Raw genomic sequence first — 46,991 nt, forward strand, 5'->3', positions numbered from 1 at the left:
TCTATATCGTGCTGGGGATCCTCTATGAGAGCTATGTCCATCCGCTGACGATCCTCTCTACCCTGCCCTCGGCGGGTGTCGGTGCGCTGCTGGCGCTGGAGCTGTTCGATACGCCCTTCAGCCTGATTGCGCTGATCGGTATTCTGCTGCTGATCGGTATCGTGAAAAAGAACGCCATCATGATGGTCGATTTTGCGCTGGAGGCAGAGCGCAACGGCCAGCTCAGCGCGCGCGAGGCGATTTTCCAGGCGTGCCTGTTGCGCTTCCGGCCGATTATGATGACGACGCTGGCGGCGCTGTTTGGCGCGCTGCCGCTGGTGCTGACCAGCGGCGACGGCGCAGAGCTGCGTCAGCCGCTGGGGATTACCATTGCCGGCGGGCTGGTGATGAGCCAGTTGCTGACGCTCTACACCACGCCGGTGGTCTATTTAATGATGGATAAATTGCGCCGTAAAAAACGCCCGCTGGCCGCCGCGCAGCAGCCGTAACAGGTATGGCGGCGGCAGGCATCAGACGTGACGCCTTTATCGGGGGGGATCGATGAGTACGCAAAGCACTAACGTCCGCTGGCAACTGTGGATTGTTGCCATCGGCTTCTTTATGCAGACGCTGGATACCACCATCGTGAATACCGCGATCCCATCGATGGCGCACGATCTGGGTGTCAGCCCGCTGCACATGCACTCGGTCATCGTCTATTACGTGCTGACGGTAGCGGTGATGCTGCCGGTCAGCGGCTGGCTGGCCGATCGCTTTGGCGTGCGCAACATTTTCTTCTGCGCGATTGTGCTGTTCAGCCTGGGATCACTGCTGTGCGCCCTCTCCGGCACCCTCGATCAGCTGGTGCTGTCGCGGGTGGTTCAGGGGATTGGTGGGGCCATGATGGTGCCGGTGGGTCGCCTGACGGTGATGAAAATCGTGCCGCGCGAGCAGTATATGTCCGCCATGACGTTTGTCACTCTGCCCGGCCAGATTGGCCCGCTGCTGGGTCCGGCGCTGGGCGGTGTGCTGGTGGAGTACGCCAGCTGGCACTGGATCTTTCTGATCAATATCCCGGTCGGCATTGCAGGCGCTATCGCCACCCTGATGCTGATGCCCAACTACAGCATGCAGACGCGGCGCTTTGATTTCGGCGGTTTTATCCTGCTGGCCGCCGGAATGGCAACCCTGACGCTGGCGCTGGATGGTCAGCGCAGCAGTGGCGGCTCTCCGCTGCTGCTGGGTGCCATGATCCTCATTGGTATGTTCTCTCTGCTGTTCTACCTGATGCATGCGCGCAGCAATGATAATGCGCTGTTCAGCCTGAAGCTGTTTGATAATCGCATCTACTCCATTGGCCTGCTCGGCAGTTTTACCGGCCGCATCGGCAGCGGCATGCTGCCCTTTATGACGCCTATCTTTCTGCAGCTCGGCATGGGTTACAGCCCGTTTCACGCCGGTCTGATGATGATTCCGATGGTGCTGGGGAATATGGGGATGAAACGCATTGTGGTGCGCATCGTCAATCTTTATGGCTACCGCAACGTGCTGGTGATGTCGACCGTGGCGCTGGCGCTGGTGGTCCTGCTGTTCCCGCTGGTGGCAATTCTGGGCTGGGTCTGGCTGCTGCCACTGGTGCTGTTTCTGCAGGGCATGGTCAACGCCATCCGCTTCTCTTCAATGAATACCCTGACGCTGAAGGAGCTGCCTGATGAGCTGGCGTCCAGCGGCAACAGCCTGCTGTCGATGATTATGCAGCTGTCGATGAGTATTGGCGTTACCGTGGCCGGGCTGCTGCTGGGGGCATTTGCTCAGGAAAGCGCAGCGAACAGCACGGCGGAACATCAGATGTTTATTTATACCTACCTTTGCATGTCGCTGATTATCATCCTGCCCGCGCTGGTGTTCTGGCGCGTGCCGCCACAGGTGAGTACCAACGTTGATTTGCGACGCCGGAGAAAAAAATGAGAGATAACCTGCGCCTGGGCATCGGGGCCAAACTGTTTATGGCGATTTTCGCCACCTGCATGCTGGTGCTGATTACCATGCACTGGGGGGTTCGCCTCAGTTTCGAGCATGGCTTTGTCGACTACATTAAGCGCGGCAACGAGCAGCGGTTAAATCTGCTCAGTGATGCCCTGGCCGATCAGTATGAGCAGCACGGCAACTGGGATTTTTTGCGCCACAACGACCGGCTGGTGTTCACCATGCTGCGTTCGCTGGAGCAGAATCCCGACAGCAACAGTCAGCTGCCGCCGCACGGCTGGCGCACCCAGTTCTGGATCCTCGATCAGCAATATAAAGTGCTGGCCGGGCCAAAATCGCCGGTGCCACCCGAGGGCACGCGACGCAATATCACCACCAGCAATAATAAAGTGGTCGGCTGGGTCATCGGCTCGCCGCCGGAGCGGCTGACGCGCAGCACCGACATTAACTTTGATCAGCAGCAGCGGCGCACCAGCTGGATTATCGTCGGGCTGTCCACGCTGCTGGCGGCGCTGGCAACCTGGCTGATGGCGCGCGGTCTGCTGGCTCCGGTCAAACGACTGGTTGACGGCACCCATCATCTGGCGGCCGGTAATTTTGCCACCCGCGTTGAGGTCAGCAGCCGGGATGAGCTGGGCCAGCTGGCCAGGGACTTTAACCTCCTTGCCAGCTCGCTGGAGAAAAATGAGAGCATGCGCCGCGCCTTTATGGCCGATATCTCCCATGAGTTACGCACTCCACTGGCGATCCTGCGCGGTGAACTGGAAGCGATGCAGGATGGCGTGCGCAAACTGACGCCGGAAGCGATCGCCTCGCTACAGAGCGAAGTGGTGGTGCTGACCAAGCTGGTCGACGATCTGCATCAGCTGTCGCTGTCCGATGAGGGCGCCCTTGCCTACCGCAAACAGGCAACCGATCTGGTGCAGCTGCTGGAAGTGACGGCAGGCAGCTTTGCCGAACGCTATCGTGCACACGGGCTGACGCTGAAACTCAATCTGCCCGATAACGCCCCCTTCTTTGGCGATCCCGACCGCCTGATGCAGTTGTTCACTAATCTGCTGGAGAACAGCCTGCGCTACACCGACAGCGGGGGCCGGGTTGAAGTGACGCTGAACTATGAGGCACCCAACTGGCGCATCGAGTTTGATGACAGCGCACCGGGCGTGGATGGGGAACATCAGGCCCAGATTTTTGAGCGCTTCTTCCGCACCGAAGGCTCGCGCAATCGCGCCAGCGGTGGCTCGGGCCTGGGCCTGGCCATCTGTAAAAATATCGCTGACGCGCATGGCGGCGATATTCATGCGGCGCACTCTGATTTAGGTGGACTGAAAATCGCGCTACACTTGCGCTATGTTCCCCTTGTGTAGACGCTTATGAGCCTGGAAAACCACGACCCGCTGATTCTGGTGGTCGAAGATGAGCCGAAACTGGCGCAGCTGATGATCGATTATCTGCATGCCTCGAACTACCGTACCCATCACATTGCTGACGGCAACGCGGTGCTGGAGTACGTGCGCCAGACGCCACCGGACCTGATGCTGCTGGATTTGATGCTGCCAGGCACCGACGGTTTAACGCTGTGCCGTGAAATCCGTCGTCATTCCGAACTGCCGATTATTATGGTCACCGCCCGCACCGAGGAGATCGATCGGCTGCTGGGGCTGGAGCTGGGCGCGGATGACTACATCTGTAAACCCTTCAGCCCGCGTGAAGTAGTGGCGCGAGTTAAAACGATTCTGCGCCGGGTAAAACGGTCGGCAGAAGAGCCGCAAAGCGCCTCGTTACTTCGCGTCGATGAGAGCCGCTTCTTCGCCAGCTGGCGCGACAAGCCGCTGGATCTCACGCCGGCGGAGTTCCGTCTGCTGAAAACGCTGTCGCTGGAGCCGGGCAAGGTCTTTTCACGCGAACAGCTGCTCAACCATCTCTATGATGACTACCGCGTGGTCACGGACCGCACCATCGACAGCCATATCAAGAACCTGCGGCGCAAGCTGGAGACTCTCGACAGCGAGCAACCTTTTATCCGCGCCGTCTACGGCATGGGCTATCGCTGGGAAGCCGATGCCTGTCATTTGATCTAGTTTGATCCCGATCAATTTACTTCCCTTTTCTCACTGCCTACAATTCCGCACCTTTTGCAGGGCTTCACTGCCCTGCACCTGCCGCCTGAGGCGACATGCTGACCTGACATCAGTGAGAAAATCATGAAACCCGAACTGCTTTCCCCCGCTGGCACCCTGAAGAACATGCGTTACGCGTTTGCTTATGGTGCCGATGCCGTTTATGCCGGCCAGCCGCGCTACAGCCTGCGGGTACGCAACAACGAATTCACCCACGAAAACCTCGCACTGGGCATCAGTGAAGCGCACGCGCTGGGTAAAAAATTCTACGTGGTGGTGAACATTGCGCCGCACAACGCCAAGCTGAAAACCTTTATTCGTGACTTAGCGCCGGTAGTGGCGATGCAGCCCGACGCGCTGATCATGTCCGATCCCGGCCTGATCATGCTGGTGCGCGACGCTTTCCCGACGATGCCGGTTCATCTGTCGGTGCAGGCCAATGCGGTTAACTGGGCCACGGTAAAATTCTGGCAGCAGATGGGGCTGAGCCGGGTGATTCTGTCACGCGAGCTGTCGCTGGAGGAGATCGCTGAGATCCGCCAGCAGGTCCCGGAGATGGAGCTGGAAGTCTTTGTCCATGGCGCACTCTGCATGGCCTACTCCGGTCGCTGCCTGCTCTCCGGCTATATGAACAAACGCGACCCGAATCAGGGAACCTGCACCAACGCCTGCCGCTGGGAGTATAAAGTGGCGGAGGGTCAGCAGGATGAGGTGGGGAATATCGTTGGTATACACACGCCTGTCGCCGTACAGGATGTGACGCCAACGCTGGGCGTTGGTCAGCCCACCGACAAGGTGTTTCTGCTGGAAGAGAAGATGAAGCCCGGCGAGGTGATGAGCGCATTCGAAGATGAGCACGGCACCTACATCATGAACTCGCGGGATCTGCGCGCGGTTGCGCACGTGGAGCGGCTCAGCGAGATGGGCGTTCATTCGCTGAAGATTGAGGGACGCACCAAGTCCTACTACTACTGCGCCCGCACCGCTCAGGTTTATCGCCGGGCGATTGATGATGCCGCTGCCGGTAAGCCGTTTGATCCCTCACTGCTGTTAACCCTGGAAGGCCTGGCACATCGTGGCTATACCGAAGGCTTCCTGCGTCGCCACACTCACGACAGCTACCAGAATTATCAGCAGGGCTTTTCGGTGTCTGACCGCCAGCAGTTTGTCGGCGAATTCACCGGCGAACGCCGGGGCGAATGGGCTGAAGTGGCGGTGAAGAATAAGTTTATGCTGCACGACAGTGTGGAGATCATGACGCCTCAGGGGAACCTGAATTGTCAGCTGGACGCGCTGCAGAATGCGCGCGGCGAACCCACTGAAGTTGCCCCGGGCGATGGCCATCGCGTCTGGCTGCGGGTGCCAGAGGAGGTAGATCTGCGTTTTGCTCTGCTGCTGCGCAACTTCGATCACGGAGAAGATACCCGGGACCCTCATAATCGTTTACCAACGGAAACATTTTGAGGAAATCAGAACAGGATCACAGACCCCTGCGCGGCGCTGCTTTATAGTCCCGCCTGCTGCTAACGAGTAACAACAAACGGCAGATTTACCAGGAACCACCTCATTTACCCGCCCGGCTCCCCCGTGCGGGTTTTCTTTTTTCTCTCTTTCGCCAATAATTTACTGCTGGCAGCTGTGTTATAAATCCCTTCTTACTCTGTAGATCTTCAAGGAACGCAAAATGGATAATAAACCGCTTACGCTGCTCATCCTGAATGGGAAAGGCGCGGGTAATGATGATCTGCGCGAAGCTATTACGACCCTGCGTGAAGAAGGCTTCGACATTGCGGTGCGTGTCACGTTTGAAAAAGGTGACGGCGATCGGTACGTCAAAGAGGCCATTGCGCTGCAGGTCGCGACCGTGGTGGCCGGTGGCGGCGATGGCACCATCAATGAAATTGCGACTGCGCTGGCTTCTTCTGAAGCGGATCATCGCCCGGTGCTGGGCATCCTGCCGCTGGGTACCGCCAACGATTTTGCCACCAGCGTCGGCATCCCGGAAGAGATGGAACCGGCACTGCGACTGGCGATTCAGGGCAAAGCCAGTGCCATCGATCTGGCCAGGGTAAACCAGAGCCACTACTTCATCAATATGGCGACCGGCGGGTTTGGCACCCGTATCACGACTGAAACCCCGGAAAAGCTGAAGTCGGCGCTGGGTGGCGTCTCCTACTTTATTCACGGCCTGATGCGCATGGATACGCTGAAACCGGATACCTGCGAGATCAGCGGCCCCGATTTCGCCTGGCAGGGTGATGCGCTGGTGATCGGTATTGGTAATGGTCGTCAGGCGGGCGGCGGTCAGCGGTTATGCCCTTCTGCCCTGATCAACGATGGCCGACTTGACGTCAGTGTTGTCACCGCGCAGGAGTTGCTGCCTACCCTGCTGCACTCGCTGACCGGCGACGATGACAATCCCGGCATCGTCACCACGCAACTGGAGTCACTGACGATCCGTTCGCCGCATGAGATGACCTTTAACCTCGATGGCGAGCCGCTTTCCGGGCGCGAATTCGTGATTGAGGTGATGGCGGGCGCGCTGAGCTGCCGCCTGCCGCCGCAGTGCGCGCTGCTTGCCTGAACCGACATCAGGGGCGAAAGCCCCTTTTTTATTGCTGCCAATAGCGCCCATTTTCTCCGTAACATCCCTCCTGCTGCCTCGCTTTATCACGCCTTAACGGGCGTTTTCAGGCAATGTAAACACTCTGTGATTCCGTTCACAACTCTGCCACCCTAACTTGTATGGTAGTATTAAAGAGCGTACTTTTTCATCATTGAACGCTGACTTAAGGCAACCAGGATGAAAATTGTTAAGGCAGAAGTATTTGTAACCTGCGCAGGCAGAAACTTTGTCACCGTAAAGATCACCACCGATCAGGGTCTGACCGGCATTGGCGACGCAACGCTGAATGGCCGTGAATTACCGGTCGCCTCCTACCTGAAAGATCACGTCTGCCCGCAGCTGATTGGCCGCGATGCGCATCAGATCGAAGACATCTGGCAATATTTCTACAAGGGCGCTTACTGGCGTCGTGGCCCGGTCACCATGTCCGCTATCTCGGCCGTCGATATGGCACTGTGGGATATCAAAGGCAAAGCCGCCAATATGCCGGTTTATCAGCTGCTGGGTGGCGCATCACGCACCGGCGTGATGGTCTATTGCCACACCACCGGCCACTCCATTGATGAAGTGATGGATGACTACGCGAAGCACAAAGAGCTGGGCTTCAAAGCGATTCGCGCGCAGTGCGGTGTTCCGGGCATGAAAACCACCTACGGCATGGCGAAAGGCAAAGGTCTGGCCTATGAGCCTGCAACCAAAGGTAACTGGCCGGAAGAGCAGCTCTGGTCAACCGAGAAATACCTCGATTTTACCCCGAAACTGTTCGCGGCCATCCGTGACAAGTTTGGTTTCGATGAGCACTTGCTGCATGACATGCATCATCGCCTGACGCCAATTGAAGCGGCGCGTTTTGGCAAGAGCGTGGAAGATTATCGCCTGTTCTGGATGGAAGATCCGACGCCTGCTGAGAATCAGGAGTGCTTCCGCCTGATCCGCCAGCATACCGTTACGCCGATTGCCGTGGGTGAAGTGTTCAACAGCATCTGGGATTGTAAGCAGCTGATTGAAGAACAGCTGATCGACTACATCCGCACCACCATTACGCATGCGGGCGGCATTACCGGTATGCGGCGTATCGCTGATTTTGCCTCGCTCTATCAGGTGCGCACCGGCTCGCACGGTCCTTCTGATCTCTCCCCTGTCTGCATGGCGGCTGCACTGCACTTTGACCTCTGGGTGCCGAACTTCGGTGTGCAGGAGTACATGGGCTTCTCTGAACAGATGATGGAGCTGTTTGATGCAAACTGGACCTTTGACCAGGGCTATATGCATCCAGGCGACAAACCAGGTCTCGGCATTGAATTCAACGAGAAACTGGCGTCGAAATATCCCTATGAACCTGCCTATCTCCCGGTCGCCCGTCTTGAAGACGGCACCCTGTGGAACTGGTAAGGAGAAGCTGATGAAAAGCGTTGTTATTGAACAGCCGGGTGAACTGGTAGTGGCTGAACGTCCGCTGCCACAACCTGCGGCGAGCGAAGTCCGGGTCAAAGTGGCTTATGCCAGTATCTGCGGCTCTGATGTGCATATCTGGCACGGGCATAACCCGTTCGCGAAATATCCACGGGTAATTGGTCACGAATTTTTCGGCGTCATTGACGCGGTGGGTGACGGTGTTGATCCGGCCCGGCTGGGCGACCGCGTGGCGGTGGATCCGGTGGTGAGCTGCGGCAGCTGCTATCCCTGCTCGGTAGGCCGTCCCAATGTCTGCACCACACTGCAGGTGATTGGCGTGCACCGTGATGGCGGCTTCAGCGAGTTTGCGCTGGCTCCGGCAAAAAATGCCTTTTCCCTGCCGGACAGCATCCCCGATCGGCTCGCCAGTCTGGTTGAGCCTTTCACTATCGCCGCCAATATCACCGCGTTTCTCAAGCCGCAGCCAGACGATGTGGCGCTGATTTACGGTGCCGGTCCGATGGGGCTCACTGCGATTCAGGTGCTGAAGGGCGTCTATAAGGTTAAAAAGGTGATGGTGGTGGATCGCCTGCCGGAAAGGCTGGCACTTGCAGAGCAGAGCGGTGCCGATCAACTGTTTGATAACAGTGAAATCCCGCTGGCGGCACAACTTGAGGGCGTGCAGCCTACGCTAATTATCGACGCGGCCTGCCATCCCACCATTCTGGCTGAAGCGGCTGCCCTCGCCTCACCGGCCGCGCGCATTGGCCTGCTGGGTTTCTCCGGCGAGCCGTGCAGCATTACTCAGCAGAGCCTGACCAGCAAGGAGCTGTCGCTGTTTACCTCACGTCTTAACAGCAATCGTTTCCCACAGGTGATCGAATGGATGGAAGAAGGGTTAATCCAGCCAGAGAAACTGGTCACGCACTACTTCCCGCTGCAGGAGATTGAGCGTGCGATGACCCTGTTTGAAAAAGATCCGCGCACCTGCTGCAAAGTCATACTTCAGATGGGTTAATTATCCGCTGAACACCAGGTCTCCTCAGCCGGTGCGTACCCGCCGGCATGACTATAAAGATAAAACAGATCACGGAGTTTGTATGTTCAAGAATCTGCGCTGGACCCTCGTTTTGCTGCTGTTCCTGGTTTACATGATTAACTACCTCGATCGTGTCGCCCTGTCGCTGACGGTGCCGCTGGTGGAAAAAGATCTGGCGATCAATGCTGAGCAGTTTGGCATGATCTTCGGCAGCTTTTTCTTTGGCTATGCCCTGTTTAACTTTCTTGGCGGCCTTGCCACTGACCGCTATGGCCCTAAAATCGTGCTGGCTGTGGCGGTAGGTGCCTGGTCCATTTTCTGCGGCATGACCGCACTGGCCACCGGCTTCTGGTCGCTGCTGATCCTGCGTGTGCTGTTTGGCATGGCTGAAGGCCCGATCTGCTCCTCGGCCAACAAAGCGATTAACGGCTGGTTCCCGAAAAAACAGGCCGCGACGGCCATGGGCTTACTGAGTGCCGGATCACCTTTAGGTGGTGCGGTCGCTGGCCCGATCATTGGTTATCTGGCGCTCGCCTATGGCTGGCGTCCGGCGTTCGTGATTGTCTGCTGCATCGGTCTGGTGTGGATGGCGTTCTGGCTCTTCTTCGCCGCTGACAATCCGGCGAAGAGCAAGCGTGTCAGCGAAGAGGAACGTCTGCTGATTGATCGCCTGAAAGCAACGAACCCGAATGATGAAGTTGATCTGTCGGAAACGTCACATCCGTTTGGCTACTACCTGCGCCAGCCGATTATCCTGGTCACCGCTTTTGCCTTCTTCTGCTACAACTACATTCTGTTCTTCTTCCTGAGCTGGTTCCCGGCCTACCTGGTGCAGGCGCACGGCCTGGATATCAAATCGATGAGCATCACCACCATGATCCCGTGGATCGTCGGTTTCGTTGGCCTGGCGCTGGGTGGCTGGATCTCCGATAAGATCTTTAACATCACCGGCAAGCTGTTGTTGTCCCGCAAAATTGTGCTGGTGGTCTCACTGCTGGCCGCCGCAATTTGTGTGGCGCTGGCGGGTACGATAAAAGATGTGGTGCCTGCGGTAATTATGATGTCGGTGTCGATTTTCTTTCTCTATATCACCGGCGCAATCTACTGGGCGATTATTCAGGATGTGGTGCACAAGAGCCGTATCGGCAGCATCAGCGGCTTTATCCATCTGGTGGGTAGCCTCTCCGGCATCATCGGGCCTATTGTCACCGGGTTTATTGTTCATCACACCGGTAAATTCGATAGCGCCTTTATCCTTGCAGGCTGTGTCGCCGCGCTGGGTGCCTTCCTGGTGTTATTTGTGATTCGCAGTCCGAAAACCCAGGATAAACCGGTTTCGGTCTGAGTGTTGTTTCGCTAACAGATGTATGATTTCGGGGCGCTTTGCGCCCCGTTTGCCATAAGGATGGACTATGTTACAGATTGATCGCCTGCCCGCTGAGGTCAAGCGCCCCGCTTACGACCGCAGCCAGTTAAAAAACCGTATGGTACATATCGGTTTTGGTGCATTTCACCGTGCCCATCAGGCGCTCTGCAGCGATAAGCTGGCTGAACAGGGCAGCGACTGGGGTTATTGTGAAGTGAACCTCAACAGCGGCGCGTTGATTGAAGCCCTGCGAGAGCAGCAGCTGCTTTATACCCTCACCGAGATGGCCGATGATTCATTGCATACCCGGGTGATTGGCGTCATTACTCAGGCACTGCACGGCAAAAGTGACGGTATTGAGGCGGTGATCAATGCCATGAGCCAGCCTGAGGTGGCGATTATCTCCATGACCGTCACCGAGAAAGGCTATTGCCACCAGCCTGCCAGTGGCAATTTAAATCCCGATCACCCTGACATCGTGCATGACCTGCAGAATCCGCATTCGCCGCGTTCGCTGCCCGGTCTGATTCTGGCCGCGATTCGCCGCCGACGGGATCAGGGCTTACCCGCCTTTAGCGTGATGTCCTGTGACAACATGCCGGAAAATGGTCACGTGACCCGCAACGTTGTTGTGCAACTGGCACAGCATCAGGATCCGGCCCTGGCAGACTATATTCAGCAACACATTACCTTCCCCTCCACCATGGTGGATCGTATCGTTCCGGCCATGACCGATGCGGCGTTTGCGGCACTAGGCGCGCGTCTGGGTTCCGATGACCCGGTTGCGGTTGAAGCGGAGCCCTTCTTTCAGTGGGTGATTGAAGATAACTTCGTCAATGGCCGTCCGGCGTGGGAAAAAGCGGGCGCAGAACTGGTCAGTGACGTTCTGCCCTATGAAGAGATGAAACTGCGCATGCTGAATGGCAGCCACTCTTTTCTGGCCTATCTCGGCTTCCTGGCCGGTTATGAATACATCAGCGACTGCGTGGCCGATGCCCATTTCCGCGCCGCCGCCCGTGCACTGATGATCGATGAGCAGGCGCCGACGCTGCGTACCCAGGGCGTGGATCTCAACGCCTATGCCGATTCGCTGATCGCCCGTTACGAAAACCGTGCCATTAAACATCGCACATATCAAATCGCCACTGACGGATCGCAAAAATTGCCACAACGCATGCTCGACAGTCTGCGCTGGCACCTGCAGCGCGGCAGCCGCTGCGACCTGCTGCTGCTGGGCGTGGCGGGCTGGATGCGCTATGTCGGCGGCGTCGATGAACAGGGTCAGCCGATTGAGATCCGCGATCCGCTGAAAGCCACGCTGGCAGAGACGGTTGCCGGTAGCGAAGAAGGCGAAGCGCGTGTCCGTGCGCTATTGGGTCTGCGCGACATCTTTGGCGACGATCTGGCGCAGAACGCCGATCTGGTGGCCCGACTGACGACGTATTACCAGCAACTGACGACTCAGGGCGCGCGGGCGACGGTGCAGCAGTGTATGAGCCAGGCATAACAGCATGGTGACAAAGCGCTGGCGCAGATGCAGCGCGCTGATTAGACTGACACTTTCCCATCGCGCTGGCCCCTGCCAGCCGTAATATGGATATTGCTGCATGTCGATCGCCTATACCATTACTACCAGCGAACCGGTAAATCAGCAGATTTACCGGTATCTGCGCAAAGATATCGTCACCTGCGCAATTCAGCCGGGCTCGCTGCTCTCGGAAAAAGAGGTATCCGCGCGCTTCAACGTCTCACGCCAGCCGGTGCGCGAAGCGTTCATCAAGCTGGCCGAAGCCGGACTGGTACAGGTATTGCCGCAGCGTGGCACTTTCGTGCGCAAAATCTCCGCTAAGCGGGTGGCGGATGGCCGCTTTATCCGGGAGGCCGTTGAGGTGTCGGTGGTTCGCCGTGCGGCACTGGAGATTGATGATCCGGCTCTGATGGCGCTGGAGCATAACCTGCAGCTGCAGCGCATGGCCGCTGAGCGGCATGACAGCCAGGCTTTTCTCACTCTGGACGATGAGTTTCATCGCCTGATTGCTGAAAGCATTGACTGTAAGCTGGCCTGGGAAACGGTGGAGAACATCAAAGCGGCCATGGACCGGGTGCGGTTTCTGACGCTGAGTGAAGTCTCTCCACCGGACAAGCTGATTGAGCAGCATGAAGAGATTTTTGCGGCGCTGAAGCGTCATGACGCCGATGCAGCCGAAGCGGCAATGCGTCGTCATCTGCAGGAGATGATCTTCTCTATCACCCCGATTGCCGAGCGTAACAGCGCCTGGTTTGAAGCACCCTGAACCTGGAACCGCCCGCACCACCTGATTACCAGGTCGATGCGGGCCTTCGTCGTTACCACCATTGATGAAAATGGTGAACCGGCCCGATACCCTTCCCGACCTCCAGCGAATCTGCCTGCAGCAGCGCCTGCTGTAACCAGTTTTTGGCTTCCCCAATCGTCTCTGCCCAGTCAGCATGACGTGGTCGCAACGCGGCTAAGGCTGCCGACAGCGTACAGCCGGTGCCGTGCGTATGACGGGTATTCACGCGCGGCGTACTGAATCGCTGCTCTGCTGAGTGCGTGATCAGCCAGTCCGGGCTCTCTGCCGCCGCAAGGTGACCGCCCTTCATCAGCACGGCCTGACAGCCCAGTGCCAGCAATGCCCGTCCCTGCTCGCGCATTTCCTTTTCATCTGCCGCAATGGCGCAGTCCAGCAACGCCGCCGCTTCCGGCAGATTAGGCGTGATCAGCGAGACCTGCGGCAATAACAGCTCCCGAACACTGGCTACGGCGTCTGGCGAGAGCAGCGCATCACCACTTTTCGCAACCATGACCGTGTCCAGCACGATAAACGGGATTGCCGCATTGCTCAGCCGGGCCGCAACCTGCTCCACGATAGCTGTTTCTGACAGCATGCCAATTTTTGCGCTGTCGATGCGCACATCACTGAGCACCGAATCGAGCTGGGCGGCCACAAAGTCAGGCGTAATGCGGTAAACCGACTGCACGCCGCAGGTGTTCTGTGCCACCAGCGCGGTGATGACGCTGGTGCCATAGGCTCCCAGAGCGGAGAAGGTCTTGAGATCGGCCTGAATCCCTGCGCCGCCGCTGGGATCGGTACCCGCAATCGTCAGAGCGTTAATACGCTTCATGATTACCCTCCAGCGTCCAGAGTGCATCTATAAACGCTGTGGCAAAGCTGCCGGGTCCGGCAGCCTGCGCCGCCGCCTTTTCACCCGCCAGCGCCATCACCTGACAGGCGGCCGCGACATTCATGAGCCGATCGCCTGGCAAAGAGCTGAACCCCGCCACCACTGCCGAGAGGGCGCAGCCGGTCCCGACTACCCGTGTCATTAAGGTGTTTCCACCTTGTATAGCAAGGAGTCGCTGACCATCGGTGGCGTAGTCCACTTCACCGGTGACGATCACCAGCGTGCTCCAGGTTTTCGCGAGCTGCCGGGCCGCATCGAGTGCTGCATCCGCCTGATGCAGCGTATCGACACCGCGCCCGCCGCTGGCCTGTTGTGCCAGTGCCAGAATCTCTGACGCATTACCCCGAATTACAGCCGGTTGCTGGCTTAACAATTGCTGGCAGAAGTCACTGCGCAGCGTCAGTGCGCCGACGGCAACCGGATCGAGTGTCCAGGGCGTGCCCGCCTGATTAGCCGCGGTGACGGCAGCCTGCATCGCCTGCTGGCGCTCGCGGGTTAAGGTGCCCACGTTAATCAACAGTGCATCGGCCATGCTACTGAACTGGGCGGCCTCAGCGGCATCGATCACCATCGCCGGTGAGGCATGGAGTGCCAGCAACACGTTGGCGGTGAAGTTCTGGACCACGTCATTGGTCATACAGTGCACCAGCGGTGACTGGCGGCGGAAAGCGTGAAGAATGGGCGCGAAGTGCGCGGCAGAAAGGTGTTGAGATTGATGTGTCATCGTAGCTCCCAACCGGCGAACAAGAAGGCGAATGCGGTCAGGCATCAGACTTCCCTACGCTGGCATTATCCAGTTCAGGTCAGCGGGTTTTTCTCAGCCCTTTCCGTGTGGAAAGCGGCACCCCGAGTCGTATTACGGCTTGCAGCATAGGCAAGCCGCGCAGCGAAAGCAAGCGACTCCCGCCTGGGAAATAATCAGAGCTGAAACAATTCACATGATCCCGATCAACGCCTGAGGGTGTAAAAAAAGGCTTAATGCTGCGGGTTAACGAGATACCTCTTTATAGGTAGCCCCGCTTATTACCCGGATGGGTAATATTTCCCGCAGTGACTCTGGTTACCCCATAATAATTAACCTGCTCGCAGCATCATCGTAAAAAACACTTTATTTCATGGAGTCAGAAAACTCCTGAAGCGGAACTTCATACTATTCAGGATGTATGATGCGATTTTTAGCGCTTATTCCACACCGCCATCGATGGCAGGATATTAATATTGAACGCAAGGGTGCCGTGGCACCCAATGGCAGACAGTACCTCTCCACCTATATCTCCGCCCGTTGCACAGGCTGTGGCGAAATTATTCACCGGGTCTATTATCGCGACATCAGCGAGCACCAGGCGCGCCGCTGGTTAGGTTAGCGTCCCGGCAACGGTCATTCCGGACACACTTAAAGTTAACAGTTAGTTAGCAATTTGTTAGTCTGGTAACTAATCATCGTCTGACCAGACTCTCTCTATGCCACTGCTGTTTGAAAGCTTAAGCCATCAAATTTACCTGTCAGCCCCGCTGTTTATCCTGATCCTGCTGGGGTACTGCCTGACGCGCCTCGGGAAATGGCCCGCCAGCATCAGCGAAGGGATGAACCGCTTTGTGTTTAACGTTGCCCTGCCCTGCATGCTGTTTCGGGTGATGAGCACCTTCTCGCAAAGTCCGCCGGTGGATGCGCGCCTGTTGCTGGCCTTTTTCGGCAGTTGCCTGCTGGTGTTTATCGTGGGACGACTGCTGGCAACAAGGCTGTTTAATCTGGATGGCGTAGCGGCGTCGGTTTTTGCGCTGGGCGGCATCTTTTCCAATAACGTCATGCTGGGGATCCCGGTGGCCACGGTGCTGCTGGGGCCAGAAGCCCTGCCCCCGGTGGCGCTGGTGCTGGTGTTTAACAGCTTGATCCTCTGGACCTTACTGACCGTTTCGGTCGAGTGGGCAAAACAGGGCAGCTTCTCGCTGGAAGGACTCTGGCGCACCCTGCTCGGCGTGCTGAAGAATCCGCTGATCATCGGTATTCTCAGCGGTACAGCCTGGAGCTTTCTGCAACGTCCCTTGCCGCTGCTGGCCGCTGAACCGCTAAAGATGCTGGCCTCACTGGCCGCACCCTTGTCGCTGGTGACGCTGGGCATGAGCCTGGCGCACTATCGGGTGCGGGATGGCTTAAAAGAGAGCTATACCATCTGCCTGCTGAAGCTGGTGCTGCAACCGATGACGGTATGGGCTATCGCGTGGCTGACCGATCTGCCGCCGCTGGAGAGTAAAGTGGTGGTGCTGCTGGGATCGATGGCAGTCGGGGTTAACGTCTATCTGATGTCGCAGAAGTTTAATGTCATTACCGGCCCGGCGGCGGCGAGCATGCTCTTTTCTACCGTGTTTGCGGCGGTGACAACGCCAATCTGGATGATGCTTATGACGCTGGCGGGCTATTAACAGGCTAAAAAAAAAGCCCCTCAGCACGCGTGCTGAGGGGCTATTGTCTGGCTAACTAAAAGTTACTCAGCCGATTTGGTACGAATCAGATAGTCAAAAGCGCTCAGTGAGGCTTTAGCACCTTCGCCGCTGGCGATGATGATCTGCTTGTACGGTACGGTGGTGCAGTCGCCCGCGGCGAACACGCCTTTCAGGCTAGTTTCGCATTTACCATCGATGATGATCTCACCCATTTTGTTGCGCTCAACCGCACCTTCCAGCCATGGGGTATTCGGCAGCAGACCGATCTGAACGAAGATACCGGAGAGCGGCAGCTCATGAGTGGTCTGCGTCGTACGGTCGATATAGTGCAGGCCGGTAACTTTGGTGCCGTCGCCTTTCACTTCGGTGGTTTGCGCGTTCAGGATCACATCCACGTTCTTCAGGCTGCGCAGCTTATCCTGCAGCACCTGATCGGCGCGCATCTCACCGGCAAACTCCAGCAGCGTAACGTGTTCGACGATACCGGCCAGATCGATGGCCGCTTCCACGCCGGAGTTACCGCCGCCGATCACCGCCGTGCGTTTGCCTTTAAACAGCGGGCCATCGCAGTGTGGGCAGTAGGTCACGCCTTTGGTGCGATACTCTTCTTCACCCGGTACACCCATGTTACGCCAGCGTGCGCCGGTCGCCAGGATGATGCTGCGTGATTTCAATACTGCGCCAGAGGCGGTTTCGATGGCGTGCATTCCGCCCTCCTTCGCTGCCGGGATCAGTTTGATCGCGCTCTGGCTTTCAATAACGTCCACGTTGTAATCATCCACATGTGCGCGCAGTGAACCGGCCAGTTTTGCTCCTTCGGTTTTCGGTACGGAGATATAGTTTTCGATATCGACCGTGTCCAGCACCTGGCCGCCAAAACGCTCACCCAGCAGGCCGGTACGGATGCCTTTACGTGCTGAGTAGATGGCTGCCGCTGCGCCCGCCGGGCCGCTGCCGATAATCAGGACTTCATAGGCGTCACGCTTGTTCAGCTCTTCCGCCGCACGTTTGTCGGCATTGGTATCCACTTTGCTGACGATTTCCGCCAGGCTCATGCGCCCCTGACCAAACTCTTTACCATTGAGGTAAACCGCTGGCACGCCCATCACGTTACGTTCCTGAATCTCGTTCTGGAACAGGCCACCGTCGATAGCGGTGTGGCTGATGCGCGGGTTAATCACCGCCATCAGGTTCAGCGCCTGTACGACGTCAGGGCAGTTATGGCATGAGAGTGAATAGTAGGTTTCGAAATGGAAGTCGCTGTCCAGCGCGGCAATCTGATCCAGCAGGTTTTGTGCTTCTTTCGACGGATGCCCACCGGTCTGTAACAGTGCCAGCACCAGTGAGGTAAATTCGTGACCCAGAGGTGAACCGGCAAAACGCGGGCCGCTGTTCGAACCTGGGTTGGTGATCAGAAATGAGGGCTTACGCACCTGACGATCGTTCTCTTCGCGGAAGCTGACTTTGTCAGACAAACCGGCGATATCAACCAACAGTTCACGGATCTCGGTTGATTTTGCACCTTCGTCCAGCGTGGCAATCAACTCAACAGGTTTGGTTAATTTCTCAAGGTAAGCCTTGAGCTGGGTTTTCAGATTTGTGTCGAGCATAGTGATATCCTGGTCAAAAAATCGGGTGCCGCAGCACCCGATTGGAGAATGGTCGAAAGGCCGAAGCGGAATTAGATTTTGCCAACCAGGTCCAGAGACGGAGCCAGTGTTGCATCACCTTCTTTCCATTTAGCCGGGCACACTTCACCTGGGTGAGAAGCCACGTACTGAGCCGCTTTCACTTTGCGCAGCAGGTCAGAGGCGTCACGGCCAATGCCTTCAGCAGTGATTTCGATTGCCTGGATAACGCCTTCCGGGTCAACGATAAAGGTACCACGGTCAGCCAGACCTTCGTCTTCACGCATGATTTCGAAGTTACGGGTCAGCGCGCCAGTCGGGTCACCGATCATCGTGTACTGGATTTTCGCGATGGTGTCAGAAGAACCGTGCCAGGCTTTGTGGGTAAAGTGGGTATCGGTAGAAACGGAGTAGATATCTACACCCAGTTTCTGGAACTCTTCGTAGTGATCAGCCACGTCGCCCAGCTCGGTCGGGCAGACGAAGGTGAAGTCAGCTGGATAGAAGAAGAACACACTCCATTTACCTTCAACGTCTTTCTCGGTTACGTCGATGAATTCGCCGTTTTTGAATGCTGCGTTTTTGAACGGCTTGATTTTGGTATTGATAATAGACATCTGGTGGCCTCCGTTAAAATATGTGATGCAGGTTACATAATTTCCGGGCCAACATCTAATATGCAGTCGTTATCAATTTGATTAACGAAAGCTATCAAACGCTAAGAGCCTGATGCTCTCTGGCCCGGCAGGCAGTGTACAGCGATTTACGTGACATTTAACCCGCTTTATCTTTTCCGCCCCTCTCCGCAAATCGCTGCTAGTTTTGTTAGACCGGATTAAAAGGGAGCTGACTTGTGGAGATTCGTCCGTTTACTGAAGCCGATCGTCCTTTTCTGCGTACGCTGTTTCTGGCGGCGCGTCGGCATAACTGGCGCTGGCTGGACGGCAGCGAGTGGCAGCTGGAAGATTTTGATGGGGTAATCCTGGGTGAAACCGTGCTGGTCGCGGAAGCTGATGGACAGCGGGTCGGATTTGCCGGCCTGCTGGAGAACGATAACTTCCTGCACAGCCTCTATGTCGATCCTGACTGGCAGGGGCGCGGCGTGGGCAGCGCTTTGCTTAAGGCGGCAGAGGCGCGCTTTACCTCAACCGGTGCGCTGAAGTGCCTGCAGAAGAATAAAGCGGCGCAGGCCTTTTACCTGAAACATGGCTGGAAGATGATTTCACAAGGCGAAGGCGAACATGGCGGCTACGTGTTAATGCACTACCCGCTGGCCTCGCAATATGCCAGCGGGTCGGGTCGTGCTTAGAGCGCGCGGAAGGCGATGTCGCCGGGGATGACTTCGCCCTGCCAGTAAAGCTGGGCAGCAACGCGTCCGGCCAGCTGGCGATAAAGCGCGGTAAACTCGCTATCGGGCCGGCGAATCACCGTCGGCTGTCCTTCATCGAGATCTTCGCGCAGGTCAATGTGCAGCGGCAGCTGAGCCAGCAGCTGCGTCTGGTAATCCTCTACCAGTTTCTGTGCGCCGCCGGTGCCGAAAATCGGCTCATGGAAGCCACACTGACTGCAGATATGCAGGCTCATGTTTTCCACCACGCCAAGTACCGGCACATTAACCTTTTCAAACATCACCAGCCCTTTGCGGGCATCAATCAGGGCGATATCCTGCGGCGTAGTCACCACCAGCGCGCCGGTGACCGGTACGTTCTGCGCCAGCGTCAGCTGAATATCGCCGGTACCGGGTGGCATATCCAGCACCAGATAATCCAGCTCAGGCCACAGCGTCTCGTTCAGCAGCTGCATCAGCGCTTTGCTGGCCATCGGCCCGCGCCACACCATGGCATTGTCGTCCGTGACCAGATAACCAATAGAGTTGGTTGCCAGCCCGTGCGCCATGATCGGTGCCATGTGGGTGCCATCCGGCGAGGTAGGCCGCTGATCCTGGGTGCCAAGCATGTTCGGCACTGACGGGCCATAAATGTCGGCGTCAAGAATGCCGACCCGCGCCCCCTCTGCTGCCAGCGCCAGCGCCATGTTCACGGCGGTGCTGGATTTACCCACGCCGCCTTTGCCAGAGCTGACCGCAATAATATTTTTCACGCCGTTAACGCCCGGCTGGTTTTTCACCCGTTTCAGGGTGGCAATGTCATGGCTGAGTCGCCAGTCGATGGCACCCGCGCCGGTCTGACGCAGCAGTTCGGCGCTGACCTGCTCTTTCAGGACGTCGAACCCGCTGGCCCAGGCAAACGGCATCAGCAGCTCCACATGCAGCGTACCGTCAAGCTGCGCCACGTGATGTAACGCCTTAAGGGCGGTGAGATTCTGCTTAAGGGTCGGATGCTCAAAGCTTCTCAATACGCCAGCCACGATGGCGCGCAGGCCTTCTGGCGTCTGCGGTTCCCGGGATTGTGCTGTCATCCCCTACTCCTTATTTCTGCTGTGCTTACGCTGTGTTTCAGCGATGTATTGTCAATGATATCAGATGCCCGTGGATCTGCGGTGACCGCAGGGGGTGAATCCCTTGTGTTTACGCAGGAGAAGCCTTCAGTTACCATCTAAGCCCGTTTTTTCAATCAACAGAAAGCTACGCAAACTATGACTCAAGTCGCTAAAAAAATTCTGGTAACGTGCGCACTGCCTTACGCGAACGGATCAATCCATCTCGGCCACATGCTCGAGCATATCCAGGCCGACATTTGGGTGCGTTATCAGCGAATGCGTGGCAATCAGGTTTATTTCATCTGCGCCGATGATGCGCACGGTACGCCTATCATGCTGAAAGCTCAGCAGTTAGGGATTGCACCGGAGCAGATGATTGCAGAAATGAAAAGCGAGCATGAAGCCGACTTTGCCGGTTTCAACGTCAGCTATGACAACTATCACTCGACCCACGGCGACGAAAACCGTGAGCTTTCTGCGCTGATTTATGGCCGTCTGAAAGAGAACGGTTTTATTAAAAACCGCACCATCTCCCAGCTTTACGATCCGGAAAAAGGGATGTTCCTGCCGGACCGTTTTGTGAAAGGCACCTGCCCGAAATGTAAATCTGCCGATCAGTATGGCGATAACTGCGAAGTGTGTGGCGCGACCTACAGCCCGACCGAGCTGATCGAGCCAAAATCGGTGGTCTCTGGCGCGACACCGGTTCTGCGCGACTCTGAACACTTCTTCTTTGATCTGCCCTCGTTCAGCGCCATGCTGCAGGCCTGGACCCGCTCGGGTGCGCTGCAGGATCAGGTGGCGAACAAAATGCAGGAGTGGTTCGAATCGGGCCTGCAGCAGTGGGATATCTCCCGCGACGCGCCCTACTTCGGCTTTGAAATTCCGGACGCGCCAGGCAAATATTTTTATGTCTGGCTGGATGCGCCTATCGGCTACATGGGCTCGTTCAAGAACCTGTGCGACAAGCGCGGCGACATCGACTTCGATGAATTCTGGCGTAAAGACTCCACTACCGAGCTCTATCACTTCATCGGTAAAGATATCGTCTACTTCCACAGCCTGTTCTGGCCAGCGATGCTGGAAGGCAGCAACTTCCGCAAGCCGAACAATCTGTTTGTGCACGGCTATGTCACCGTCAACGGTGCCAAGATGTCGAAGTCGCGCGGCACCTTTATTAAAGCCAGCACCTGGCTGCAGCATCTGGATGCGGACAGCCTGCGTTACTACTACGCGGCGAAACTCTCTTCACGTATCGACGATATCGATCTGAATCTGGAAGATTTCGTCCAGCGCGTAAACGCCGACATCGTCAACAAAGTGGTTAACCTGGCGTCACGTAACGCGGGCTTTATCACCAAACGCTTTGACGGCAAACTGGCGGCTGAGCTGGCCGATCCGGCGCTCTATCAGACCTTTGTGGACGCGTCAGAGAAGATTGGTGAAGCCTGGGCCGGTCGTGAATACAGCCGGGCTATTCGTGAGATCATGGCGCTGGCCGACCTGGCGAACCGCTATGTCGATGAGCAGGCTCCGTGGGTGGTGGCGAAGCAGGAAGGCCGTGATGCGGATCTGCAGGCGATCTGCTCAATGGGCATTAACCTGTTCCGCATTCTGATGACCTGGCTGAAGCCGGTGCTGCCGTCACTGAGCGCCCGCGCAGAAGGCTTCCTGAACTGCGAACTGAGCTGGGATGCTATCGCGCAACCGCTGCTGGACCACCAGGTTGCGCCATTCAAAGCGCTCTACAGCCGCATTGAGATGGCAAAGGTTGAAGGACTGATTGAGGCCTCGAAAGAGGATGCCGCTGCCGCCAGTGCACCGGCCGCAAGCGGCCCGCTGGCAGATTCGCCGGTAGGTGACACCATCACCATCGACGATTTCGCCAAAGTTGATATGCGCGTGGCGCTGATTGAGCAGGCGGAACTGGTTGAGGGTTCGGACAAGCTGCTGCGCCTGCAGCTCGACCTGGGCGGTGAAAAGCGTCAGATCTTCTCGGGTATCCGCGCCGCCTATCCCGATCCCTCTGTGCTGGTCGGTAAAATGACCATTATCGTGGCCAACCTCGCGCCGCGTAAAATGCGCTTTGGTATTTCTGAAGGCATGGTGCTGTCAGCGGGTCCTGGCGGCAAAGATTTGTTTGTGCTGTCCGTCGACAGCGGTGCTGTGCCGGGAATGCCCGTTAAGTAACACTCTGCATTCTGCGGCTTTAACCGCTTAGCGCAGTGCCGTTCTCAAACCCTTCGTGCCTCATCACGGGCGCGAAGGGCTATCACTCCTCGCTCTGAATGTGCACCGCTTCCATTCCACTCCCGCCCCTGAAAATCTGTATCTGCTACGGCCACACCGCTGCATAAATGTGATCGCTAGCACGCTAAGCGGTTAATGCGTATGATGAAGCTCAGTGAAAACAGGAGCCTGCCATGCTCACCGTGCTGTCTGTCTGCGGGCGCTATCTTCGCGCCTTTATCATCATTTATCTCTGCTTATACGCCGGAATCGGCATCGCCTCGCTGCTGCCCATCAAACTGCCTGGCAGCATCCTTGGGATGTTAATTCTGTTTGCCCTGCTCGCCTCGCAGATCCTGCCTGTCAGTTGGGTTAAACCGGGCTGCCATCTGCTGATTCGCTATATGGCGCTGCTGTTTGTGCCGATCAGCGTCGGGGTAATGAGCTACACCGATATTCTGACCGCGCAGTTTGGCCCTATCGTGATCTCCTGCGTCGTCAGCACCTTCCTGGTTCTCTCTATTGTCGGCGTAAGCGCCCACCAGCTTCATAGTCGCCGTCCGGCCGGGGAGTCAGGCGATGAGTGAAATATGGTGGTCACTGCCACTGACGCTGGCGGCATTTTTTCTGGCGCGCAAACTGGCGATACGGCTGAAAATCTCGCTGCTTAATCCGCTGCTGGTGGCGATGGCGATTATTATCCCGATTCTGCTGTTGTTGCAGCTGCCCTATTCGCGCTATTTCGCGGGCAGTCAGATTCTTAATCAGCTGCTGCAACCGGCTGTTGTCGCGCTGGCACTGCCGCTGTATGAGCAGATGCATCAGATCCGTGCCCGCTGGAAATCGATTATTGGCGTCTGCTTTATCGGCAGTGTGACCGCCATGACCTCTGGCACCGCTATTGCTCTGTGGATGGGTGCCACGCCTGAAATCGCCGCTACCATCATTCCTAAATCCGTTACCACGCCCATTGCGATGGCCGTCTCCGGTTCACTGCACGGCATTCCCGCCATCAGCGCCATCTGCGTGCTGATTGCCGGGGTACTGGGTGCGGTGTTCGGACATACCGTGCTGAATCTGCTTGGCGTGAAATCTAAAGCAGCGCGCGGACTGGCGATAGGTAACGCGTCGCACGCCCTCGGCACAGCACGCGCCGCTGAACTCGACTATCAGGAAGGGGCATTCAGTTCACTGGCGTTGGTGATCTGCGGCATCATCACCTCACTGCTGGCGCCGTTTATTTTTCCGCTGCTGCTGCACTGGTTTGGCTGAAAGTTTGCGAGAGATCTCGCAAAGTTGAAACATGCAACACAGGTTACATTGTCAGAGCGATGTGGATCACATATAAACCGGTGACTGGCACATCGCCCTGCTGAATCTAATGAGGCTCACATGCAATCCCGTTTCCTCTCTGCCTTTGAGGCATTGCCGTCAACGCTGCAAACCGCACTCGCTCCGCTGCTGGACGATCCTGGCTTTCAGGCGGTGCTGAGCGCCGACCAGGTCGCCTCACTGCAGCAACAGACACAGATGGATGCCGATGCTCTGGCGCTGGCGCTGCTGCCCCTGGCGGCGGCCTGTGCCGTTGCTACCGTGTCGCATTTTAACGTCGGGGCTATCGCCCGTGGCGTCAGCGGCAACTGGTACTTCGGGGCCAACATGGAATTTATCGGTACGCCGTTGCAGCAGACGGTTCACGCCGAGCAGAGCGCCATTACTCATGCGTGGCTGCGTGGCGAAAGTCAGCTTGAGACGATCACCGTTAACTACACGCCGTGCGGTCACTGCCGTCAGTTTATGAACGAGCTGAACAGCGGCACGAACATTCGCATCAGCCTGCCACAACGCGCGATCAGCACCCTGGCCGATTATCTGCCGGATGCCTTTGGACCGCGCGATCTGGACATCACGACCTTCCTGATGGACCGCGTGGATCACGGCTATGTAGCCGAAGGCGATGAACTGGTGCAGGCCGCGGTTGCCGCTGCCAATGCCAGCCATGCGCCTTACAGCCAGTCACACGCCGGTGTTGCGCTGCTGACCGCAAACGGCACGATTGTCACCGGGCGCTATGCGGAAAATGCCGCCTTTAACCCGAGTTTCCCGCCCCTTCAGGCGGCGCTGGTCCTGCTCAACATGCAGGGTGGCGATGTTCGTCAGATAAAAAAAGCGGTATTAGCCGAAGTGGAAAATGCCACGCTAAGCCAGTTCGCCGCCACACAGGCGACGCTTGAGACATTTGGTTGCGGTGAGCTGCTGCAGGTGACGCTGTACAAAGCATAACCCGCTGTCAGAGAGGCCACAGTTTTGTGAGCTTTTATGAACAAACGCTGTACTTCTGCGGGAAATTTCATAGGATCTGGCGCCAGAATTCACGTCATTACAAATTACTCTGAATAATTCAGGTTGCAGGATGGCAGCACGGTCGTGAATGTTTCTGCAGCGGTTACCCTGCCGCTGCCAGGCCTGCAGTCTGAGCTATAACGGGTAAGAAAACTGGCGCTACCTTTCCGGCGTGACGCCAGACAACACTGCAACCGGAGCATTACCGCATGGAACTCGACTACGAAAGTAAACGCCCGCTGTATATCCCTTATGCTGGCCCGATTTTGCTGGAATTTCCCCTGCTGAACAAAGGCAGCGCCTTTAGTATCGAAGAACGTAACGAATTCAACCTCAACGGTCTGCTGCCAGAAGCAGTGGAATCGATTGAAGAGCAGGCGCAGCGAGCCTGGCGTCAGTTCCAGGACTTCAAAAACAATAACGATAAGCATGTCTACCTGCGTAACATCCAGGACACCAACGAAACGCTGTTCTACCGCCTGCTGGATAACCATCTCGAAGAGATGATGCCCATCATCTACACCCCGACCGTCGGCGCAGCCTGTGAACACTTCTCTGAAATCTACCGTCGTGCGCGTGGCGTGTTCATCTCCTACCCTAACCGCGACCATATCGAAGATATGCTGCAAAACGCCACCAAACAGAATGTGAAGGTGATCGTGGTGACTGATGGCGAGCGTATTCTGGGCCTCGGCGATCAGGGCATCGGTGGTATGGGTATCCCGATTGGTAAGCTTTCACTCTATACCGCCTGTGGCGGCATCAGTCCGGCTTACACCCTGCCGGTGGTGCTGGATGTGGGTACCAACAACCAGCAGTTGCTGAACGATCCGCTCTATATGGGCTGGCGTCATCCGCGCATCACTGGCGAAGAGTATGATGCGTTCGTGAACGATTTTATTCAGGCCGTTAAACGCCGCTGGCCGAAAGTGCTGTTGCAGTTTGAAGATTTCGCCCAGAAGAATGCCATGCCACTGCTGAACCGCTATCGCGATGAAGTCTGCTGCTTTAATGATGATATTCAGGGCACTGCCGCCGTGACCGTGGGCACCCTGATTGCCGCCAGCCGCGCCGCCGGCAGCCGCCTGTGCGAGCAGAAAGTGGTGTTCCTGGGCGCCGGTTCCGCAGGTTGTGGTATCGCTGAACAGATCATCGCACAGATGAAATCCGAAGGTCTGAGTGACGAGGAAGCGCGTGGCCGCGTAATGATGGTGGATCGCTTTGGTCTGCTCACTGACAAGCTGCCTAACCTGCTCGATTTCCAGAGCAAGCTGGTGCAGAAGAGCGAAAACCTGCAGCAGTGGGATGTCACCAATGATTCCATCTCGCTGCTGGACGTGGTGCGCAATGCGCAGCCCGATATTCTGATTGGTGTCTCTGGCCAGCCGGGCCTGTTCACCGAAGAGATCATCCGCGAGATGCACAAGCACTGTAAGCGCCCTATCGTGATGCCACTGTCGAACCCGACATCACGCGTGGAAGCGACGCCAGCCGATATCATCGCCTGGACTGACGGTGCCGCACTGGTCGCAACCGGCAGTCCGTTCTCGCCGGTGAGCTGGAACGGTAAAACCTATCCGATTGCGCAGTGTAACAACTCCTACATCTTCCCGGGCATTGGTCTGGGTGTGATTGCTTCGGGTGCCAGCCGCGTTACCGATACCATGCTGATGACCGCCAGCCGCGCGCTCGCTGACTGCTCTCCGCTGGTGAATGAAGGTGAAGGCCCGGTGCTGCCAGAGATTAAAGATATCCAGGGTGTATCGAAAATTATTGCGATGGAAGTGGGTAAAGCTGCTCAGCTGGCGGGTGTCGCCGTGGTGACCTCTGAAGATGTGTTGTCACAGGCTATCGCCAACAACTTCTGGCTGCCGCAGTACCGTCATTATCGTCGTACCTCGATTTAATCTTCAGACTGCCGGATTGCATCCGATCCGGCAGTGTTCAAAAAGAGCACAGCCAGCCGGCAGTAACTTGCTTCACAGTGACAGCTCAAGTAGCCTTGTCCCATCTCACTATTCTGACATCGAGTCTCCAGGCGCATGCTGAAACGCGTTTTCATTGGTCTGCTTTTCATCATCTTACTGATGATGGCAACGGCGCTCGGCCTTGATCGCTGGATCAGCTGGAAAACTGCGCCCTTTATCTACGAAAATGTCGCCTCTTTGCCACATCGTCAGGTCGGTGTGGTACTGGGTACGGCGAAATATTATCGCACCGGCGTCATCAATCAGTATTACCTCTATCGTATGCAGGGCGCGCTGAATGCCTACAACAGCGGCAAGGTCAATTATCTGCTGTTAAGCGGTGATAACGCGCTGCAAAGCTATAACGAGCCGATGACGATGCGCCGCGATCTCATCAAAGCCGGTGTCGATCCGGCTGATATCGTGCTGGACTATGCCGGTTTCCGCACACTGGATTCGATTGTGCGCACTCGCAAAGTGTTTGATACCAACGACTTCATTATTATCACGCAGCGTTTCCATTGCGAGCGTGCGCTGTTTATCGCCTTACAGCTGGGTATTCAGGCGCAGTGTTATGCGGTGCCCTCACCGAAGAACATGCTTAGCGTGCGCTTCCGTGAGGTAGGTGCCCGGCTGGGCGCGCTGGTGGATCTCTTCCTGCTAAAGCGCGAACCCCGCTTCCTGGGCCCACTGGTGCCGATCCCCGCCGTACGCGATGTCCCTGAAGATGCGCAGAGCTACCCGGCAGTGACGCCGGAGCAGCTGCTTGAGCTGGAACAGAAGCTGCGGAAATAGCTCACGCGCTGCGGCTTATTTATGCTGGTTACTGCTGTGCCGAAGTCTGGCAGTAACGTGCAGGGTTCAGGGAGCTGACGGTAATATGCTGGCTCAGGGAGCATACGTTTAGTCGCCGTCTGTTACTATGCAGCGATCATTAAGCTGATTAATTACATGACTACGGTAGATAATTCAGTGCTACTTCCCCTCTGAAAGCCGACTTAGACTGCTGAGAAATCTGAAGAGGGTGAATCTTATAACAATGAATAAGCTCAACGCGCAGGGAACACGGTCAGAAGAGGAAAGCGTCCCACGCCAGGGACAAAAACGCCGGGAGCGTTTTTGAACAACGCAAAGCGTTGGCCCGGAAACGGGCGCACCTCAGGGATGAGGTGCGTAATCGCGCGGGCCGAGCGTGTCATGGATGACGGCTTTTGCGACTTTCCGATCTGACCGTGTTCCCTACGCATACTCGATCTCACAGCAACGACCCCAGCACTCTCCGCTATAAAAAGCGTTCTGCGGAGGAATGACACGGGCAGATCATTTACTGGCCTTAGCGACTTTCCGATCTGACCGTGTTCCCTTCGCATACTCGATCTCACAGCAACGACCCCAGCACTCTCCGCTATAAAAAGCGTTCTGCGGGGGGAATGACACGGGCAGATCATTTACTGGCCTTAGCGTCTTTCCGATCTGACCGTGTTCCCTTCGCAGCCTCGACCTCATAGCAGCTCCCCCTTGACTCCCCATAAAAAAAGCGACCCGAAGGTCGCTTCTTTAGCGTGGAGTTAGACTTACTTCTTACGTGAATATTTCAGGGAATCCAGCGCCACGGCGAAGATGATGATGCCGCCTTTAATAATGTACTGCCAGTAAGGGTTAACGCCGATATAGGTCAGACCATAGTTGATGACGGTGAAGATCAACACACCGGTCACTACGCCCGCCACGCTACCCACACCACCGGCGAAGGAGACACCGCCGACCACACAGGCCGCAATCGCATCCAGCTCATACATAAAGCCAAGGTTGTTGGTGGCCGAACCGATACGACCCGCTTCCAGCATCCCGCCGAAGGCGTAGAACACACCTGACAGGGCATAAATCATGATCAGGTTCAGGTTGACGTTAACGCCTGAGACTTTCGCCGCTTCCGGGTTACCGCCGATAGCAAAAATGTTCTTGCCGAAACGGGTTTTATTCCACAGCACCCAGACGAAAATAATGGCAATCACGGCGTAGAAGGTGATGAACGAGAGCTTGAAATCACCAAAGCGTAAGAAGCCCTGGGTAAATTTCGAGAACCCTGTATCAAAACCGGCAATCGGTGATGCGCCAACAAAGTCGTAATAGAGTGAGTTGATACCGTAAACGATGATCATGGTGCCCAGCGTGGTGATAAATGGCGTTACCTTGAGGTAAGCAATAATCACACCGTTGACCAGACCAATCACGCCGCCGATGATGCACACGGTCAGAATAACCAGTGGAATCGGCACCGTATCCAGCGTCGGGAAGACCTTGTTCGCGTTATCCATCGCCTGCAGCAGCGTCGCGGCAACCACCGCCGCCAGACCGACCTGACGTCCGGCTGACAGGTCAGTACCCTGGGTCACAATCAGACCCGCCACACCCAGTGCAATAATAATGCGCACCGAAGATTGGGTAAGAATATTACTCAGGTTCATTAAACTTAAAAATGAGGGGTCCTGGAAAATAATAATAGCCAGCAATACCAGCAGCACGACATAAATGCCGCCCTCTTTTAACCAGGTTAGCGCATTCTTTTTTGTAGTCGCTTTCATGTTAACAGCCCTTGCTTCATTAAAGGTGTAATGACGCTAAACGCAATATTTCGTTCTGCGTGGTCGTTTTGGTATCAACTATGCCTGCTACCAGACCATTACTCATTACCAGAATTCGATCGGTAATGCCTAACAGCTCCGGCATTTCGGATGAGATAATAATGATGCCCTTTTCTCTTTTCGCCAGCTCAGCAATTAACTGGTAAATTTCGAATTTTGCACCAACATCAATACCGCGAGTGGGTTCATCAAGCATCAGGATTTCAGGCTGGGTCAATAACCAGCGGCCAATAATCACTTTTTGCTGGTTACCGCCCGAAAGCGAACCAATCTGAGTATGGTGGCCTGGCGTTTTTACACGCATAGAATCGATCACCCATTGGGTATCACTCTTCATGCGTTTATTATCCAGCAGTCCCATACTGTTTTTATATTTTTTGATATTGGAAATAAGCGAGTTAAAACCAATGTCGAGGAAAGCATAAATACCGGTTGAGCGACGCTCTTCAGTCACCAGCGCAAAACCGTGGTTAATGGCTTCATTGGCGCTGTGATTATTAATCGGTTTGCCATGCAGTTTAATGGTGCCGCCCGATTTTTCGCGAATGCCAAACAGCGTTTCGACGATATCGGTACGTTTGGCGCCCACCAGCCCGGCAATGCCGAGTATCTCCCCTTTACGCAAATCAAATGAGATGTCGCGAATCGATGGCTGACGCAGTGACGTCAGATGACGCACCTCAAGAATCGTCTCGCCTGGCACGTTGGTACGGTCAGGGAAACGCTGGTTCAGTGAACGGCCAACCATCATGGAGATGATCTTATCCATATCCAGCCCTTCCAGCGGCTGAGAAGTGATCCACTGACCATCACGCAGGATAGTGATCTCATCACACAGCTGGAAAATCTCTTCCATTTTATGCGAAATATAAACAATGCCACAGCCGCGATCTTTCAGCTTACGAATAATCGTGAACAGGTGATTAACCTCTTTCTCGGTTAACGAGGAGGTCGGCTCATCCATAATCACAATTTTCGCGTCGTAGGAAAACGCTTTGGCAATTTCAATCATCTGCATCTGCGATACAGAAAGATTGGCAACTTTGTCTCGCGGATCGATATCAATATCCAGCTCGTCAAAAATCGCTTTAGTATCCCGGTACATTTTATCCTGATCGACAAAGAAGCCTTTGCGCGGATAACGCCCAAGCCACATATTGTCCATCACGGTACGCTGCAGGACCAGGTTTAATTCCTGATGCACCATCGACACGCCATTTTCCAGCGCCTCTTTGGAACTTTTATAGTCGATCTCTTTACCCTGAAACAGGATACTGCCGGTATCTTTTTTATAAATACCAAACAGGCATTTTAATAAGGTGGATTTCCCGGCACCGTTCTCGCCCATTAATGCATGAACAGAGTGAGGCCGCACTTTTAAATTCACATTATCTAACGCTTTAACGCCGGGAAATGATTTTGAGACATCCGTCATTTCCAGCAGATATTCTCGCTGCGCGGTCGTATTATCACTGGCCATATTTTACCTGGCTAAAAAACGGTGGTGACATAAAAAAGGCGCGACAGCGGTCGCGCCCGTAATCGATCTTATTTCACGAACTGAGACAGATTTTCTTTATCAACCGGCACGTAAGGAACGCGGACGATCTTATCAACCATCTTGAAGTTTGTTCCGTCGGTGGCGGCTTTGCCGTTAGCCAGATTGTTGGCAATATCCAGCGTTGCTTTCGCCTGGTTTTCCGCATCGTTCAGCACGGTACCGGCCAGCGCACCGGATTTCACCAGCGCCAGCGCTTCTGGCAGTGCATCGACGCCGAAGACCGGAATTGAGGTCATGTTGTGCGCTTTCAGCGCTTCAACCGCACCCATCGCCATCGCATCGTTGTTGGCAATCACGACTTCGATTTTTTTGGCATTCGGGCCTGACAGCCACGCATCCATCTTATCTTTGGCCTGAGCGGTATCCCACATTGCAGTATCCATCGCTAACTGCTGGGTTTTCAGACCATCTTTGTTCAGGGTATCGATCACATATTTGGTACGGGCTTCTGCATCAGGATGGCCCGGCTCGCCTTTCAGCAGCACGAACTGAATCTGACCATCTTTGTTCAGATCCCACGCGGGTGTGGCTTTCCAGTGTTTCTCAATCAGCTGACCCTGAATGATGCCTGACTCTTTAGAGTCGGTACCGACATAGTAAGCTTTGTCATAACCGGCCAGCACTTTGGCGTTAGGTTCTTTGTTGAAGAAGACCACCGGCACGTCGTTGGCACGCGCTTTGTCTACTACCACCGCAGCCGCAGCCGGGTCAACCAGGTTAATCGCCAGCGCTTTCACGCCTTTTGCCATCAGCACGTCAATCTGATCGTTCTGTTTGGACTGGTCATTCTGTGAATCATTCATCAGCAACTGCACGCCACCGATCGCTTTCGCTTCTTTCTCGATGTCTTTGCGCACCATTGACATGAAGTTGTCATCATATTTGTAAATGGTCACGCCGATACGGGTGTCAGCTGCGTGAGCGGTTGCACCAAACATCATGCTGGCAACCAGTGCTGTAAGCGTGAAAACCTTCTTATTCATGGTATCTCCGGTTTTATTATGCAGGGTCTTTTTAGCGCTACCGCGCCATACAGGCGGGAGAGCAATCGGTAAAACAGATCGGCGCGTCGGTTAACGTAATGAGAATGTTAAGCCATTGAACACCGTCTAAAACCTGACTTCCCTGTGCCAGAATGCTTCCATGAAGAGGGTATAAACCCTTTAACCGGCTACTGAGACCACAACTGATGCCGTTACACTGGCGTTACATAATGTTTCAGTCCGGTAAGACGCTGCCATCATAGTGAGAGCAATGTTAATTAACTGTGAATGTAATCACAGATTGAAAACGGTTACATGGCTGAATCGCCTGAATTAGTGACGGACTCCACATTTTGCCGCTGCGCCACCGAATGACGCCGCACCAGCGTTGGCATAAAGATGTGCGTTGCCGTGTCATCCAGCAGTCCGGCTGCGCCCTGTAGCGCCAGTTCAGTGGCGATTTTTGCCATAGATACAATGGGATAGCGCACAGTGGTTAACTGCGGATCGGTATAACGTGAAATGGGGATGTCATCAAAGCCAATGACAGAAAAATGCTGTGGCACCTGGATGCCGTTGTCTTTCAGCGCAGTGAGTGCGCCAGCCGCCATGCCGTCGTTATAGGCAAACACCGCACTGAGGTTGAGATTGCGTCCCAGCAGCTCCACCATCGCCGCTTCGCCGCCCTGCATATCGGGCTCTGCGCTGGCTATCCAGCTCTCCTGCGGCCGGATGCCCTGCTCTGCCATCGCCTGAATCCATCCTTCACGGCGCTGCGCCACATCTTCGATGGGATGGCTGGAACAAAGGTAGCCAATGCGGCTATGCCCCTGCTGTAGCAGGGTTCGTGAGGCCATCAACGCACCCGTGACGTTATCCAGACTGACACTGCGGTGTTCAAATCCGGGCACGATGCGGTTAATCACCACCATGCCCGGAACGTGGCGCATAAAATCCGCCAGTTCAGCGTCAGGCAGCGTTTTCGCGTGTACCACCAGGGCGCTGCAACGCTGACGAATCAGCACTTCAATGGCATGACGCTCTTTCTCTTCCTGATGCCAGGAGTTGCTGATTAACACATGTTTGTGCACGCGCTGCGCCACGGTATCCACCGCTTTAACCAGTGCACCGAAGAAGGGATCCGAAACATCCATCACCACCACACCAATGGTGTCACTGACCTGCGTCGCCAGCGCCTGCGCATTGGCGTTGGGGCGATAGCCCAGCGCTTCCACCGCCTGTAACACGGCGTCGCGGGTGTCAGAGGTGACGGCGCTGCTCTGATTGAGGACGCGCGACACGGTCGCTACCGACACGCCAGCCTGACGGGCAACATCACGAATTGTTATCATGCAGCAGTTCCACAAAGGAAAAATAAGGCATCACGCCGGGTTGAACACCGGCGCTATTTTGTCAGGGGCAGGAGGCGTACAGCGTGAATTGCGTCACATCAATGAAAACGGTTACATACAATTCTGTAACCTTTGTGATGGCGGTCATTATCTGGCGTTGTCAGTGATGCGCGATTTACCGGCTGAGATCAGCGTGAGCCGCCGCCACAGCCACTCCAGCGGACCCTGTGCGAAGAAATGTAACCAGATGAGTGAAAACAGGATATTGATAAGCCAGACCGCAGGCACCATCAGCACCAGCTCCAGCCGGGTAAAGTGCATATAGAAGCCGAAGCGATAGAATAGCGTGGTGCAGATCAGCGACTGCAGCAGATAGTTGGTCAGCGCCATGCGGCCCACGCACTGAATGGCATAGCTGATGCGCCAGCGCGCTATCTGCGGCCAGTAAGCCAGACAGAGCGCGGCATAGCCCAGGCTAATCAGCGGGCTGGCGAGATCGCGCGGGGTTTGCAGATAAAAAGCGGTCCAGCGGAATTCCCAATGTAACAGCCATTGCGCTGCCACACCGGCCACCGCAATCAACAACCCCATCGTCAGCAGCAGCGCCGCCGCCTGACGGTAATGTTGCGCTGAAAACTCGCCAATCAGCCAGCCACTGCGCAGCAGTGCGCCACCGATCATCATCAGGCCCGCCAGCTGCCAGCCATACTGCGCCGCCAGCGCCATCAGTCCTGACGAGAGATGATCCAGCCGGTTCTGCATCGCTTCCCAGCCGCCGGTCAGTTTCCAGTACTGTTCATATTGCAGATCGGCAGCACCTGGCAGCCAGGATCGGGTCGGTTCAGGATCGGAGATTGACCCAAACACCAGCAGAACGCCACAGCCCACCAGATAGAGCAGAATGCCGGTATTCATCAGGCTGCGGGTGGAAGGGACATCGCGCACTACCCGCCAGACCACCAGTCCGATAATGCCGTAGTCCAGCAGGATATCGCCCTCCCAGAGAAAGACGCCGTGCAGAAAACCGATCAGCACCAGCAGTGAGAGCCGGGCAGTCAACCAGCGACTGCCGCGTGGCAGCTGCATTTGCAGACCTGCGCCAAACAGCAGCGCAAACAGGGTGAGGAATTTGAGCTGGGCAAAGGCGTCAGAGATCGCCCATGTCCAGACATCGGACAGGCTGACGCTGCCCTGCCAGGCCGGATTAAGGTAGGCGGCAGAAGGCAGGCCAAAGCCGACAATATTGAGCAGCAGAATGCCGAGAATGGCACATCCACGAATGAAATCCAGCGCGTGATAGCGTTGCATGCGGCACCTGCACCATTGAGGCGGGCAACGTTATGCGCCCGCCGTAGACTCAACTATGGCGCACCGCGCGCAAAAATTCCTGGCGGGTATTCTGGCTGGACTTGAACAGGCCGCCCAGAGAGGTCGTCGTGGTGGCACTGGTGGCATCTTTTACGCCACGCGCTTTCACGCAGTAATGCACCGCATCAATAGAAACAGCCACATTGTTGGTGCCCAGCAGCGTCTGCAATGCGACCAGAACCTGCTGCGTCAGACGCTCCTGCACCTGCGGGCGCTGGGCGAAGAACTGCACGATACGGTTGATTTTCGACAGGCCAATCACCTTTTCTTTGGGAATGTAGGCGACGGTCGCTTTGCCATCGATGATCACAAAGTGGTGTTCACAGGTGCTGGTCAGCGTGATATCACGCACGGTCACCATCTCATCAACCTTCATTTTATTCTCAATGACGGTGATTTTCGGGAAGTTGGCGTAGTCGAGACCGGAAAAGACTTCATCCACATACATTTTGGCGATGCGATGCGGCGTTTCCATCAGGCTGTCATCTTCAAGATCCAGATTCAGCAGCTGCATAATCTCGGTCATGTGCCCGGCAATCAGACTTTTACGTGTGTTGTCATCTATATCGCGCGTCGGTGCACGTAACGGCGTTTCCAGTCCACGCGCCAGCAGCGCTTCGTGAACCAGGGCAGCTTCCTGACTTAGGGTGCTCATCTTACTCTTCTCCGGCTGGTGTTGCGCCCGCCAGCTTTTGCCAGCGGGCCCTGTAATCAGGCGCGTATTGTGAAACTTTCTTTGCGGGGAATCCAGCAATCAATCAGATTGGTGATGAAAGCTTTTCACCCGGTTCGCCGCCACACCAGCAGGCCGGCCCAGACCAGGCTAACCCCGGCAACCCACAGGGCAGGCTCCAGCCGATGTAACAGGGCTGTGGAGAGAAAAGAGAGCAGCGGGCCGACCAGCTGCCCGATAGCATAGCCGGTGGTCAGCAGGCCAGCCATGTAGCGCAGATGATTAGGTGCCAGCTCACGGGCGCAGAGCAGCGACAGCTGCACCACGCTGAGGAAACCGCCCCCCACCAGCAGCGCACCGGCCAGCAGGCCGCTAAAGCCTGGCAGCAGCGCCGCGGCAAATACGCCCAGCGCCTGCGCCCACAGCACCAGTGCCAGGCGGACGTGGCTGTGCCCCCAGCGTCGCGTCAGGATCCCCAGCAGGATGCCGATCATCGCCGCGCCGCCAAAAATCGGCCAGACAAACTGCGCGAAGATGCCGTCAGGAAACCGCGTGGCGGCCATCTGCGACAAAAAGGTGGCGGGCAGAATGTAGCCAAAGCCCGCCAGACTGTAACTCAGTACCAGCCGTTTAAGGTTGCGATCCAGCACCAGCGGCTCGGGTGCCTGATCCGGGCGATGCAGTTCGCCCCGACGCGGCAGATTACGGGTAATCAGCGCAATCAGCAGCAGCGCCAGCGCACCATAAGCGGCCCAGGCCAGACCGGCAGAAACCTGCAATGTGTGCAGCGCTACCCCCAGCAGACCGCTGACAAAAATGCCGCAGCCTGGCCCGGCAAAAACAGCCGCCGACAGCCCTGCCCGGCCATGGCGATGCAGCTGTTCATTGCTCCAGGCCGCCACCAGCACCATCGCCCAGCCGCTGGACCAGCCAATCAGAAAGCGGATTGCGCCGTGCAGCCACGGTCCGCTGGCGAATGCTGAGAGCAGGGTCAGGATCACCGCGCCCCATACGCCCGCCTGCAATCGCAGCTCAACCCGCCGGTGTGCGCGCATGGCATCAAATGAGCCACACAGATAGCCAAGATAGTTAAGTGCCGCGACCAGGCTGGCACTGGTGAGTGTCAGCTGGTGTGCCTGAATCATCAGCGGCACCTGGGGCGTGAAAGCAAACCGGCCAATGCCCATCGCGACAAATAAGGTTAAAAACGCGCTGAGCGCGACGCGTAACGCCATTGCTGAACTCCTGTTGTTCTGCCCTGAGATCTCTTCTGACTTGCTAACAGCATGCAGGATGATTAAACTCACGGAAAGTGAATAATTTTAACCAACTTGCTTACAGGAAGAGAAGATATGGATTTAGTTCAGCTGCGTATGTTCTGTTCCGTCGCCGAAACGGGTTCACTGGCGCGCGCAGCAGAACAGCTGCATCGCGTCCCCTCTAATCTCACCACGCGGCTGCGCCAGCTGGAAGAAGAATTAGGTGTGGATCTCTTTATTCGTGAGAAACAGCGCATTCGCCTGTCACCAATGGGCCATAATTTTCTGAATTATGCGCAGCGTATCCTGGCATTAAGTGAAGAAGCGATGAGCATGACCCGCACCGGTGAACCGGCGGGCAACTTTGCGCTGGGCTCAATGGAGAGCACCGCGGCGACGCGTCTGCCCGGCCTGCTCGCCGCCTATCACCAGCGCTTCCCCAAAGTGGCGCTGTCGCTGATTACCGGCACCTCGGGCGAAATCATCGATCGGGTGCGTGAAGGCACCCTGGCGGCCGCGCTGGTGGATGGCCCGGTCTCCCATGACGATCTCAATGGCTGCATCGCCTTTCGCGAAGAGATGATACTGATCACCGGCCTCGATCATGCGCCAATCGCCACCGCGCGCGACGTGCAGGACGATACCCTGTTTGCCTTTCGCAACAGCTGCTCTTACCGGGTGAAGCTGGAGAGCTGGTATCGGGACAGCCAGACCGCACCCAACAGTGTGATGGAGATTCAGTCCTATCACGCCATGCTGGCCTGCGTGGCAGGCGGTGCGGGCGTAGCGATGATCCCGGCCTCGGTGCTGAAGCAGATGGCGGATCGGTCACGGGTGCAGGCGCATACGTTACCTCCCGCTTATCGCGACACCGCCACCTGGCTGATGTGGCGACGCGACGCCTTTACGCCGAATGTAGAAGCACTGAAGTACCTGATTATTGAACAATTTGACGATCGTCCGCTCAACGATGAGCTGATTTACCCATTACAGGCGGCGGAATAAGCGTTCCACGCTATGTTTAAGAGCCTGACCCACCAGGCTTTGAATCATCACGACCACCCGGCGCCACTGCGCGTCACAATCTGACTGGAAGAGGGATTGCATGAATATGATCAAAACCCGTGCCGCTGTTGCCTGGGCTGCTGGCGAACCGCTGAAAATCGAAGAAGTTGATTTAATGCCACCACAGAAAGGTGAAGTGCTGGTGCGTATCGTCGCGACCGGCGTCTGTCATACCGACGCCTACACCCTGTCCGGCACCGACCCGGAAGGCGTTTTCCCGGCGATTCTTGGCCATGAAGGCGGCGGCATCGTCGAAGCCGTGGGCGAAGGCGTGACCAGCGTTGAAGTGGGTGACCACGTCATTCCGCTCTACACGCCGGAGTGTGGCAAATGTAAATATTGTCTTTCAGGCAAAACTAACCTCTGCCAGGCGATCCGTACCACTCAGGGTAAAGGCCTGATGCCGGATGGCACCACCCGTTTCTTTAAAGATGGCAAACCCATTTTCCACTATATGGGCACCTCAACCTTCTCTGAGTACACGGTAATCCCGGAGATCTCGCTGGCGAAAATCAGTAAAGAAGCGCCGCTGGAAGAGGTTTGTCTGCTGGGCTGTGGCGTGACCACTGGCATGGGCGCGGTGATGAACACCGCCAAAGTGAAAGAAGGCGACACCGTGGCGATTTTCGGTCTCGGCGGCATTGGCCTCTCTGCGGTCATCGGCGCGAAGATGGCGAAAGCAGGCCGCATCATTGCCATCGACCTTAACACCAGCAAATTCGATCTGGCACGCAAACTGGGTGCCACCGATCTGATCAACCCGAAAGATTACGACAAGCCGATTCAGGATGTGATTGTCGAGCTGACCGACGGCGGCGTGGATTTCTCGTTTGAATGTATTGGTAACGTCAACGTGATGCGTTCCGCGCTGGAGTGCTGCCACAAAGGCTGGGGCGAGTCCGTGATTATCGGCGTCGCCGGTGCCGGTGAAGAGATCTCCACCCGTCCCTTCCAGCTGGTGACCGGTCGCGTCTGGCGCGGTTCCGCGTTTGGCGGCGTAAAAGGCCGCTCGCAGTTGCCTGGCATTGTGCAGGATTACCTCGACGGTAAATTTGCGCTGAACGACTTCATCACTCACACCATGCCGCTGGAAGAGATCAACGACGCCTTTGATTTGATGCACGAAGGAAAATCGATTCGCTCGGTCGTGCATTTTAACAAGTAATCAGGAGGCGTTATGGCATCCACTCTGGAGCTACTGGAAGAACACCGTATTTTTGGCGGCTGGCAGCAGCGCTGGCGTCATCAGTCTTTGCTGCTGAACTGCCCGATGACCTTCAGCATCTATCTGCCTGGCCCGCACGGTGATGCGCCGCCGCCGGTGGTCTGGTTTCTGGCCGGGCTGACCTGCAACGATGAGAACTTCACCAGCAAAGCCGGCGCACAGCGGGTTGCAGCGGAACTGGGTCTGGTGCTGATTATGCCGGACACCAGCCCGCGCGGCGAAGGGGTTGCGAATGATGAAGGATACGATCTGGGTCAGGGCGCGGGATTTTATCTCAATGCCACCCAACAGCCCTGGGCCAGCCATTTCCGCATGTTCGATTATCTGAGCAGCGAGTTACCCGCCCTGATTGCGGATAACTTCAAGGTCAGTGAACGTCAGTCGATTATGGGTCACTCCATGGGCGGACACGGCGCGCTGATGCTGGCGCTGCGTCTGGGTAACCGCTTTGCCTCGGCTTCCGCTTTTGCTCCGATTGTGAATCCGATGCAGGTACCCTGGGGCCAGAAAGCGTTTCAGGCCTATCTGGGCGACGATCGTGCAACGTGGCGGGAATATGACAGCTGCCAGCTGATGGCAGAGGTGTCGCATCGGCTGCCGATGCTGATCGATCAGGGCGACAGCGATCAGTTCCTGGCCGATCAGCTGCAACCGGAGCGGTTAGAAGACGTCGCGAATGAGGTGGGTTTCCCGCTGACGCTGCGCATTCAGCCGGGTTATGACCATAGCTACTTCTTTATAGCCAGCTTTGTGGAAGATCATCTGCGCTTCCATGCGCAGCATCTGCTGGCGTAAACAATCAGGGCCGCATTCGCGGCCCTGAACTTTTATGCCTGCTCTGCTGGCTAACGCTCTGTCACAGAGCCAGCGTCCTGCCAGCCTGCCCTGTAAAATTCCTTTCTCAGAACAGTGATGCTCAGCGCCCTACCGGACGCCTGCTCAATATCAGACCAGTGCCGGGCCTGTCAGCCCGTCGATCATCACCTGCGGAATACCACGCGAGCAGTGTTCGATACGACCATCGACGCCATACACTTTTGCCAGAGTGGCAGGCGTGATCACCTTATCCGGCTGCCCTTCCGCCGCCAGCGCGCCCTGCTTCAGCATCAGCGCATGTTGCGCATGACGCAGTGCAATATTGATGTCATGCACCACTACCACCGTCACGATGTTACGCTGAGCGGTTTCGCGCCGCACCAGATCCATCACGTGAAACTGGTAGTTGAGATCCAGCGCGCTCAGCGGTTCATCCAGCAGCAGCAGCTTAGGGCGACGGATCAGTGACTGCGCCAGCCCGACCAGCTGTTTCTGTCCGCCGGAGAGCTGATCGAGATATCGCATCGCCAGATGGGCAATGCCCAGTTGTTCCAGCAGATGCATGATTTCCGCTTCGCTGCTGGCGCTGTGCAGACCACCGGAGGCACGCTGCGCCACGATGATCGACTCCAGCACATGCAGATGCACGCCCGCAGGCAGCGACTGCGGCAGATAGACCACGTTCTTCGCACGCCGGGCAAACGGCTGGGTCATGAGATCCTCACCGTTGAGCCACATCTCGCCCTGGCCTTTATTCAGACCGGCCAGTGCACGCAGCAGCGTCGATTTACCACAGCCATTCGGCCCCAACAGCACGGTGATCTCGCCGCGCGGCAGCGGCGCGATATTAAGATTATCAATGACTTTATTTTTTGGGTACCCGGCACTGAAGCCGCGTAACGTCAGACCCTGTTCCATCATACCGTCCCCCGATGACGCAGAATAATACTCAGGAAGAACGGCACGCCAATCAGTGAGGTGACAATGCCAACCGGGATGATTACACCGGGGAGCAGGTTTTTCGAGGCGACCGACGCCAGCGACAGCACCAGCGCACCGACCAGCGCACTGGCGGGCAGATAGAAACGGTGATCTTCACCAAACATCATGCGGGCGATATGGGGAGCGACCAGCCCAATGAAACCGATCGGGCCGACAAACGCGACCGCCAGGGCAGAGAGGATACTGATGCGCAGTAACGTAGTCAGGCGCAGACGACGCACATCAATGCCAAAGCTTACCGCGCGGTCTTCGCCCAGACGCAGCGCCGTCAGCTTCCAGCTGCTCATCATTGAAAACGGTACCAGAATGGCCAGCGCCACGCTCAGCACGCCCAGCTTTTCCCAGGAGGCGCGCGCCAGGCTGCCCATGGTCCAGAACACCAGGCCCTGCAGGGTATCTTCGCTGGCGATGAACTGCATCATGGATACCAGAGCGTTAAAGGTGAAGACCAGCGCGATACCGAACAGCACCACGCCCGCCGAAGAGACCTGAGTCCAGCGGGTTACGGCATCCAGCATCAGCGCGGCAAACAGAGCAAAGACAAAGGCGTTGGCAGAAATTAACCACTGATCGGGAATGCCGGGAATACCCACGCCGAGGATGATGGCCAGCGCGGCGCCAAACGCCGCCGCCGATGAGACACCGAGGGTAAACGGACTGGCCAGCGGGTTATTAAGGATGGTCTGCATTTCTGCGCCCGCCAGACCCAGCGACAGGCCCACTACCAGCGCCATCAGCGCATAGGGCAGACGAATGTCCCAGACAATGACGCGCGTGCCGGCATCCACGCTCTCGGGGCTGAGCAGCGTATTCCACAGCGTTTCAAGTGAGAGTCCCGCCGGACCCAGCGTGAAGTCGAGGATCAGCGAGGCGAGTATCGCCAGCAACAGCACGCCAATCCAGATTAAGCGGCGGCGCAGCACCTGATGATAGTTTTGCATGGTGTGGTGAAGCGTCTCTTCCCCCGCCAGCAGCGAAGTTTCGGTAGTCATGTTTGAACCCTGTGTGGCTATCACGTCAGAAAACGCAGCCACAATAGTGCAGGTGATAATAATTATCAATTCGAGAACATAAGCGAGACGTGAAAAAACAGTAAAAAACGGTGTTGCAGGCAGGAGAATGGCTCAGGGAGCCTGCGCCTTTCGCAAAGACGCAGAACCCGCCATCCCTGGCGGGTTTTGTGCGGGCGATGACGCAGAGTTAATCTTTGTGAACCGGGAACTCCATTTCGCTGTACTTCACGAAACGGCTGCCGCGCGTCAGCTTGTAGCCGAACCAGATAATCAGGAACAGCGGAATGCCGATATAGGTTGCCGCCACGCCATACCAGTCGATGCTGTCGTTAAGGAATGCCTGGTAGTTCTGACCCAGCGTGATGATCAGGCAGAGCACAAAGGCGAAAATCGGACCCAGCGGGAAGAAGCCGGAACGGTAAGGCAGATCGTTCAGGTCACGTCCCTGGGCCACATAGCCCCGACGGAAGCGATAGTGACTGATGGCAATACCCAGCCAGGCAATAAACCCGGTCATGCCTGAGGTATTCAGCAGCCACAGATAGACTTCCTGATTACCAAATTTTGAGGTCAGGAAGCACAGTCCGGCCACCACGGTGGTGGCCCACAGGGCATTACGCGGCACGCCGCCCTTTGAGAGCTTCGCGAAAATCCGTGGCGCTTTACCTTCGCTGGCAAGGTTGTAAAGCATACGCGTTGACGCATACATCCCGGAGTTACCCGCTGACAGCACAGCCGTCAGGATCACCGCATTCATGACGGCGGCGGCAGAGAGCAGACCGGCGTTCTGGAACACCAGGGTGAACGGGCTGACGCTGATATCGTCGATATCATTGTGCAGCAACTGCGGATCGGTGTATGGCAGGATCAGGCTGATAATCAGGATAGCGAACACATAGAACAGCAGGATACGCCAGAAAATCTGCCGCACAGCGCGCGGAATATTTTTCGCCGGATCTTCAGATTCGCCCGCCGCGATACCGATCAGTTCGGTGCCCTGGAAGGAGAATCCCACAATCATCGCCACCCCGATCATGGCCGCAAAGCCGCCCGCAAACGGCGCGTCGCCCACCTGCCAGTTTTGCCAGCCCGCATGTTCAGCACCGCGCATAATGCCGGTGATCATCAGCACGCCAACGATGATAAAGATAATCACGGTGGCCACTTTAATCAGCGAGAACCAGTATTCCGCCTCGCCAAAGCCTTTGACCGAAATGTAGTTGAGCAGGAACATCAGCCCCAGGAACAGCGCGCTCCAGATCCAGCCAGGCGTGTCGGGGAACCAGTAGTTCATCACCAGCTGGGACGCTACCAGGTCAACCGCGATGGTCACCGCCCAGTTGTACCAGTAGTTCCAGCCGAGTGCGAAACCAAAGCCCTCTTCGACATATTTCGCGCCGTAGGTGGCGAAGGAACCCGATACCGGCATGAACGCAGCCAGTTCGCCGAGGCTGGTCATCAGGAAGTAGACCATCAGGCCGATGAGGATATAGGAGAGCAGTGCTCCACCGGGGCCAGCCTGAGCGATGGTGGCACCGGAGGCGACAAACAGGCCGGTACCAATGGAGCCGCCGATGGCGATCATCGTCAGGTGACGGGCTTTTAACGCACGTCGTAATGCAGGTTGTTGTGTTGTATTTGAGTCATTATGCATGTGTTAACGCTACGCTGGGTAAAAATGAGGCGCGATTGTAGCAGCCAGATCGCCTCTGTATAGCGAATGCCAACCTGTTATTAGTTAACTTCATGATCGCGCCGGAATTATTAGTAATTACTCGCGACAATAGGAAAAAAAGCGCGTCAGTGCTTTGGAAATATGCTTCTGCCGGTGATGGATGCGATAGAGCGTGCGGATGAGACGCGGCAGCGGAATCGTCAGTTCAACCAGCGTGCCCGCCTCCAGCAAATCGGCAATCACCCGGCGCGAAAGACAGCTGATGCCCATGCCGTGCCGCACCGCATGTTTAATCGCCTCTGAATTGCCCAGTTCCATGCCCAGCTGAAAACTCGGCAGATGCGACAGCAGCAGATAATCGACAATTTCACGGGTGCCGGAGCCGCGTTCGCGCAGGATCCACGGGGCGTCAGCCAGGGTTTGCAGCGTCACCGGCTGTTGCAGAATCGCCGCATCTGGCGCGGCAAACACCACCAGTTCATCTTCGAGCCAGGGCTCGCTGACCAGCTCGGTCATATGGCACGGCCCTTCAATTAATCCGACATCGACGCGGAAATCGGAAACCGCCTGAATCACATCCTGACTGTTGCCGACACTCAGCTCCAGCGGCAGGCGGGGAAAATCGCGACGATAAGCGGCCATCATGCCTGGCAGCAGATAGTTGCCGATGGTGCTGCTGGCAAAGATGCGGATCGCGCCGTTATCCTCTTTAAACAGCTGCTCGATTTCGCCCGCCTGCTCCAGCAGCCCTACTGCACGGGGATAGAGCAGCCGTCCATGCTCATTGAGCACCAGCCGTTTGCCGACGCGGTCAAACAGTTGCACGCCGAGCTGACTCTCCAGATCGGCCAGCGCTGCACTCACTGCGGACTGCGACAGCGCCAGCAGTTGCGAAGCCTGAGTGGTGGAACCGCTCTTAAGCACTTCGGTGAAAACTTCAATTTGCCGCAGCGTAATGTGCATCGTTGCCTCTTAACTCAGTGACTGCCTGACCAGGTAAATGATTAATGCCAGCCAGATCAGCCCTATCGCCACCAGCCAGCCTGCAATCTTTTTGCCACGCGAACGTTGAGACTGTGCCCGCTCGCTGCTGCTGATGCGCACCTCTCGCGGCAGTAAACGCAGCAGCACCATGACGCCCGTCGGGATAATCACCGCGTCATCCAGCAGACCGACAAAGGGGATCACATCAGGAATAATATCAATCGGGCTGATGCCATAGGCGACCAGCCCCAGCATCCCCAGCTTGTTCCACCAGGGTGTGCGGGGATCGAGGAAGGCAAACCCCAGCACAAACACATCTCTTTTGATCAGCGTCGCCCAGCGGCGCAGACGCGAAACTATCATGATTGCTGCCTTATCGTTTATTCTGGTTAATTATAAATATATTATCAATTTCACTTTTAAGCCAGTTGCCATCATGATCGGGTCTCAACCAGGAGGAGTGACCACCATGACTGAACTGAGCATCGCTAAACCGCATCATCCCGTTCCGCTCTGGATCCCGGGTCTGCTGCTGACCGCCGTGATTGCCGGGGCAGCCAGCTGGCTGGCGCAGCAACCGATGATTGCTGCCCTGGGGCTGGGTTCACTGACTCTGGCGATTATGCTGGGCATCCTGGTCGGTAACAGCATCTATTCGCCGCTGGCGTCACGCTGCGACAACGGCGTGCTGCTGGCTAAGCAGAAACTGCTGCGGCTGGGGATCATCCTGTTTGGCTTTCGCATCACTTTACAACAAATCGCTGACGTCGGTTTCAGCGGCATCCTGATTGATGCGCTGACCCTGACCAGTACCTTCCTGATAACCTGCCTGCTGGGCATGCGGCTGCTGAAGCTGGATCGCGATACCGTCTGGCTGATTGGTGCGGGCAGCAGTATCTGCGGTGCTGCGGCTGTACTGGCGACCGAGCCGGTAGTGAAAGCCGCGCCGTCGAAAGTTGCGGTGGCTATCGCGACCGTGGTGCTGTTCGGCACGCTGGCGATCTTTATCTATCCGCTGCTGTGGCCGCTGGCGCATGAGCTGTTCCCGGGACTGAGTGCGGCGCAGTTCGGGGTTTTTACCGGCTCAACCATCCATGAAGTGGCGCAGGTGGTGGCCGCCGGACACAGCATCAGCCCGGAAGCCGAGAACAGCGCGGTCATTGCCAAAATGCTGCGGGTAATGATGCTGGCTCCCTTTTTGCTCTGCCTGAGCGCCGTGATACGCGGCAAACGTCAAGGAAGCAACGCGCGTCAGGCTGTGACATTTCCCTGGTTCGCCCTGCTGTTTATCGGTGTTGCACTGTTTAACTCGCTGCAGCTGCTGCCTGCCATGGTGGTGGCGACGCTGAATCAGCTGGCGGGTCTGCTGCTGGCGATGGCGATGGCGGCGCTGGGATTGACCACCCGTTTCGGGGCATTGCGTGAGGCAGGCGTTAAACCGCTGCTGCTGGGTGCGCTGGTGTTTGTCTGGTTAATCGCGGGCGGCGGTGCAATCAATCTGCTGGTGCAACATTTCATGGGCTAGCGGCATCGGGTATCATGCCGTCTCATCCGTGCACAGCCCCAGGAGAAAGGCATGAAATATATTGGCGCACACGTGAGTGCGGCAGGTGGCGTGGATCAGGCAGTGATCCGCGCCCATGAAATAGAAGCCACCGCCTTCGCGCTCTTTACTAAAAATCAACGTCAGTGGAAGGCCGCCCCGCTCTCGACTGAGGTGATTGATGCTTTTCGCGCCGCCTGCGAGACGTACAAATTCGGTCCGCAGCAAATCCTGCCGCACGACAGTTTCCTGATAAACCTGGGTCATCCGGTTGAAGAGGCGCTGGAGAAATCCCGCGCGGCTTTTATTGATGAACTGCGACGTGCCGACCAGCTCGGCCTGACTTTGCTGAACTTCCATCCTGGCAGCCATCTGCATCAGATTGATGAGGAGGCCTGTCTGAAGCGGATTGCGGAGTCGATCAACATCGCTCTCGACCAGAGCCAGAATGTCACCGCCGTCATTGAGAATACCGCCGGTCAGGGCAGTAATCTGGGTTTCCGCTTCGAGCATCTCGCCACCATTATTGAGCATGTTGAAGATAAATCGCGTGTCGGCGTCTGTATTGATACCTGCCATGCGTTTGCCGGTGGTTATGATCTGCGTACCGAAGCGGATTGCGAAGCGACCTTCGCCGAATTTGAGCGCATTGTCGGCTTTAACTATCTGCGCGGCATGCACCTTAACGATGCCAAAAGCGCCTTCGACAGTCGCGTTGACCGCCATCACAGCCTGGGTGAAGGCAATATCGGCAAAACAGCGTTTAGCTGGCTGATGAAAGATCCGCGGTTTGATGGCATCCCGTTGATTCTGGAAACCATTAATCCCGATATCTGGAAAGATGAGATTGCCTGGCTGAAAGCCGAACAGCAGGGATAGAAAAGGGAGCCAGCTGGCTTAATGCTGGTCAGTTAAGATTAGATTTGTAAAGGCTGTCACGGTCAAACGTGGCCGCTTTTTTGTCAGTGCGAGCGAGCCGCAGTGCGGGCCTGAGCACCTCTGCTGCTGCCGGGCCGTCCTCGCGCCGCTCACGCGGTACCTTCGGCTTTGACGTCGTGCCG

Annotated in this window: 42 protein-coding genes and 1 riboswitch (1 of these 43 cut by a window edge); of the genes, 25 read left to right on the forward strand and 17 right to left on the reverse strand. The window is 56.4% G+C overall.

The window, feature by feature from the left end; all coding sequences use genetic code 11:
- From mdtC to NR195_RS07720, 11 genes are all read left to right on the forward strand, one after another.
- Positions 1-488, forward strand: the final stretch of a protein-coding gene (gene mdtC / locus NR195_RS07670; protein WP_256844375.1) for a multidrug efflux RND transporter permease subunit MdtC. Its footprint begins 2,587 nt before the window's first position; 488 of the gene's 3,075 nt are visible here — the last part of the coding sequence; its start codon lies beyond the left edge, outside the window; its stop codon occupies positions 486-488.
- A gap of 52 nt (positions 489-540) precedes the next feature.
- Positions 541-1,947 carry an MFS transporter gene (locus tag NR195_RS07675; RefSeq protein WP_010248184.1) on the forward strand — a complete coding sequence of 469 codons (1,407 nt, stop codon included), beginning with the start codon at positions 541-543 and terminating at the stop codon, positions 1,945-1,947.
- Positions 1,944-3,332, forward strand: a complete 1,389-nt coding sequence (gene baeS, locus NR195_RS07680) for a two-component system sensor histidine kinase BaeS (protein ID WP_010670989.1) — start codon at positions 1,944-1,946, stop codon at positions 3,330-3,332. The genes NR195_RS07675 and baeS overlap by 4 nt, the downstream gene beginning before the upstream one ends.
- Positions 3,333-3,338: 6 nt before the next feature.
- Positions 3,339-4,046, forward strand: a complete 708-nt coding sequence (gene baeR / locus NR195_RS07685) for a two-component system response regulator BaeR (protein ID WP_010248188.1) — start codon at positions 3,339-3,341, stop codon at positions 4,044-4,046.
- Positions 4,047-4,166: 120 nt separating this feature from the next.
- Complete coding sequence (gene yegQ / locus NR195_RS07690) at positions 4,167-5,549, forward strand: tRNA 5-hydroxyuridine modification protein YegQ (RefSeq protein WP_033743970.1); 1,383 nt, start codon at positions 4,167-4,169, stop codon at positions 5,547-5,549.
- A 220-nt stretch (positions 5,550-5,769) separates the two neighbouring features.
- Entirely contained in the window at positions 5,770-6,669 is a 900-nt protein-coding gene (gene yegS, locus NR195_RS07695; protein ID WP_187492117.1) for a lipid kinase YegS, read from the forward strand.
- 219 nt (positions 6,670-6,888) lie between these two features.
- Positions 6,889-8,103 carry a D-mannonate dehydratase ManD gene (gene manD / locus NR195_RS07700; protein WP_010670990.1) on the forward strand — a complete coding sequence of 405 codons (1,215 nt, stop codon included), beginning with the start codon at positions 6,889-6,891 and terminating at the stop codon, positions 8,101-8,103.
- 10 nt (positions 8,104-8,113) lie between these two features.
- Positions 8,114-9,124, forward strand: coding sequence for a Zn-dependent oxidoreductase (locus NR195_RS07705; RefSeq protein ID WP_256844376.1), 1,011 nt, complete (start codon positions 8,114-8,116; stop codon positions 9,122-9,124).
- An 82-nt stretch (positions 9,125-9,206) separates the two neighbouring features.
- Positions 9,207-10,490 carry an MFS transporter gene (locus NR195_RS07710; protein ID WP_010248200.1) on the forward strand — a complete coding sequence of 428 codons (1,284 nt, stop codon included), beginning with the start codon at positions 9,207-9,209 and terminating at the stop codon, positions 10,488-10,490.
- A gap of 67 nt (positions 10,491-10,557) precedes the next feature.
- Positions 10,558-12,018: a mannitol dehydrogenase family protein gene (locus NR195_RS07715; protein ID WP_256844377.1), complete on the forward strand. Its 1,461-nt coding sequence runs from the start codon at positions 10,558-10,560 to the stop codon at positions 12,016-12,018.
- A gap of 100 nt (positions 12,019-12,118) precedes the next feature.
- Entirely contained in the window at positions 12,119-12,805 is a 687-nt protein-coding gene (locus NR195_RS07720) for a GntR family transcriptional regulator (protein ID WP_010248206.1), read from the forward strand.
- 52 nt (positions 12,806-12,857) lie between these two features.
- Here NR195_RS07720 and thiD read toward each other — a convergent pair whose 3' ends face one another.
- Both thiD and thiM read right to left on the reverse strand, forming a co-directional pair.
- Positions 12,858-13,658, reverse strand: coding sequence for a bifunctional hydroxymethylpyrimidine kinase/phosphomethylpyrimidine kinase (thiD, locus tag NR195_RS07725; protein WP_010670993.1), 801 nt, complete (start codon positions 13,656-13,658; stop codon positions 12,858-12,860).
- Positions 13,645-14,442 (reverse strand): hydroxyethylthiazole kinase, encoded by a 798-nt coding sequence (gene thiM / locus NR195_RS07730; protein ID WP_256844378.1) that lies wholly within the window; start codon positions 14,440-14,442, stop codon positions 13,645-13,647. Before thiM ends, thiD begins: the two co-directional genes overlap by 14 nt.
- A gap of 34 nt (positions 14,443-14,476) precedes the next feature.
- Positions 14,477-14,577: riboswitch (TPP riboswitch) on the reverse strand.
- A 307-nt stretch (positions 14,578-14,884) separates the two neighbouring features.
- Here thiM and NR195_RS07735 point away from each other — a divergent pair.
- Both NR195_RS07735 and NR195_RS07740 read left to right on the forward strand, forming a co-directional pair.
- Positions 14,885-15,082, forward strand: coding sequence for a hypothetical protein (locus NR195_RS07735; protein WP_069025193.1), 198 nt, complete (start codon positions 14,885-14,887; stop codon positions 15,080-15,082).
- 97 nt (positions 15,083-15,179) lie between these two features.
- The gene (locus tag NR195_RS07740) at positions 15,180-16,139 is read left to right on the forward strand and encodes an AEC family transporter (protein WP_022625034.1); all 960 of its coding nucleotides are present in this window, start codon (positions 15,180-15,182) and stop codon (positions 16,137-16,139) included.
- Positions 16,140-16,201: 62 nt separating this feature from the next.
- Here NR195_RS07740 and ahpF read toward each other — a convergent pair whose 3' ends face one another.
- Together ahpF and ahpC are read right to left on the reverse strand one after the other, a co-directional pair.
- Positions 16,202-17,770: an alkyl hydroperoxide reductase subunit F gene (gene ahpF, locus NR195_RS07745; RefSeq protein WP_256844379.1), complete on the reverse strand. Its 1,569-nt coding sequence runs from the start codon at positions 17,768-17,770 to the stop codon at positions 16,202-16,204.
- Positions 17,771-17,841: 71 nt separating this feature from the next.
- The gene (gene ahpC, locus NR195_RS07750) at positions 17,842-18,405 is read right to left on the reverse strand and encodes an alkyl hydroperoxide reductase subunit C (protein ID WP_010248225.1); all 564 of its coding nucleotides are present in this window, start codon (positions 18,403-18,405) and stop codon (positions 17,842-17,844) included.
- Positions 18,406-18,641: 236 nt separating this feature from the next.
- Between ahpC and NR195_RS07755 the strand changes: the two genes are divergently transcribed.
- The gene (locus NR195_RS07755; protein ID WP_010670997.1) at positions 18,642-19,097 is read left to right on the forward strand and encodes a GNAT family N-acetyltransferase; all 456 of its coding nucleotides are present in this window, start codon (positions 18,642-18,644) and stop codon (positions 19,095-19,097) included.
- On the opposite strand, the gene apbC is transcribed toward NR195_RS07755, so the two are convergent.
- Positions 19,094-20,206: an iron-sulfur cluster carrier protein ApbC gene (gene apbC, locus NR195_RS07760; RefSeq protein ID WP_033772237.1), complete on the reverse strand. Its 1,113-nt coding sequence runs from the start codon at positions 20,204-20,206 to the stop codon at positions 19,094-19,096. The genes NR195_RS07755 and apbC overlap by 4 nt on opposite strands.
- A gap of 177 nt (positions 20,207-20,383) precedes the next feature.
- Here apbC and metG point away from each other — a divergent pair, with 177 nt between their 5' ends.
- The 6 genes from metG (at position 20,384) to sanA (ending at position 27,561) form a co-directional block, all read left to right on the forward strand.
- Positions 20,384-22,417: a methionine--tRNA ligase gene (gene metG / locus NR195_RS07765; RefSeq protein ID WP_033767846.1), complete on the forward strand. Its 2,034-nt coding sequence runs from the start codon at positions 20,384-20,386 to the stop codon at positions 22,415-22,417.
- A 233-nt stretch (positions 22,418-22,650) separates the two neighbouring features.
- The gene (locus NR195_RS07770; protein WP_010248237.1) at positions 22,651-23,043 is read left to right on the forward strand and encodes a CidA/LrgA family protein; all 393 of its coding nucleotides are present in this window, start codon (positions 22,651-22,653) and stop codon (positions 23,041-23,043) included.
- On the forward strand, positions 23,036-23,728 hold the full coding sequence (locus NR195_RS07775) for a CidB/LrgB family autolysis modulator (RefSeq protein WP_022625036.1): 693 nt from the start codon (positions 23,036-23,038) through the stop codon (positions 23,726-23,728). The genes NR195_RS07770 and NR195_RS07775 overlap by 8 nt, the downstream gene beginning before the upstream one ends.
- Positions 23,729-23,848: 120 nt before the next feature.
- On the forward strand, positions 23,849-24,739 hold the full coding sequence (gene cdd, locus NR195_RS07780; RefSeq protein ID WP_256844380.1) for a cytidine deaminase: 891 nt from the start codon (positions 23,849-23,851) through the stop codon (positions 24,737-24,739).
- Between the two features lie 269 nt (positions 24,740-25,008).
- On the forward strand, positions 25,009-26,706 hold the full coding sequence (locus NR195_RS07785) for an NAD-dependent malic enzyme (protein WP_010248245.1): 1,698 nt from the start codon (positions 25,009-25,011) through the stop codon (positions 26,704-26,706).
- 135 nt (positions 26,707-26,841) lie between these two features.
- The gene (gene sanA, locus NR195_RS07790; protein ID WP_010248246.1) at positions 26,842-27,561 is read left to right on the forward strand and encodes an outer membrane permeability protein SanA; all 720 of its coding nucleotides are present in this window, start codon (positions 26,842-26,844) and stop codon (positions 27,559-27,561) included.
- Positions 27,562-28,340: 779 nt separating this feature from the next.
- Here the strand turns inward: sanA and mglC are convergent.
- From mglC to NR195_RS07825, 7 genes are all read right to left on the reverse strand, one after another.
- Positions 28,341-29,351 carry a galactose/methyl galactoside ABC transporter permease MglC gene (gene mglC / locus NR195_RS07795; RefSeq protein ID WP_010248248.1) on the reverse strand — a complete coding sequence of 337 codons (1,011 nt, stop codon included), beginning with the start codon at positions 29,349-29,351 and terminating at the stop codon, positions 28,341-28,343.
- Positions 29,352-29,370: 19 nt separating this feature from the next.
- Positions 29,371-30,891 (reverse strand): galactose/methyl galactoside ABC transporter ATP-binding protein MglA, encoded by a 1,521-nt coding sequence (mglA, locus tag NR195_RS07800; RefSeq protein WP_010248250.1) that lies wholly within the window; start codon positions 30,889-30,891, stop codon positions 29,371-29,373.
- Positions 30,892-30,959: 68 nt separating this feature from the next.
- Positions 30,960-31,955, reverse strand: a complete 996-nt coding sequence (gene mglB / locus NR195_RS07805; protein ID WP_010248252.1) for a galactose/glucose ABC transporter substrate-binding protein MglB — start codon at positions 31,953-31,955, stop codon at positions 30,960-30,962.
- Between the two features lie 311 nt (positions 31,956-32,266).
- Positions 32,267-33,307: an HTH-type transcriptional regulator GalS gene (gene galS, locus NR195_RS07810; protein WP_022625039.1), complete on the reverse strand. Its 1,041-nt coding sequence runs from the start codon at positions 33,305-33,307 to the stop codon at positions 32,267-32,269.
- A 147-nt stretch (positions 33,308-33,454) separates the two neighbouring features.
- The gene (yeiB, locus tag NR195_RS07815; protein ID WP_256844381.1) at positions 33,455-34,615 is read right to left on the reverse strand and encodes a DUF418 domain-containing protein YeiB; all 1,161 of its coding nucleotides are present in this window, start codon (positions 34,613-34,615) and stop codon (positions 33,455-33,457) included.
- Positions 34,616-34,664: 49 nt separating this feature from the next.
- Positions 34,665-35,330 carry a GTP cyclohydrolase I FolE gene (folE, locus tag NR195_RS07820; protein ID WP_010248259.1) on the reverse strand — a complete coding sequence of 222 codons (666 nt, stop codon included), beginning with the start codon at positions 35,328-35,330 and terminating at the stop codon, positions 34,665-34,667.
- A 125-nt stretch (positions 35,331-35,455) separates the two neighbouring features.
- Positions 35,456-36,583: a YbfB/YjiJ family MFS transporter gene (locus NR195_RS07825; protein ID WP_061703764.1), complete on the reverse strand. Its 1,128-nt coding sequence runs from the start codon at positions 36,581-36,583 to the stop codon at positions 35,456-35,458.
- Between the two features lie 117 nt (positions 36,584-36,700).
- Between NR195_RS07825 and NR195_RS07830 the strand changes: the two genes are divergently transcribed.
- The 3 genes from NR195_RS07830 (at position 36,701) to fghA (ending at position 39,692) form a co-directional block, all read left to right on the forward strand.
- Positions 36,701-37,612 carry a LysR family transcriptional regulator gene (locus NR195_RS07830; RefSeq protein ID WP_010248266.1) on the forward strand — a complete coding sequence of 304 codons (912 nt, stop codon included), beginning with the start codon at positions 36,701-36,703 and terminating at the stop codon, positions 37,610-37,612.
- Between the two features lie 100 nt (positions 37,613-37,712).
- Entirely contained in the window at positions 37,713-38,837 is a 1,125-nt protein-coding gene (locus tag NR195_RS07835; protein WP_010248270.1) for an S-(hydroxymethyl)glutathione dehydrogenase/class III alcohol dehydrogenase, read from the forward strand.
- A 12-nt stretch (positions 38,838-38,849) separates the two neighbouring features.
- Positions 38,850-39,692, forward strand: coding sequence for an S-formylglutathione hydrolase (gene fghA, locus NR195_RS07840; protein ID WP_033758435.1), 843 nt, complete (start codon positions 38,850-38,852; stop codon positions 39,690-39,692).
- A 150-nt stretch (positions 39,693-39,842) separates the two neighbouring features.
- Here fghA and NR195_RS07845 read toward each other — a convergent pair whose 3' ends face one another.
- The 5 genes from NR195_RS07845 to NR195_RS07865 all read right to left on the reverse strand — a co-directional run bounded on the left by NR195_RS07845 (position 39,843) and on the right by NR195_RS07865 (position 44,750).
- Positions 39,843-40,631: an ABC transporter ATP-binding protein gene (locus tag NR195_RS07845; RefSeq protein WP_050680545.1), complete on the reverse strand. Its 789-nt coding sequence runs from the start codon at positions 40,629-40,631 to the stop codon at positions 39,843-39,845.
- A complete protein-coding gene (locus NR195_RS07850; protein WP_010248280.1) occupies positions 40,631-41,707 on the reverse strand; it encodes an iron ABC transporter permease in 1,077 nt (358 codons plus the stop codon). The genes NR195_RS07845 and NR195_RS07850 overlap by 1 nt, the downstream gene beginning before the upstream one ends.
- Positions 41,708-41,915: 208 nt before the next feature.
- Complete coding sequence (locus NR195_RS07855) at positions 41,916-43,382, reverse strand: amino acid permease (protein WP_022625044.1); 1,467 nt, start codon at positions 43,380-43,382, stop codon at positions 41,916-41,918.
- A gap of 117 nt (positions 43,383-43,499) precedes the next feature.
- On the reverse strand, positions 43,500-44,366 hold the full coding sequence (gene yieE, locus NR195_RS07860) for a DNA-binding transcriptional regulator YeiE (RefSeq protein ID WP_010248285.1): 867 nt from the start codon (positions 44,364-44,366) through the stop codon (positions 43,500-43,502).
- Positions 44,367-44,375: 9 nt separating this feature from the next.
- Positions 44,376-44,750 carry a YkvA family protein gene (locus NR195_RS07865; RefSeq protein WP_256844382.1) on the reverse strand — a complete coding sequence of 125 codons (375 nt, stop codon included), beginning with the start codon at positions 44,748-44,750 and terminating at the stop codon, positions 44,376-44,378.
- Positions 44,751-44,856: 106 nt separating this feature from the next.
- Between NR195_RS07865 and NR195_RS07870 the strand changes: the two genes are divergently transcribed.
- Both NR195_RS07870 and nfo read left to right on the forward strand, forming a co-directional pair.
- The gene (locus NR195_RS07870; RefSeq protein ID WP_256844383.1) at positions 44,857-45,912 is read left to right on the forward strand and encodes a YeiH family protein; all 1,056 of its coding nucleotides are present in this window, start codon (positions 44,857-44,859) and stop codon (positions 45,910-45,912) included.
- A 51-nt stretch (positions 45,913-45,963) separates the two neighbouring features.
- Complete coding sequence (gene nfo / locus NR195_RS07875) at positions 45,964-46,809, forward strand: deoxyribonuclease IV (protein ID WP_010671008.1); 846 nt, start codon at positions 45,964-45,966, stop codon at positions 46,807-46,809.
- The last annotated feature ends 182 nt before the right edge of the window (positions 46,810-46,991 follow it).

Origin of the sequence: Pantoea sp. Ft-CA_14, from assembly GCF_024520875.1 — a bacterium.
Taxonomy (GTDB): Bacteria; Pseudomonadota; Gammaproteobacteria; order Enterobacterales; family Enterobacteriaceae; genus Pantoea; species Pantoea agglomerans.

Bases quoted from the DNA above. Each gene is read 5' to 3' on its own strand.
- NR195_RS07675 (WP_010248184.1), top strand. From the start codon at position 541: ATGAGTACGCAAAGCACTAACGTCCGCTGGCAACTGTGGATTGTTGCC.
- baeS (WP_010670989.1), top strand. From the start codon at position 1,944: ATGAGAGATAACCTGCGCCTGGGCATCGGGGCCAAACTGTTTATGGCG.
- baeR (WP_010248188.1), top strand. From the start codon at position 3,339: ATGAGCCTGGAAAACCACGACCCGCTGATTCTGGTGGTCGAAGATGAG.
- yegS (WP_187492117.1), top strand. From the start codon at position 5,770: ATGGATAATAAACCGCTTACGCTGCTCATCCTGAATGGGAAAGGCGCG.
- manD (WP_010670990.1), top strand. From the start codon at position 6,889: ATGAAAATTGTTAAGGCAGAAGTATTTGTAACCTGCGCAGGCAGAAAC.
- NR195_RS07705 (WP_256844376.1), top strand. From the start codon at position 8,114: ATGAAAAGCGTTGTTATTGAACAGCCGGGTGAACTGGTAGTGGCTGAA.
- NR195_RS07710 (WP_010248200.1), top strand. From the start codon at position 9,207: ATGTTCAAGAATCTGCGCTGGACCCTCGTTTTGCTGCTGTTCCTGGTT.
- NR195_RS07715 (WP_256844377.1), top strand. From the start codon at position 10,558: ATGTTACAGATTGATCGCCTGCCCGCTGAGGTCAAGCGCCCCGCTTAC.
- NR195_RS07720 (WP_010248206.1), top strand. From the start codon at position 12,119: ATGTCGATCGCCTATACCATTACTACCAGCGAACCGGTAAATCAGCAG.
- thiD (WP_010670993.1), bottom strand. From the start codon at position 13,658: ATGAAGCGTATTAACGCTCTGACGATTGCGGGTACCGATCCCAGCGGC.
- thiM (WP_256844378.1), bottom strand. From the start codon at position 14,442: ATGACACATCAATCTCAACACCTTTCTGCCGCGCACTTCGCGCCCATT.
- NR195_RS07735 (WP_069025193.1), top strand. From the start codon at position 14,885: ATGCGATTTTTAGCGCTTATTCCACACCGCCATCGATGGCAGGATATT.
- NR195_RS07740 (WP_022625034.1), top strand. From the start codon at position 15,180: ATGCCACTGCTGTTTGAAAGCTTAAGCCATCAAATTTACCTGTCAGCC.
- ahpF (WP_256844379.1), bottom strand. From the start codon at position 17,770: ATGCTCGACACAAATCTGAAAACCCAGCTCAAGGCTTACCTTGAGAAA.
- ahpC (WP_010248225.1), bottom strand. From the start codon at position 18,405: ATGTCTATTATCAATACCAAAATCAAGCCGTTCAAAAACGCAGCATTC.
- apbC (WP_033772237.1), bottom strand. From the start codon at position 20,206: ATGACAGCACAATCCCGGGAACCGCAGACGCCAGAAGGCCTGCGCGCC.
- metG (WP_033767846.1), top strand. From the start codon at position 20,384: ATGACTCAAGTCGCTAAAAAAATTCTGGTAACGTGCGCACTGCCTTAC.
- NR195_RS07770 (WP_010248237.1), top strand. From the start codon at position 22,651: ATGCTCACCGTGCTGTCTGTCTGCGGGCGCTATCTTCGCGCCTTTATC.
- NR195_RS07775 (WP_022625036.1), top strand. From the start codon at position 23,036: ATGAGTGAAATATGGTGGTCACTGCCACTGACGCTGGCGGCATTTTTT.
- cdd (WP_256844380.1), top strand. From the start codon at position 23,849: ATGCAATCCCGTTTCCTCTCTGCCTTTGAGGCATTGCCGTCAACGCTG.
- NR195_RS07785 (WP_010248245.1), top strand. From the start codon at position 25,009: ATGGAACTCGACTACGAAAGTAAACGCCCGCTGTATATCCCTTATGCT.
- sanA (WP_010248246.1), top strand. From the start codon at position 26,842: ATGCTGAAACGCGTTTTCATTGGTCTGCTTTTCATCATCTTACTGATG.
- mglC (WP_010248248.1), bottom strand. From the start codon at position 29,351: ATGAAAGCGACTACAAAAAAGAATGCGCTAACCTGGTTAAAAGAGGGC.
- mglA (WP_010248250.1), bottom strand. From the start codon at position 30,891: ATGGCCAGTGATAATACGACCGCGCAGCGAGAATATCTGCTGGAAATG.
- mglB (WP_010248252.1), bottom strand. From the start codon at position 31,955: ATGAATAAGAAGGTTTTCACGCTTACAGCACTGGTTGCCAGCATGATG.
- galS (WP_022625039.1), bottom strand. From the start codon at position 33,307: ATGATAACAATTCGTGATGTTGCCCGTCAGGCTGGCGTGTCGGTAGCG.
- yeiB (WP_256844381.1), bottom strand. From the start codon at position 34,615: ATGCAACGCTATCACGCGCTGGATTTCATTCGTGGATGTGCCATTCTC.
- folE (WP_010248259.1), bottom strand. From the start codon at position 35,330: ATGAGCACCCTAAGTCAGGAAGCTGCCCTGGTTCACGAAGCGCTGCTG.
- NR195_RS07825 (WP_061703764.1), bottom strand. From the start codon at position 36,583: ATGGCGTTACGCGTCGCGCTCAGCGCGTTTTTAACCTTATTTGTCGCG.
- NR195_RS07830 (WP_010248266.1), top strand. From the start codon at position 36,701: ATGGATTTAGTTCAGCTGCGTATGTTCTGTTCCGTCGCCGAAACGGGT.
- NR195_RS07835 (WP_010248270.1), top strand. From the start codon at position 37,713: ATGAATATGATCAAAACCCGTGCCGCTGTTGCCTGGGCTGCTGGCGAA.
- fghA (WP_033758435.1), top strand. From the start codon at position 38,850: ATGGCATCCACTCTGGAGCTACTGGAAGAACACCGTATTTTTGGCGGC.
- NR195_RS07845 (WP_050680545.1), bottom strand. From the start codon at position 40,631: ATGGAACAGGGTCTGACGTTACGCGGCTTCAGTGCCGGGTACCCAAAA.
- NR195_RS07850 (WP_010248280.1), bottom strand. From the start codon at position 41,707: ATGACTACCGAAACTTCGCTGCTGGCGGGGGAAGAGACGCTTCACCAC.
- NR195_RS07855 (WP_022625044.1), bottom strand. From the start codon at position 43,382: ATGCATAATGACTCAAATACAACACAACAACCTGCATTACGACGTGCG.
- yieE (WP_010248285.1), bottom strand. From the start codon at position 44,366: ATGCACATTACGCTGCGGCAAATTGAAGTTTTCACCGAAGTGCTTAAG.
- NR195_RS07865 (WP_256844382.1), bottom strand. From the start codon at position 44,750: ATGATAGTTTCGCGTCTGCGCCGCTGGGCGACGCTGATCAAAAGAGAT.
- NR195_RS07870 (WP_256844383.1), top strand. From the start codon at position 44,857: ATGACTGAACTGAGCATCGCTAAACCGCATCATCCCGTTCCGCTCTGG.
- nfo (WP_010671008.1), top strand. From the start codon at position 45,964: ATGAAATATATTGGCGCACACGTGAGTGCGGCAGGTGGCGTGGATCAG.